This is a genomic window from Pseudoalteromonas sp. SCSIO 43088 (genome assembly GCF_023650795.1).
Taxonomy (GTDB): Bacteria; Pseudomonadota; Gammaproteobacteria; order Enterobacterales; family Alteromonadaceae; genus Pseudoalteromonas; species Pseudoalteromonas shioyasakiensis.
The window spans coordinates 57672-115342 of record NZ_CP072675.1 but is presented as its reverse complement, the minus strand read 5'-3'; the positions used below and the strand labels follow the sequence as shown (position 1 = coordinate 115342).

Here is a 57671-nt window from a genome sequence, read left to right as displayed (position 1 = left end):
AAAGCAATTCCCTGAAATTGTAGATTTTTACCTACCACCTGAAGGCTGTTCTTATCGTATGGCTGTGGTCACGATGAAAAAACAATATCCAGGTCATGCCAAACGCGTGATGATGGGGGTGTGGTCTTTCTTACGTCAATTCATGTATACCAAGTTCGTAATTGTTTGCGATGATGATGTAAACGCACGCGATTGGAACGACGTGATCTGGGCAATTACCACGCGTATGGACCCTGCTCGCGATACGACGATGATCGAAAACACGCCAATTGATTATTTAGATTTTGCATCACCAGTTTCTGGCCTTGGCTCAAAAATGGGCATGGATGCAACCAATAAATGGCCAGGCGAAACAGATCGTGAATGGGGTGAACCCATTGTTATGGATCCAAAAATCAAAGAACGTGTTGATGAATTATGGGGCAGCTTAGATATTCTCTAGGCTGTGTCTATGTTAAACTGCTCAAAATTTAACGGTTATGAGTGCGATTCATAACCGAATTTGCTTCTGTGCTTATAAAGGTAAACTATGCAAACACTACTCGCTGACGTTGTTGCGATCAGCCCGCTTACAGACCATGTACATAAGGTCATTTTGAAACCACAGCAACCTGTGTCATTCGAGGCAGGCCAATATATGCAACTTGTATTAGGCGAAAAAGATAAGCGTGCCTTTTCTATTGCAAGCCGCCCGTCGCAAACTGAACAGATTGAACTACATATTGGTGCCGCGGGTGCTGATTCGTATGCAATGCAAGCGCTTGACCATTTACGTCAAGCTCATACAGAGCAACAGCAAGTTAATGTTGAAGTAGGCTTAGGTGTATCACAGCTGCGAGTTGAGGGTGAGCGCCCTATTATTCTACTTGCTGGCGGTACAGGTTTTTCTTATGCTAAATCAATGGCTGATCACCTTGCTGAAATCGGCTGTGAGCGTCCTGTATTATTTTACTGGGGTGTACGTGAGCAAGCTGCACTTTATGCTCATGATGAAATGCAAGCATGGGCAAACAGCAACCCACATTTCCAATACATTCCAGTAGTTGAAAATGCGCCGCAAAGCTGGAATGGCAAAACCGGTTACGTCCACAAGGCTGTTATGGAAGATATCGTGTCTTTAGAACCATACGATATATACATGGCAGGCCGCTTCGACATGATTGGCGTGGTTCGCGATGATTTTATTAATCATGGTGCGGTACGTGAGAACATGTACGCCGATGCATTTGCATTCATTAAATAACTAGCTCATACCGGTTATTTTTAAGGCATCCAATTGGATGCCTTTTTTATTTGTTTTACCTATCGCCTTAATCCGTCTAAACGATTTCACAAACTGCATTTCCTTGACCATACTCTGATTAGAATAACGATGGGGAGAGACCCAAATGCTAAATACAAAAGTACAAGACTTTATGCAACGTAAGTTGCCACACATTACGCCTGAAACTGAAATGACCACCGCGATTAGCGAGCTGCAAAAGTTTAAATTACTAGGCGCACCTGTATTCGATGACAACAAAAGCCTAGTTGGCTTTATTTCTGAACAAGAGCTGCTGCAACCGCTCATGCAAAACAGTTATTTCTGTGATGGTGTAGTGAAGGTAAAACAGCTAATGCGCACCGATGTTGTTACCGTAAGTAGCGATCAAAACATCATAGAGCTGGCAGATGGCATGCAAACAGGTAAGCCAAAAAACTACCCGGTTATCGAGGATGGTAAGGTTGTTGGCATGATCAGCCGGGGAGACGTGCTCAAAGCATTGTATGAAAACTATGTCTCATGCCAAGAGCACCAAGTGTAAGTTAGCTGCTTAACGATTAGCAGCTAACTGTTTTAAAGCAGCTTTATCAGCATCGCTTAAATAAGCAATTTCAAGCGCATTAGCTTGCGCTTTTTCCATATCGGCTTGGCTTAAGCCTGCCGCAGGTGCTGCTACTTGATACTCATACGCTATTTCAATACCTTCAACTGCTGGATCATCAGTATTAATTGATGCCAAAATACCATGGTCTAAGAAGGTTTTTAACGGGTGTTTTGCAAGCTCAGCAACAGTGCTGGTTTGAATGTTACTGGTTAAGCAAGACTCAATACCAATGCGCTTATCACGTAAGTAATCCATTAGTGCAGCATCTTCAATCGCTTTTACACCATGACCAATACGCGTTGCGCCAAGCTCGTTAATTGCTTGCCAAATGCTTTCGCTACCTCGCGCTTCACCGGCATGAATCGTGGCAGCTAAGTAAGCATCGTGAACTTGTTTAAAGTGTTCAACAAATAGCTCACCCGGGAAACCAATTTCATCGCCAGCTAAATCAACCGCGACTAAATCATTTTTAAAAGCAAGAAGCGCATCAAGCTCTTGCTGACAGATTTTGGTGCCATATGTACGCGACATGATGCCGATTAAGTTAGCTTTAATTGGTGCGTTATGACACGCACTTTTTACACCATCAACCACCGCTTCGACAACACCTTGCGGGTGTAGGCCTTGGCTTTGCGCCATATAATATGGGCTAAAACGAAGCTCAACGTAATCGAGGTTTTGGGCAATCGCATCTTCAACGTTTTCGATAGCAATACGACGACAAGCATCGTAATCACCCAATACTTTTACACCCCAATCTAGCTTGTGTAAAAACGCCACTAAATTTGGTTCAGGGTCGATAACCTGTACGTGCGGAATAAGCGCTTCAATGTTGTCAGCAGGTAATTCAAGATTAAACTGACGACCAAGCTCTAAGATCGTTTGTGGGCGAACATTACCATCTAGATGACGGTGAATATCAAGCAAAGGGAGTTTGTTATTGATCATAATTAGCACTCAGGTTCAGTAAATTTGCGCGGATCATACGTACCCACGGCGATATTTCAAGTTTAGATGATTTTATTTACTTTTTAGAGGTCAAATGTCTGCTTTAATGGCTGCTAGCATTATGCAAAAAATGCCACAAAGTTTTAAAAAGTTTATCTGCATCAATTGGTTTAGTTAAATAACCATTCATACCACTGGCTAAGCCTTTCTTTAGGTCATCATCATGAGCATTTGCCGATAAGCCAATAATAGGTAAATCGGTGATCAGCAGTTCATTACGAATAAACTTAGTCGCTTGTAAGCCATCCATATTCGGCATTTGAATATCCATAAGCACAAGGTCATAGCTTTTTTCACTGATCATCTTTATAGCCTCGTGGCCATCTTTAGCGATATCTGGTTGGCAGCCTTTAGTTTTTAAAATCGAACTCGCCACATGTTGATTCAATGGATTATCTTCAACCAACAGAATTGCATCATCGGCAAATGAAACAGCAGTCACATCAATATCAGCTAACTCATCATCACTATGAATCACCTCTTCAAGAGGAGACTCAAATGGCAGCGAAATTGTAAACGTTGAACCTTGCCCCTCAGTGCTACTGAGGCTTATCTCGCCTCCCATCATAACAATGAGTTTTTGACAAATACTCAAGCCTAAACCTGTGCCACCAAAGCGACGAGAGGTTGAGCTATCGGCTTGTGAGAATGGTTTAAACAGACGCTGCTGGGCCTCTTTGCTGATGCCGATGCCTGTATCAATAACACTAAAATAAGTAAATTCACCCTGCTGCCAAATACGTAATGTAATCGTGCCTTCTTGAGTGAACTTCACCGCATTGTTTAACAAATTCAACAATACTTGTTTTAAACGAATTGGGTCGGTATGGATCAGTAGGTGTTCAGAAGCATCAAGCTCAACTCTAAATTCTAAAGAGCGAGAGTTAAGCTCAAACTGCAATAAGTTAGTCAGCTCACTAACCAACGCATTCACATCTATTGGTTCTTGATGTAGCTCCAATCGCCCCGCTTCTATTTTAGAAAAATCTAAAACATCATTGATTACACGTAATAGTACATTCAGTGCACCATCGGCTTGATCAATATAACCTCGGGCTTGTTGCCAGTCAGGCTCTTGCATTGCTAAATAATGCAAACCCTTAATACCATTAATAGGCGTGCGTATTTCATGGCTCATATTCGCCAAGAACTCACTTTTAATTTGGCTAGCTTTATCGGCTTTTAACTTTTCTTCGCGAAGGCTTTGAGTTTGCTTTGCCACTTGCTGACGAATTTGAATATTAGTACCAGTTACAGAAATCAAAAAGGTGATCAATAACCAAACAAACAGCATACCGACTATTTGCGCCAACCAATAAGGCAACCATGACGACTGTGCAACTGACTCCCATAATTTTACCTGCCAAACGCGCTCACCAATAATAAAGTTGAAGCTCGCAATAGCTGTTGTACCTACACGATGTGGGCTGTAAATTTCGACAGGATTACTGCCGTCAGTAACGTCATAGAAGCTGGCATCGATATCAGTGTTCTGATTAAAATTAAGTGTTTGTGCTAACACTTCTAAATTGACCACGGCGACAACATAACCTCTAAATCCGACCTGGTGATTAATGTCTGAATAAACTGGGTTGAAGAATAAAACGCCCTTTTCGTTACCATCACCTTGCATCAGGGTAATAGGCTCACTGACGGTGACATTCTTAATTAACCGAGAGTCAGTTAACGCTTGTTTACGTAACTCGTTTGAGGCTAAATCAAAGCCTTGTGCTGGTTCGTTCCCTGCTAAAGGATGAATATATTGCACCGGAAAATAAACCGTTCGCTTACTCACCGGCTGCCACTGCCCTGCAGCATTTTTTTCTTTCACATAATAGTCAGCGCCCAGTTCATCACGCAGTAAATTTTGATAATTATTTAGTTGTGAGTGAATAACCTTAGGTGCCCACTCAAGGGCAAGAATTTCTTCGCTGTATTGTAGTTGCCTTGATGTGAAGCGCTTAAATTCGTCAAAATCAACCATGTCACTACTAGCAAAAAAAGTTGCGAGTAAGGCTAAGTGCGACTTAATTTCATCGACTTTATGTTCAAGGTTCGTGTGAATCGCACTGACTTTAGCTTGCTGGCGCTGTAAGTCTTTGTCTTTTTTTACACTGGCTGCACCATAAAAGCTGACACAAATAACCACGTAAATTAATAGCGCCGGCACAATGATTTGCAGCCGTTGGCGAGTATGATGGTAACTAAATGCCGCTAAAATTAATGGCGTGAATATCAGAACCCCAATGCTATCGCCAATCCACCATGCGATAAAATTATTAAGCGCCGCATAACTCGGAATAACATTGTTAATGACCAGTAAGCCGGTGCCAATTGATGCAGCAATCAAGCTACACAAAGGGCCGCCAATCATTAAACCAAGCATACTTTGCTTTAATGACGATAATTCAATCGGGCGTTTAACGACATGAATAATAATGTAATAGGCAAGCCAAGCTTGGAATGTAGATGCAGTTGTTACGCCAATTGCCTGCAGCATCATTTGCCAGTGAAAAATATCAGTGGCTTTATCAAGGTGAATAAGGTTTACAAAGAATGCCCCTAGCAGAACCCCTGGCAAGGCACGATTTCTAAGTAGCAAGATACTGGCAAGCGCAATACCTGAAGGCGGCCATGCTGCAACCGCATAGCCATCAATCGCCAGCAATGAATTACTTAAGTACCCTGTAAGAAAGTAAGCAAGTGCAATGCTTATTGTCAGTGTAAATAAGTTCTTCAAGCCATCGCTCCTTTGCTGGCTGGAGTAAAATTATTGATAGAGTACCAATGCTTTTTCTGGTTGGGCACTCTTACTGTAGCTGAGCACCGCTTGCTGCAAATAAGCATGGCGATTATCTGCATTAAGCGCTTTATCAAACACTCGCGCGGCTAGGTCATATTCACCGTGAGCATTTGCTAAACATGCAAGGGCTAGTAATAAGTCTGTATTTTCGGTGTCTTTTTTTAATACATCCTGCAAACTTGATTGCAGCTTGAGTGCATCGCCAGCGCTACTAGTACGTAAAATACGTGCTAAATCTTTATGCTGTAGCGGTTTTTTGAGCATTTTAATTAAGCTTAGCTCAATTTTGTTTAACTCACCTGCCTTCGCCATCGCCGTTAAATAGCTTACCTCTGCGTGTGGCTTCAAGTTTTTGGCTAATTGCTCATAACGCTCAGTTAAATCCCCATTTGACTGAGCTGCAAAGTAACGGTCGAACAATTGTTGCCACTCTTGCTCAGAAAGAGCTTTTTTACGTAATAAACGTGGCATAAAGTCATTAAGTGCCGCCCACTTTTGCTCTTGCACTAAAACATGGGCATACATTTTAAGCTCTAAACGAGAGGCTTTTTTGCGTTCAGCTAACGCTTTAAGGTCAGCAAAGATAGTGCTGGTTTCGCCGCTAGCAATCCATAAATTAGCCACTTTTAGCTGCTTATCTTGGCTTATTTTATCAAGATAGCTAATTGCTTTTTCATTTTCATTATTCGCCAGTGCAGCTTTAGCTAGAAGCGCAAAACGTATATCGCTCCACTTTTCTGCAACACTGTTGTTATCAAGTGCAAGCTCAAGCTCCGTATAATCGTTATTAATTAAGCTCCATACACCTTGCTCAATAGCCGCTTGTTTACGCTCTTCACTGCGCGCAAAGAAACCATGGCGTGTATGGCTATATAAAGATATTACGTAACGGCAAAGCTTATAAAGTAAAAACAGTGCAGCGCATGCCAATATTAAAAGTGCAGTAACGCCCCAAATAGTCCCTTCAATGGTTGTTTTATTAAAGGCAATTAGTACATAACCCTTTTGATCTATAAAAAAAGGGGCAATCCCTAAGCAGACTGCTATTGCAATAATGATTAATAAAAAGCGGATCATTGTGCCCACTCCTTCACCTGCTCAGTACTTTGTAGTGACACTTTTGGACTAAAATCGAGCTGCTCTTTAGAAAGCTCAGCAAGGCTTTTTAAGGCCGCTTTTGTTTGCGCATCATCTTGTTTAAAGTAATCTTTTACCAAACTATGAGCAGCATCAACAGCACTAAAATACACACTACTTTGTTTACTTAATACCGCATCTTGCGCTTGAGCTAAGTATAAACTTAAGCGCTGTTTTACTAGGTGACGCTCTTGCTCACTTAAAAATGGTGCGATAACCATATCTTCACGTGTGCGCACTTCTACAAAGAAGTCTTTAAACTGCTGCCACGACTTCGCAAGGTTTTGACGCCATTCACTGACATTTTCACTTAATTGATTTGGGTCTTCTTTGACGACCTCTTCAGGAAGTGAAATAGCATTAAATACCAGTTCATCAACTTTTTGATTAATGCCATGCAGTTTTAAATAAATTGCTTCAACAGCCACAGGTTCTATGGCATTCAAGGTTTGTAAATCTTGGTGAATTGCTTGGCGAATAGCGCCTGTACCCGGGTGTTCTGCAAGTAAGCTATCTAAGCGAGATAGCACAGCAGCAGCCCCTTGGTAATCGTGCTCTGCCCACAATTTAAACTCGGCCATACGCTGCAGGCTTGTGACTTCTTGCGGATTAAGCGTGAAAGTTTGCTGCTCGGCGCGCTTTAAAGCTGCTTGTAATTGCTGCTGTGTTTGCTCAGCACTTTCATTTAGTGCATCAGTGACCTTCTGTTCACTGTTATAAAGCGAGTGCTGCATTGTTTGTTGGGCACTTTTTAATGCATCAATTTGCTGCTGTAAGCGTAGGTTTTCATCTGTCAGCTCAGTCAATGCCACAGCCGATTGCTGATCGCTATTTAATTTTAGATAAAACTCATAGCCAACTACACCAGCCACTATAAGTGAAATAAGTAACGCTAAGCTACCTGTTTTGCTGATGCCTCTTTTAGCTTGTACAGGCGCTTTCGCCCCAGTATTTGCCGTTTGCGCTTTTTTCTCTGGCTGTGCGGTCACTGGCTTTGCGGGTTGTTTTGATTCTGCTTCACTCATTTTGCTACCTTGCTGATTAATGCAGGTGAACATAGCGCTGTCGCTCGCCCCTGCAGCAATATGTATCTGTGTTCTTGCGACATTTTGTTGCTTTAAATAATCAGCGATACGCTCACTGGCAACGAAAAATTGTCGCTCTTTCAACCATGCAAGCTGAGGCTCATTTAGGCCATTAAAAATGGCATCCACCGCTGCATTACTGGTAATGACTATACCTTCTACATCAATTGTTTGCCAGTGGTCCATCCACTTGCCCGGTTCGCTCTCAATTGCGCTCCGCTTGTAAACAACCAACTGATTTAATAAAGCACCACGTTGTTTTAAGGTTTTTGCTATGGTCGTGCGCCCACCTTCACCTTTCACTAAAACGATGTTACTTAGCTCAACATCTTGTAGTGTTTTTAATTCAAGCAGACCTTCTGAATCATGCTGTTTGGGTACTGCAGCACGTCGCCCAAAGGCTTCATAAACCGCATCAGCCGTTTGCTGGCCGACCGCATAAAGTTGCGCTGCTTTGTTGATGGTTGGTGTGAGTTTTAACAAGGCATGCACGGCATCTTGCGAGATAAAAATGATTTTATCGGCATTTTCTAGCGGCGCGAGCTCACTACTATTTACTGTGAGGTAATCTAAGGTAAGAACAGGACACAGGGTTGTTTGATAACCCGCCTGCTGAAGCTCAAGAGCAAGCTCAGTGCCTTTACCTTCTGGACGAGTTATCAAAATATGCATATTAAGCGTCTCTATATACTTCAGCTAAAATTTTATCAGCACCTTGCTCAAGTAGTTTTTCAGCAAGTGTAATACCTAACTGCTCTGCGTCAGCCACAGGGCCTGTCACTTCATCACGCAGCATTTGGCTGCCATCAATAGCGCCCACTAAACCACGTAAATGCACTTGCTCACCATCAACCAATGCAAATGCACCAATTGGCACTTGGCAACCACCTTCTAAACGGCGATTCATAGCACGCTCGGCATTAACACGAATACGTGTTTCATTATGTTCGAGTGGCGCTAACAGTGCTTTTGTCACTTCATCATCAATACGGCACTCAATACCCACAGCACCTTGACCATTTGCAGGTAATGATACTTCTGGCTCGATAAAAGCTGTAATACGCTCAGGCATTTCTAAACGAATTAGACCCGCTGCAGCTAGAATGATTGCATCATATTGACCATCATCTAGTTTTGCTAAACGCGTATTAACATTACCGCGTAAATCACGAATGTCTAAATCTGGGCGAGCTTCGCGAATTTGGCATTGGCGGCGTAAGCTTGATGTACCAACAATAGCACCTTGTGGTAACTCATCTAAGCTTTTGTAGTTGTTTGATACAAACGCATCGCGTGGGTCTTCACGTTCACAAATAGTGTGTAATGCTAGGCCTTCAGGAAACTCAACAGGCACATCTTTCATTGAATGCACCGCAATATCTGCACGGCCATCTAGCATGGCTTGCTCAAGCTCTTTTACGAATAAGCCTTTACCACCAATCTTTGCCAGTGGCGTATCAAGGATAATATCGCCTTGTGTCGACATAGGAACCAACTCTACCGTTACGTCGTCATGGAAGTGCTCTAGTTGAGCTTTTACAAATTCAGCCTGCCATAAAGCAAGTGCACTTTTACGGGTAGCGATACGAACTAGTTTTGTTGTCTGTGTCATGAAAAATCCAATTAATTATCAGGCTGATACTAAATATTACTCAGCTAAAATTCTAAATTCTTTTTGGGCCAGTAAGTTGCCATCTGCGTCAATAACTTCAACACGCCAATCACCCAGTTGCTCTGGCATAATGTTTTTCGTTGAATAAGTACGAAAACGTGGACTACTTACCGCCAATTCAATCGAAGCAAGCTGTTGATCTTGGTAATACCATTGGTGACGAACAGTTTGCCCTTGCATATTTCTAAGCTCGCTAAAAAAGCTCAGGCTATTGCTTATTTGCGCTAATTTTACATCGTTTTTTAAAACGTTTACTGGTTCTCGATCAACAACATCGGTTGTTAATACCGCGCGGCTTACTTTGTCTGTGTCTATTTTAGCGCCAATTGCGACACTGGCAATATGCGCTGACTGCGAAAACTGCTGCTGAGCATCAGGGGCTGCAGCAATCTCTACTTGCTGTTCGGTTTGTGGTGGCTCTTCGTCAAGAGTGACCTCTGATGTTTCCGGTTGTTGCTCGTCAACAACCTGTTCACTGTCGATCTCAACCTCTACTGTCGTAACCTCAGGTTCAACAATGTTTGAGCTCACAACCTCTGCTTTAGCCGTTTCTGTGCTATCAGCCTGCGGTGTTTGCTCATTAATTGACAAAGCATCGACTTCTTTTGGCTCTTCTTGCTCAGCGTCATTTAAAGGAGCTTGTAATTCAGCATTTGTAAACTCTGCTTGCGGTTCATCTTGCGGTGATTGTTCAGCATTTACAGCACCAGTTAAGCTATACACTAAAATAGCCAATGCTACTAAGATAACACTGCTAACCATAAAAATGCGTCGCCAATGCCATTGATAAGTCACTGCTGTAGGAGTTGAACCTGCCGATTCAACGGCATTCATATTTGCTGTAATTACAAGTTTCTTTGTCATGTTGGCCTCTAAAACCAAAAATTAACTCAAGCGAGCAATTAACCACTCACGAATAGCCATTAACTCTTCACCACAAACTTGGTGCGCCATCGGATAGTCTTGCCAGCTTACTTCCATGTTGTTAGCGCTAAGCACGTCAAATGCTTGTCTGCCTGCGCTATGCGGTACCACATCGTCAAATCGACCATGTGCCATAAAAATATTTAACCCCTGCTGCTTGGCTTCATCGGCTAATTTTGCAGGCACACACATGTAGGTTGAAAGTGCCATTACACCCGCTAATTTATAATCTAGACGTGGCGCTAAGTGCAGCGATACCACACCCCCTTGCGAAAAACCGGCAAGAATAATTTTGTTAGGAGCGATACCATTTGCTATTTCTTGATCAATAATTGCTGCCACTTTTGCAGCAGATTCACGCACTCCTTGCTCATCAGCACGCTTATCTAAATCCATCGATTTAATATCGTACCAAGAACGCATTGCCATACCACCATTTATGGTGACCGGCTGCACTGGCGCATGTGGAAATACAAAACGTACGCCAAGCTCTTTTGGTAGAGCAAGTTGCGGTGCAACTGGGGCAAAACCATCACCCGAATCACCTAAACCATGTAGCCAGATAACCGTTGCTTTGTGGTCGCCTTGCGCTGGGTACTCAACAAACTCTAAACTCATAGTTCAGAACGCCATTCAATTGTTTGACCTGCTTGGCGAGTTGCCGCATCACACATAAATTGCCAAAACTCTGCACCCGAGCGGTTATCAATCCACTTATCGTCGCGTAGTTCAAAATGGTGACCATTAAATTTAGTCGCTACCCAAACTTGGTGTAATGGTGCTTGCTTGTTGATCACAATTTTACTGCGATCAGGAAAGATGATTTCTAAAATACCTGACGCTGATTCATAGTCTAAATCGGCATCACATTCATCGATTTGCTCTTCAATAGTTAGCATTAATGCATCGGCTAGTGTGTGGTATTCATGATCAGTCATTTTAGTGTCCTTTAACTGGCTTTAAGCCTAGATCTGGGGGCAGATTGTGTACATCAAGTGTAACAGGAATAAATTCATCCGCGAATAGCTGCATTTTTTAAATATTCTGTTACTCTGCGATTATAAAGCCAGCAACCGTATTAATCTAATGAAAGAGACTCATAGCCAAAAATTAAAAACCACTTTACCTCTAAGCGTCCTTCTACTAACCCTAGCAGGTTGCGGACAAAGTGGTGCTCTTTATCTGCCAGATGATACTAAGCCGCCTGCAAAGTCTCAGCCACAAGCTGATCCATCCGAACAACCAGAGCAAAAACAGGACCAATAGATGGACTTTTTTAACTACAATAATAATCAGCTGTTCGCTGAAGACATCGCTGTCAAAGAGCTTGCCGAACAATATGGTACGCCTTGTTATATCTATTCTCGCAAAACCTTTGAACGTCATTATCTAGCATTTGCTGAAGCTGCTAAGTCACATAAAAGCTTGGTGTGCTATGCCGTAAAAGCCAACTCAAATATTGCCGTGCTGAATATTTTAGCGCGACTTGGTTCAGGTTTTGACATCGTTTCAAAAGGTGAGCTTGCGCGCGTTATCCAAGCAGGCGGAGACGCTAGTAAGGTTGTATTTTCTGGCGTTGCAAAAACCGCTGACGAAATTGCCTATGCACTTGAATTGGGGATCAAGTGTTTTAACGTTGAGTCAGTGGCTGAGCTTGAGCGTATTTCAAAAGTGGCAACGGATCTTAACTTAGTGGCACCGATTTCGATTCGCGTAAACCCAGATATAGATGCAAAAACGCACCCTTATATCTCAACCGGCTTAAAAGAGAATAAGTTTGGTATTGATATTCAAACTGCGGTGACTGTGTATCAACATGCAGCATCATTACCCGGTTTAAAAATTACCGGTGTAGATTGCCACATCGGTTCGCAGCTAACGGAAATAAAACCTTTCTTAGCAGCCCTTGAAAAAGTACTGACTCTTATCGAAGAGTTAAAAGCGGTTGGCATCAAGCTAACTCACCTAGATATCGGTGGTGGTCTTGGCGTGCCTTATAATGGCGAAACACCTCCTCACCCGAGCGAGTATGTTGATAAAATTACCGCTCGATTAGCAGACTACCAAGATTTAGAACTTATTTTTGAACCTGGTCGTGCGATTGCAGCCAACGCAGGTATTTTAGTTACTAAAGTTGAGTTTATTAAACAAAACCAAGATAAGTTCTTTGCTATTGTTGATGCAGGCATGAACGATATGTTGCGTCCATCGCTATATCAAGCTTGGCAATCTATTGTGCCAGTTGAACCTCGCACAGATGATACGCCTACTCACAACTACGATATTGTCGGCCCAGTTTGCGAAACCGGCGACTTTTTAGGTAAAGACCGTGAGCTTGCACTTCAAGCTGGTGACCTATTAGCACAACGCAGCGCTGGCGCGTATGGTTTTACCATGAGCTCAAACTACAACTCACGCCCGCGTGTTGCAGAGATTATGGTGGATGGCCAGCAAAGCCATTTAATTCGCCAACGCGAAACCTTAGAAAGCCTTTGGCAAGGTGAGAAAATTTTACCATAAACGTTTTTATAACCGCCCTGCTCTGTGGCATGATTAGCTCAGAGCAAACCCGAATTAGAGCGTTATGTTAGTTAATTTTTCAAAAATGCACGGCCTAGGTAATGACTTTGTCGTTATTGATAACATTACTCAAAATGTTTTTTTATCACGTGATCAAATAAAGAAGCTGGCAGATCGCCATTTCGGCATTGGCTTCGATCAACTGCTTATGGTTGAAGCCCCTTACTCTCCTGATCTCGATTTTCATTATCGTATTTTCAATGCCGATGGTAACGAAGTTGAACAGTGCGGCAACGGTGCGCGTTGTTTCGCTCGCTTTGTACGTATGAAAGGCCTGACCAATAAGCATAAAATCTCGGTTTCAACAAAATCTGGTAACCTCACGCTTTATATAGAGAAAGATGGTCAAGTAACGGTAAATATGGGCCACCCCAATTTTGAACCGAACAAAATCCCATTAAAAGCCAGCAAGCGTGAGCTGACCTATATTCTTCGTACGGAAGAACATACGGTATTTAGTGGCGCAGTATCGATGGGTAACCCGCATTGCGTGTTAGAAGTTGATGACATTCATAGCGCAGAAGTCGCCACCTTAGGCCCACTCCTTGAAAATCATGAACGCTTTCCACAACGCGCAAATGTTGGTTTTATGCAGGTAATTTCGCAAGATCACATTAAACTAAGAGTGTGGGAACGTGGCGTTAGTGAAACCTTAGCCTGTGGTACAGGTGCTTGTGCTGCGGTCGTGGTTGGTCAAATTCAAAGTAAACTTGCTACTACCGTACAAGTTGACTTACCAGGCGGCAGTTTACAAGTACGCTGGCAAGGTGAAGGGCACCCTGTACGAATGACAGGCCCTGCTGAGCATGTTTTTGATGGACAAGTGGCACTATGAGCAAACTAACAGAACAACAAATTGCTGAATATTTAAAAGCACACCCTGATTTTTTTATTAAAAACCCTGATGTACTCGCTGAAGTTGAACTACAACAGCAAACGGCGGGAGCAACGTCTTTGGTGCATATTCAACAGCGCCAATTACGTGAACACAATACGTTATTAAAAAATAAGATTGAGCAGCTCGTTGAACAAGCAAAAGAAAACGAGTTAATTTACCGCTTATTTAGCGACTGTCATCGTCAGTTATGGACTAACTACGACTTTACGACACTGGCTAGCAACTTGCGCAATATTATCTGCACGAACCCATCCATTAACGAATGCCACTTAGTTAAGTACGATACAAAGTTTGATGAATTAATTGCCCACCGCCTGCAAAACGACGGTATTTATTTGGGTCGAGTAAGTCAGCAAGAAAGAGACTTACTGTTTTCAGACACAACTCAATCGACTGCTTTATATTTAATCGGTAACACGAAACACCCTGTGGCTATTTTGGCGTTTGGTAGTGATGACGTAAATCACTTCGAACCGGCAAAAGACAGCTTTTTTGTCCTTGAGTTTGTGCGCTCATTGCAACTGCGCTTATTGGAACTTGCATGAGCGATGTGACGACGCCAGACATTGATGAATTAAGTGATGCTTGGCGAACACCCATCCAACTATTTGCAGACTACTTACGCTACGAAAAACAATACTCAGCGCACACAGTAAACCAATACACTAGCCAGCTAGGCTTCGCAGCTTTGTACTTTAGTAAACTATGTGAAGACTGGTTTGCTGTTCAAGGTGAGCATATTCGCCGTTACAGCATGCAAATGCGCAGCAAACAATTAAGTGGTCGCACAATCAGTTTAAAACTAAGTTGTATTCGCAGTTTATATAAATTCTTAAAAGCCAAAAATATAGCCAGTCAGGCACATTATCACAATCCGGCAGAGGCCATTAAAGGGCCAAAATTTTCCAAGCCTTTACCCAAAAATTTAGACGTAGATCAAATGGCTAAGCTACTAGAACTGCCAGATGATGAGCCTTTAGCTATTCGTGACAAAGCCATGATGGAATTAATGTACTCTTCGGGTTTGCGCATTAGCGAGTTAGTTGGCGCTAACATACAAGATATAAACCCCACTGAAGGCGAAATTTTAGTCCGTGGTAAAGGTAACAAAGAACGTTTATTACCTGTAGGCAGCAAAGCGCTCAGTGCATTAAAAGCATGGCTGAAAATTCGCCCTCAGTTTGCACACCCTGATGAAATAGCCGTGTTTGTTAGCAGCCAAAAAAAGCGAATTTCCGTACGCCAAGTTCGCCTTCGCATGCAAGAATGGGGTATTAAGCAAGGGATCAGCTCGCAAGTGCACCCACATAAATTACGCCACTCGTTTGCTTCACATATCTTAGAATCATCAGGGGATTTGCGCGCCGTACAAGAACTGTTAGGACACAGTAGTTTGTCTGCAACTCAAGTTTATACGCATTTAGATTTTCAGCATTTAGCTAAAGTTTACGATAACACCCATCCACGCGCTAAAAAGCGCTCAACATCAGAGTAACCCCTTGCCATTATGATCCGATTTAACCGTGCCCTATCGCCAGTTTCTGTTTTAAGTTTTGATTTAGACGACACACTTTACAACAACCATCCGATCATAAAGTCAGCCTTGCAAGCACAAGCTGATTACCTAGAGGCATTAGAGCAATGGCCAGCCGATAGTATCAGCTACTGGTTAAAATGCCGCGAGTGTGCTTTAAAGCAGGATGCCACTCTAATCGATGATGTGACGCGCTGGCGACAAGCAGCATTACACTATGCCATGACCGATCTGGGTTTTTCAGCAGAGCAAGCTCAGTTGCATGCCAAAAACGCTTATCAGGCATTCGCTGATGCCCGCAGTCAAATAACCGTGACTGATGAAGTGCTTGAATTACTTGCTAACCTCAGTAAACACTTCCGCCTCATCGCCATCACCAATGGTAATGTCGAAGTAGAAAAGTTTAACCTTAATGGTGTGTTTGAGTTAGTTTTACAAGCAGGCCCACACGGAAAAGCAAAGCCGCACAGCGCCTTATTTGATAGCGCAGCCAAAAAATTAGAAGTGCCTCACAAGGAAATTTTGCACATTGGCGATAGCCTAGATACTGATGTACAAGGTGCCAATAATGCCGGATGCCAAAGCGTTTGGCTAAATAACCAAGCAACGCAATATCGTTATCAAGGATTAGCAGATATTGAAATAAGCAATATCATGGCGCTCAATCATTTGATTAAAAAGTAACGACTTTGAGAAATTTGTTTTATGCTGAGTAAGTAGGCAACGAAGATTTAAAACTGGTGGGCGAAACGGATGAATGCTTTTCTTAAATTAATATTGCTACTTTCTATTAGTTTAAATGGTTACTTTATTTGGCAGCTTTTTAACCCTGCAAAGCCTATAGAAATAGAAACTGTCGAACCAGCGCCTAAAGTACAAAAAGGCACGGTCTTACCTGCCCACTTCCAGCAAGCAGTTGCACTATTTAGCAATCAGTTATTTGATAAAGCCGTCGCTGAGTACACTCAATTACTAGTGAATGAACCTCGCTATGCAAGGCAGCTAAAGCAAGCTTGGCAACAGCAACTAGAATCATGGCTTTCCCATCAAAAATTCACTTTAAGTGAGCAATTTTTAACGGCCTTTTTAAATAGCCACCCTTACGATGTCACCATGCTTGAACTTGAAGCTAAGCGTTTAATCGCACAAGGTGATACCCAACAAGGTATTATCAATTTACTGGCTCTTAGCAACCAGTTAGACAGCAATGATAAGCAACAACTTAACAAACAAATAGACGAGCTAAGCACATCCTATATTGATGAGCTTACTGCAGCACAACAATGGCAAGCCCTACTTAATATTAGTCAACAATGGCTTGATTACGCGCCTGGCAACGCCCATTACTTATATAACCATGCATTAGCTAACTACCATTTAGAAGATTATGTCGCGAGCCAAATAACCCTAGATCAACTACCCGAAGATCATGACTATAAACAACAGGCTGAGCAATTACATAAGTTGATTCAACAAGCCCTCGCAGGTGTTGAAGTTATAGAGTTAACCGCTCGAGGTTCACATTATTTAGTAAACAGTATTATCAACGATGATATTGAAACCGAGCTGATGATCGACACGGGCGCTAGCTTTACTGTAATTAACCAAACATTATTAAACTCGCTTAACACCCCAGCCAATTACCTTGGCACCTTGCAAGTAAACACAGCTAATGGAATTGTTGAAGCACAGCGTTATCAGCTCGCATCATTTCAAGTCGGTCAACAACGTATTCGTAATTTTGAAGTGCTGATAATAGAAAATCATGCTGGCTATGGCTTATTAGGTATGAACTTTTTAGAGAATTATAAGTTTAATATCAATCAGCAAGTGAATGAGTTAGAGTTGATAAAGAACAATTTTTAAGGACAAGCAATGACTCTTAACGAATTTCTGGCGACATTAGCAAGCACACCACAGCAAATTGAGTTTACCGATACCATGGCGGTTATAGACAACAATTATGATTTTACCCCAAGCGGTTTTAACAATCATGGCCTGCTAAGCGAGGCAAATGAAAATAACGGCTCGTGTAAAATTTTTGCCTTTGCAAAGCTTAATCAACTAAGCAAACAAAATACCCTAGATTGTTTTGGCGCGTTTTATCGTGATGACGTATTACACAATCCTGAAGGGCAAGACCATATGAACATTCGCACCTTTATGCTTGCCCCTGAAGCGACCCCTTTCTTAGGGATTACTTTTACCGAGCAAGACGTGCTAAAGGCGAAGTGATTAAAACCAATAGTTAAAGGGTTTTTTCCATAAAATAACGGCAGCCGTCGAGTGGGTAGTTTTTCATCTCGTATTTAACTTGGTAGCCGTTTTTTTCGTAAAAGGGTTTGGCTTGGAAATCGAGCGTATCAAGTTGAGCGGTGCTTGCACCAAATACTTTAGCTTTGCTCTCTAATTCAGCTAACAACCGTGTCGCAAGCCCTTTACCACGAGTCTTATCATCACACCAAAGCCAACTAATAAGCAGCCAATTACCAAATACTTGGCCATGAATACCAGCAACAACACTGTTTTGTTTATTAACAAATTTAAAGCCTAAAGGAGTACGCTCGGCATTAAAATGCGCTGCGTTGAAAGCCACAATATGTTCTCTTAGCTGGTTGTTTAGATCAGCTGAGTCATCACTTTTTAATTGATACATAGTATACCTATAAAATGTTATGACTCAGTATACGCTTATATCGTTAATCAGTATAAGTGGTTCTTGCCATAGGGTACTTCGAGCATGTTACTCGCCAGCTTTTCGGGCTGACCGCACATTTCATCATAAGCACTGGTGTGGCGTAGAACCATATCGCCATAACTTAGGTGATCAAGACGCTTTTGAATATGCAACGGGCTAATATCACGAATAAACTCACCTTGCTCATCAGTAACATAATACTCAACGTTATTAATTACCACAGACACTTGATACAGCGCCATTTCTAATGAATGAAGGATGACCTTTTGCAGTGGTTGGTGATCTGCAAGCTCTGATAACTTGATAGGCATGTGCGTTCCTCTTTGGTGGTTGAACTATTTATACGTGATTTTGATATACTGTGATCAAATTAATTGTACAAAAATCACTCATGCCAGAAAAAGTACGACTTGCTAAATTTATTGCCCATGCAGGTGTTTGCTCTCGAAAGCAAGCATCGCGCTTGATAGATCAAGGTGAGGTAACAGTAAATGGCCGTGCCGCAAATCATATAGATCATGTTGATGAGCACGATGATGTGATTGTACTTGGCGAAAAAATATCAGAAAAAGCGCCACTCACCTACTTTGCTTATCACAAACCCGTTGGTATAGATTGCAAATTAAATGCTGACGACCCAACCAGTCTTATTCATAGTCTACCTAAAACCACTCGGGTTTACCCAATTGGCCGGCTCGACAAAGACTCCCGAGGTTTGTTGATTTTGACCAATGACGGTGAGTTTTGTAATCAACTGATCCACCCTGATTACCACCAACCCAAACGCTATTTAGTCACCGTAGATAAACCCCTTGATAGCGACTTCTGTAAAAAAATGGCGAGCGGTGTGCCTGTCGATAAACAAATAACCCTCCCTTGCACGGTAACTCAAGTCAACGAAACGCAGTTTTGCATCGTCTTAAAACAAGGCTTAAATCTGCAAATACGTAAAATGGCTCGTTTTTGTGGCTACAAAGTCATCGACCTGCACCGCACAGATATCGCAAATCTTTCACTCTCCACGCTGAATTTGCCCGAAGGACAGATAGTCAGTATCAAAAAAAGTGACATTCTCTAACAAAAAAGTTTGCATTAATTGATTACGCGTGTAATCTTAACTTAAAGATTACATCTGTAGGCATAAAAATGATTGAACTTTCTAAAGCTGAATTTGAAGTATTAGATGCGGTATGGCTTGGCTACCCAGCCACGGCTAGTGAAGTAATTGCGCGTTTAAGTGACAATAAAGAATGGCACGAAAAAACCATTAAAACGCTACTAAGCCGTTTAGTTAAAAAAGGCGCACTAAGCTTCGAGAAGCAAGGTCGCCAATATAACTACACCCCTTGCATTGCTCGTGAAGAATACACATTAAAAGAAAGCCAAAGCTTTATTGAACGCTTTTTTAATGGCCGAATTGCGCCGCTGGTGAGTGGCTTTGCTAAATCAGAGCAACTCTCACAACATGATATTGATGAGCTGAAAAAGGTCATCGATGATTGGGAAAAACAGCAAAAATAAGGCTTGTTATGTTAGATGCATTTTTTAATTGGTTGTTAGATCAACAACTTTTGATCTCATCTGCAATAATGTTTTTATTGCTGCTAGAGCGAAAGTTGCTAAGCCAGCTGTCGGCACGCTTGGTTTATACACTGTGGGCGCTTTTACCGATTAGTTTATTGTTAGCGAACCTACCAGAACACTTAAAACCAATTCAAAACGACTTTATCAGTAAGCTGACTATCACGCCAAACACAGCAATAATGCCGCAGTTTACGCTCACTTGGTTTGCTATTTATGGCTTTATTAGTGCCGCACTGCTGATCACTGCCGTATATTTTCATTACCGTTTTCTAGCAAAACTGCAATTAGCGCCAATTACGCTTGATCAGCACAGCAACCAAAGCATGCGCTTATACCGAAGCAATCAGGTGAGTTCACCTATGGTTGTAGGGGTTATAAACACCAAGCTAGTGCTGCCTACAAACTATCAAAGCCATTACAACAGCCATGCTTTAGCGCTTATTTTAGAACATGAATCAGTGCACATTAAACGCAAAGACAACCTAATTAATGCCATCGCCTTAAGTGCCACTATTTTGCTGTGGTTTAACCCTGTCGCTTGGCTTGGTTATGCAAGTCTGCGCCGCATTCAAGAGCTTTCATGTGATGAGCAAGTACTCAAAAATAAATCAACTGAACAACGAATTCTATACAGTAAGGCATTAGTGCACTGTGCAAGCTTTAGCAGAACAGGCTTAATGGCTTATTCACAATACGGAGATAAAAACACCATGTTACAACGTCTAAATCAAATAAAGCAGATCGACAACAGCTCATTTATTGCAAAAACAGCGTTAGTTATTTTTACAGCGGGCATGCTTAGCAGCTTTGCCATTGCAAAACAGCCGATGTCCGTTGAAAAGACAAAGGACTATCAAGCGGTTATGCGTGTAGAGCCGATATACCCAATTCAAGCTGCAGAGCAAGGTATTAGCGGTTCAGTCGTTTTGAAATACGATATTTTACCAAATGGCGCCACCAGCAATGTTAGTGTAGTAAGTGCAGAGCCTGAAGGTGTTTTCAATCGAGAAGCGAAAAGAGCCTTAAAACAATGGCAATATGCGCCGTCTGAATCTGGCTTTAAAAACGCCTTAGTACAACTCGATTTCGCCTTAGACGAAAACTATCAAGCAAAGGATTTAATAGAAAAAATTAAAGTTAGCTCTAAGTAAAAGTAACCACTTAAGACCCTAAAGCAAGCGCCTTATTTAAGCCGCTTGCTTTGTGGTTTTTAACTCATTGGCTTGTAACTAAAGGCAAACAGCAATCATCGCCACAGCACAAACATAGCCTACTAGCCAAACTAATGAGCGCAGAATATCTTGGTTTATGTAGTAGAAAATACAATACAACACGCGGGCAATAACATGCACAATCGCTAGGGTCTCAGTTACCTGATAGACGTTATTGCTACCTATTACGACTGCCAGCGCGACAGCAAAAATAATCAGCGATTCAAAGCTATTTTGATGTGCTGCCAACGCACGAGCACCAAAGCCGGTTAGTTTAGCTTGTTGCTCGCGTGGGTGCTTATTGTCGTAGCCTGCCAACTTATTTTGTGCAAAAGCCACAGGTGCTTTAGCTAAATAGGGTATAAGTACTGCGATGAGTGCGCAGATAATCAGTGTGGTCATGATATTTCCTTATCTTTTAATTGTAATAGCTTACCCTAGCGCAAACAAAAAAAAGCCGCTACTTAAAACAGCAGCGGCCAGCAATAGCATCATTGTCACTATAGTCTAAAGCCGGCATAAAAGCCCTGCGGCATATTGTCACAGCTGAGTTTTTCTCAAGTTGGTCGATAAGCTAATGCTCTCATACTTTGGTTTTGTTACTCTAAGCGCCTCTCCTTATTAATTTATTTTCAATATGACTTGGATTTTCTTAACTATTTTTGCGGCATTTATGCAGTCGTGGCGCAATGCACTGCAAAGTAAACTGAGTGCAACAGTGAGCGTTGCAGGGGTAACGCTTGCTCGCTTTATTATTGCCAGCCCGATTGCTGCACTGTATTTATTTGTACTTTATCAATATCAAGACGCCGCACTTCCTGACTTTAATCTGGCTTTTATTGGCTACATTGTTGGCGCCAGTATCGTCCAAATCCTTGCCACCGGTTTGATGGTTAAACTTTTTAAAATGAATAACTTTGCAGTCGGTGCAGGCCTTGCTAAAAGTGAAGCACTGATGGCGGCCATTTTAGGCGTTATGTTCTTTGGCTCAGCGCTGTCGCTACTAGGCTGGATTGGGGTCTTTATTGGTGCAATTGCGGTATTGCTATTAAGTGGCATCGCGAATGTTAAACACTTTAATTTAGGCACCGCACTGCTTGGACTTGCTTGCGGCACTTCTTTTGCTCTCTCTTCATCATGGATCCGTGAAGCAAGTTTAAATTCAGGACTGACTTTCCCACACTCTGCCGCTTGGGTGTTGTTACTGATAATCAGCTTACAAACCCTGATGCTGTGCGTGTATATTGCATTCAAAGAACGCGATACATTTAAGAAAATGTGGCATCACAAAGGCACTACTACCGCTGTTAGTGTTTGTAGCTGTTTAGGTTCAATCGGTTGGTTTAGTGCCATGAGTTTGCAGCATGTTGCTTATGTAAAAACGCTTGGGCAGATAGAAGTATTCTTTACCATTATGGTATCGATTCTTTGGTTAAAACAACCTTTAAAGCGCCAAGACACGGCTGGGCTTGTGTTAATTGCACTGGCAGCCATTCTGGTAATGCTACCAAATTAGTCTTATCCCAAGTCATTAAAAAAGCGGCATTGCCGCTTTTTTAATGACTAATTTTTAGCGTTATTACACCGCTAATTATCAGCAATACTCCGGCAATGCGGCCAAATGTTGCGGCATCACCATAAAATAAAATACCAACTAAGAAAGTGCCCGCGGCTCCTATGCCTGTCCATACCGCATAAGATGTTCCCATCGGAATATCCTTTTGCGCCAACCACAGCATAAAACCACTAGCGACCATAAATGCGACGGCAATTGCAATGCCTAACCAGCGACTGTCTGCCTGTTGAGACATTTTAAGGCCAACAGGCCAGCCAATTTCTAACAGACCTGCGACAATTAAATACAACCACGCCATTAGTTATCTCGCTTTTTCAAGATCACGTCATACAAATCTTCGCGGCGGTCTTTTAAGTTTCTAACAGTACCTTCACTGTGAAGGATTTTCAGTTTATCCATATCTAAATCACTGAATAACAGCATTTCGGTATTCGGTGTTGCTTCATTCAAGGTCGCATCATGTGGGAATGAGAAATCAGAAGGAGTAAGCACTGCTGATTGCGAATACTGTACGTCTAAACTCTCAACCTCAGGTAAGTTACCAACCGAGCCTGCAATCACAACATAACATTCATTTTCAATTGCACGTGCTTGCGCACAATGACGAACACGTAAGTAACTATTTTTTGTATCCGTCCAAAATGGCACGAACAAAATATCTAACCCTTGCTTAGCGAGAATACGTGACAGCTCAGGGAACTCAACATCGTAACAAATTTGAATACCGACACGACCCGCATCGGTTTCAAATACAGCAATTTTGTCACCGCCTTGGATCACCCAGTCATTTTGCTCGTGAGGGGTAATATGAATTTTGCGCTGCTCATCGATTTTACCGCTACGATGGCATAGGTAGCTGACATTATAAATCTTGTCATCTTCAGCAAGCGGCATGGAGCCTGTGATAATATTGGCATTGTATTCAACCGCCATGCGCGACATTGCATCACGGAAGGTTTCTGTGTATTCGGCCAGATAGCGAATGGCTTCAGTTTGATTGCTTTGCTCGGTGAGGCCCATTAACGGGGCATTGAAAAACTCCGGAAACAGAATAAAGTCACTCTTGTAGTCAGACACCGTATCAACAAAGTATTCCACTTGCTTGAGCAGCTCTTCAACAGACTCAACACAGCGCATTTGCCACTGTACGGCACCGACACGGACAATTGATTTGGTCGACTCAAGTACTGTATCAGTCGGCTCAAACATAATGTTATTCCACTCAAGTAAAGTGGCGTAACCAACTGATTCTTGATCTTCAGGAAGGTATTTTTTAAGTAAACGTTTAACTTGGAAATCATTAGATAGCTGAAAGCTTAAAATCGGATCGTACAGCTCTTTGTGGTCTACTTTTTCGATGTACTCCATCGGAGTCATCTCTGCACTGTGATTGTAATAACGCGGAATACGCCCACCCGCTAGAATGGCGCGTAAGTTATACTGACGGCACAGCTCTTTTCGTGCATCGTATAAGCGACGACCCAATCGCATACCTCGGTGAGTTGATGAAATCACCACATCTAAACCATAAAGTGCATCACCTTCAGGATCACTAAATACACGGTCATGGCCATCAACAATATCTTCGTAGGTATGTGGGTTAGAAAAGCGCGCGTAATCTACCTGAACACTAAGTGCGATGCCGACTAAGACACCATCGTCAACAATACCTATTTGCCCTTCCGGAAACTGGTCTATTAGCCTAAAAATAGTATGGCTTGGCCAAGCTCCACCAAGCCCTGGGTACGCTTGATCCATAAGGGTCTTTATTTGTGGGTACTGTTCTTTGGTTAGATTACAAATCTCTAAATGCGTTTTTTCCGCCGGCATAGCTACTCCTTTTTAGGCACGAGAGAATAATCACAGCAAACATTGCTCAGCATGTTTCTAGATTAGCTTTAACTAGAGTGGCATCAAATGCCCACTCTGCCAAGCCCCAAGCTTAACAAACATGATGTGAACAAACGCTTAGCTTCATTCATAAACATCAGTGACATGCGTTTACAAAGCAAAAGCGAGCAATTATAAACCTGCATTGCTCAACTTTTCATCTATAATTACGCTACTCTCCATGTGTATTTGAGGTTGGATTGATCAAACACTTACTAAAACAATCAAAGCAATCTGGCTTAGAAGAGATTGAACACGTTAAATTTCTGATTATTTCTAAAATCGCCTATTTCGCGTTGATTGTTCATGTCTTGCTGATCCCCGTATTTGCTCACATAGGGGCAAATACGCTTGCTTTAGTTAATATCTTGAGTGTGCTTGCTTGGGCAAGCGGCATCTTTTTAATTAAGCAAGGACTAACTTCGCTAGCACTTAGAGTATTTTGCCTTGAAGTAATTATTCATGCGGTCATTGTCTGTGCCACCCTTGGCTTAGGCGCAGGGTTCCAGTTTTACCTATGGACTGTATCTTGTATTTTAATGATCGATTATCAATTAACCTTTAAGCGTGCAGCTTTATATAGCTTAGTGATGATTGCGATATTCGCCCTGCTATATGTATTTTTTTCAGATGTTCAGTACGGCTTTGCTTACCCAGAGTTACTACCACATGTAAATGTAATCAATATTATTATTGCCGGTTTACCTATGGTCTATGGCATGGGTCTAATCAGAGAAATCACTTTGTCACAACGGGTTGAGTTAACAGAAATGGCAGCCCGCGATCCACTCACTAAGCTCTACAACCGCCGTTTTGCAAAAAAATTAATCACTGCTGCACATCAAAAGAGCATAGAGCTTGAGAGCAGTCTTTGTATTGTTATGGCTGACATCGATAAGTTTAAAAGTATTAACGACAATTATGGCCATGAAAAAGGTGATACGGTGCTCGTTAATGTTGCAAGGCTAATTCGTCAATTTATTGATGATGAAGATATAGCGGTACGCTGGGGTGGTGAAGAATTTTTAATTTTATTAACTAATACAGATGCAAAGCAGGCCTTTACAAAAATTGAAACCTTACGTTTAAGAATCGCCGAACTAGAGGCGCATCATGAATTCCCCGATCTCAATGTCACTATGAGTTTTGGGCTTATTGAATGGCAACCGCTCGCTTCAATAGAAAAAATGCTACAACACGCTGATGAAGCGCTGTATAAAAGCAAGCACGCAGGACGCAACCAAACTACCATTGCTAAAGGTCAACGCCCTGCTTTCAAAGATACTGATGCGGTTAATTAACCGCATCGATAGTGATACTGTGGGCAATCTCTTGTGGCAATAATGGCGTTAAACCATTACTAACATAATCGTTAAACCCGGCACGATAAAATTCTGACAATGGATGCCCCGATTGCCCACCCGGAATAGCCATTATCGCTTTATCTAAGTGCCCAGGTTGAACAATAAAGCGCTGTGAAGCACCAAAGCTACGTCCTTGCACCGAAGGCATAAAAGTATCACCAAACCCAGGCTCCGTAGGCATATTCAATAAGCTTTTCAGTGCAGGTATTTGCTTGGCAAATGGGTGCTCAATCACTAATTCGTTAACCTTGCCCCACTCCCAGCTATGCGGGTTGTTACCGTATTGATCGGTTAGTTTAGTGATAACGCGGTCAAAGGCTCCTATCATTTGTTGTTGCCAGTTTGCATACTCAGGGTTTAACCATGCCTGAGGCTGCGCTTCGATAAGTTGCCAAACAGCAGGTTCTAAGTCTCGTTTTACTGGTTTTAAGCTACTATCGAGAGCTTTTAGCTTATTCTCTAACGGGCTAAATAAGCCGTTAATCACTTCACTGCGGTAGCGCTTTACTAAGGTGTAGCCAATTGAGTCGCTACAAGCACACGCCTGCCAATTATTTAGCTCTTTTAAATACAGCGCGTATTTATCGCCTGCGTTGCTAAGCTGTTTGACCAGCAGTTTATGCCAAGCCGTTAAGAAACGCGCTTCGTTATCATGTTGTAAGTCATAAAAATCTTGTTCGTTGAACTGTTGTTTTTCAAATAAGCGGTCGCGAATTTGTGCCGAGCGAGCCCCCATTGCATAACCACCATTACCAAAGCGCTGGTCATCCTCTGCGGAAACAACTCGTGAGTTGCCCGTCCATAAACGGCCACTTTCTGGGTTTTTAACAAATGGACGCTGGGTTTCGTTTTCGTGCCACTGTGCAGGATACGCTTGCTCAGCCACAGCTAATTGATGGGGCTCTTTACGGGCAGGCACGGCTCCCATATTCTTCCAAGCTGCATTACCTTTATCATCAACAACCATCAGATTTTGTACAGGAATACCCACCTCAGCAGCAAGCGCTAGTGCATCATCAACCGTGTTTGCTTGCTCAAGCTTAAGTAACTCCATATCAACCGCATACTCATGGTGGGCAACCCAACTTAGCGCATAAGATTTGCCATTAATTTCTTTAACTGGGCCATACTCGCTCATGGTTAAAGCGTAATTTTCGCTGTTACCGTCATTGAGTAAAATAGGTTCATCTATCTGCCAGGTTTTCTCTTTGCTCTCAAGGGCTATCCAATCGGCTGTATCTAAATAACCATTGGTGAATCCCCAAGCTATTTTATTATTGGTACCAACAACAATGGCAGGAGCCCCTGGTAATGACACACCGGTAATTTGCTGCATTTCACCATTGAGTGGGTAATTGAGCTGGGCACGGTACCAAATGATTGGCACAGCAAACGATAAATGCATATCGTCAGACAGCATTGCAGCACCTGTTTCAGTTAACTGCCCAGTAACCGCCCAGTTATTACTGCCAAGTTCCTTTCGGTCTGCAATGTCAGTCATAGCCCATTGAGGGTCTTTGAGATTAGGAATACTGCCGTCATAAGGTGCTAATTGGCTGTTGTCGAGTGCCGCTTGATAAAGGCTAGGCTGAGTAATAAAGTCAACCATCGCCTTACCATATAAATCTTCGATTTCGATCAGTGTTTTGTCGCGCTCAAAGGTGGCTGTTTGTAAATCTAAATACATACTAAAAATGATTAGTAAGCTGTCTTCGCTTTGCCAAGGTTTTGCTTCAGCGCCTGTGAGTAAATATTCAAAGCTATCGAAACCCACTTGCGCATGGCCTTCATTAACCCCATTCGCGTAGGCTTTTAATAGCGCTTTATCTTTAGCAGGTAACTGCTCGACAGCAATCTGACTGCGTTTACGTAACTGATGAAAGCGCATTTTTTTATCAAGCCCAACGGCAGCTTTACCAAATAACTCACTAAGCTCACCTGCAGCATTACGGCGCAGTAAATCCATTTGAAAGAATCGGTCCTGACCATGAGCAAAACCAAGCGCATAGGCTGCATCTAATCGGTTTTCGGCATGAATAACAGCCTGTCCTAAGGTATCTCGCTCAATCTTAACTGATTGCGAAATAGCGTCGCTTTTACCGCGACCATCAAGTGCCGGTAAACTTAAGTTTAATACGCCATAAACAAGCCCCGTTGCGAGTAACACCACAACGAACAAACCTATTAGTAACCATTTGATTATCTTAAACATGCCAATTATCCTTGCGCTAAAGTAACACTATATTAACCTGAGTTTTGTGAAAGAATAGTGTTGCGATACAAATAATTGAAATTAGGTTTATAGATTTGCTGTTCATTGTTAATTACCACAGAAATTGTCTATAGTAGGTAAATAGTATAAAACCTGATATTTCTCATGCCGCTAGCGACCGAAACAGATAATAAAAAACTACAAAAACTGAAGCTAGCCTTCTGGTTTTCACTTGCCTGTATCATCGTGATTGGTCTTGTAATCGACCAAATTAATTACAGCCGCGAGAAAGATGCTTTTCGTGCACAGGAGCTGGCAAAAGTAAGTGCCTATCGTGCAGAGCTCGAAGCCACCTTAATATCTAACATTCAACTTGTACGCGGCTTGGCGGTTGCCGTTGCGGCTGAACCCAATTTAGACCAAGCCCGCTTCACGCAAATTGCCAGCCCCCTATTTTCAACGTCTTCAGAGCTTAGGAACATCGGCGCAGCACCGGATATGGTTATTCAGATGACTTATCCTCTTGTGGGTAATGAGAAATCTATTGGGCTCAACTTTTTAGAAAACCCAGCGCAGCGTGACGACGCAATTAGAGCACGGGATGAAAACCGTATTGTTATGGCCGGCCCATTAGAGTTGGTGCAAGGTGGTCAAGCATTGATAGCAAGAATGCCCGTATTCACTCCACCAGAGCTCACTTTTTGGGGGCTCCTATCTGTTGTCCTCGATATAGATAAAATCTACACAAACTCGGGGTTAATCGCACTGAGTCAGCATTATGATGTTGCCCTGCAAGGCAGAAATGGCCTTGGTGCTAAAGGTGATTTTTTCTACGGTTCACAAGACGTGCTCAATACCAACCCTCTGAGCTTTAGAATTAACTTTCCAGGTGGTGAGTGGCAGATGTACGCCACACCAAAATCTGGATGGCAGCCACCAAGTTCTGCTATTTGGCCGCTTAGACTGGCCATTATTCTATTTTGTGTTTTATTTGCTGGCGCCTCTGTATTCTTTTTACGCATGGTCGAAAGACAGTACAAAAGCGAACGTATGTTAGAAACCATGAGTAGTCTTGCTAAAGTCGGCGCTTGGTCTTTTAATCTAGAGACAAGAACCGTCTATTGGTCTGATATGACCAAGCAAATTTTTAAGTTTCCTCTTAATGTACAGCCAGAGTGGCCTGCTAACTTTACACTTTTTAAGGCTGGTGAAAGCCGGGATAAAATTCGTCGCCTTAACGAGCGTGCAATCAAGTATGGTGAGAGTTTTGAGACTCAAGTGCAAATCATAACTGCTGAAGGTGATGAAGTTTGGGTGCTGCTACATGGTGAAGCCGAGCATAAAAATGGCCGTTGTATAAAACTTTTTGGTTCACTACAAAATATTGATACCCGTAAGCGAGATGAGCTAGAAAACAACAAAATAGCCTTACATAATGAGATTTTAGCCTCTCTTACCGTTAATGATGCTGTACTGACGGGTAACCTTAACTTATCTAAACATGTTATTGTGCAAGCAATTTGTCACGCTTTTGATATTGATCGCGCTAGTATTTGGCTATTTAGTGACGATCGCCAATCGCTCAATACCTTTGCTATTCACGACCAAAGTCAGCCTGAATTTAGTGAGCCGATTTCACTCCAGCAGTTTGAATTTCAAAATTATTTTGATGCTATTAACAATCACGCTGTAATTAATGCCAGTGATGCACAGCAACATCCACTGACTAGTGACCTACGTAGCAACTATCTTGATTGGTTTAATATACGCTCAATGCTGACTGTGATAATCCCCACAGGTAGCAAAACAATGGGGGTTGTGTGCGCCGAAAAATGTCATAACCGCAGACATTGGAGTAAAAATGAAGAAAGCTTTTTAATCGCAGTTGCGGCACTCATTGGTAGTTTACACGCAAGTCAGCGCCGTATAGAGACCGAACAACAACTCGTTCAAGCAAAAGAAGCTGCTGAACAAGCAGTAAAAGCCAAAAGTGAATTTTTAGCAAGCATGAGTCATGAGATCCGCACCCCTATGAATGGCGTGATCGGGATGCTCAATATCATCAAACAAACCAAACTAGACACCCAGCAAAACCACCATATAGATTTGGCGCAATCATCGGCTGAATCACTATTGCATATCATTAACGATATTTTAGATTTCTCTAAAATTGAGGCCGGTAAGCTCGATATTGAAAATGTTAGCTTTAATGTATCAAAACTACTTGGCGATACTATCGAATCGTTTGCCATTAAAGCAGAACAAAACAATACCAAGTTGCTGCTAGATACCACACACCTTAATCACGGCTTTATCATTAGCGACCCAAACCGGATTAGGCAAATTATCAATAACCTAGTTAGCAATGCGGTTAAATTCACAAAAGATGGTGAGATTATCGTCATCGCCAAACTCGAAACAAACAACGAAGAATTGTTCTTGAACTGCTCTGTTATTGATTCGGGTGTAGGTATCAAGCCCGAAAAGCAAGCCACTTTATTTGACTCATTCACGCAAGCGGATGCATCAACTACACGCCAATACGGCGGTACAGGGCTTGGCCTTGCAATAGTAAAACAGCTGTGTCAGTTAATGGATGGTGATGTCAGTGTGGTTAGTTCATACGGGGAAGGCAGCACCTTTAATTTTACTGTAAAAGTTAAACGTGATCATACAAAGCAAGCGCCAGAGCCAAGCCACATTATAGATAAAAAGCATATTTTAATTGCTGATAATTGTAAGCTCAGTAGCAATATTGCCAAAAAACAATTGCAGCTATGGGGAGCAGAGGTCGAGACCTATACTGATATGCCAAGCTTACTCAATCGTGCTGCAATGCCAACCGATAATGGCTGCGATGCAATTTTAGTGGATTATCTTTTTTATAGCAGCGCAACAAAAGAGCACCAACAAGCATTCTTAAAATACTTTAATGCCACCAGCTGTAAACGAATTTTAATGGCCCCAATGAGCCTTACTGAAAAACAAACGAGACAAACATTAAAAGTTGAGAGTATTATCTTTAAACCATTAACGCAGTCTGATTTATTTAATTCACTGGCAAACGACAAGTACATTGAACAGCAGCAGGTTAATAAAGAAACCTTAATAACTAAGGTCGTGACCAGTAGCGGTAGCGCTGAGTCACAAGTCTTGCTGGTTGAAGATAATAAAGTAAATCAGATGGTGGCAGGTTCGTTGCTAAAACAAGCAGGCATTAGTTTTGATATCGCTGAAAATGGCCTTGAAGCGATTGCAAAACTTTCAAGCCGAGAGCAAAGCCCCTACCAATTAGTGTTAATGGATTGCCAAATGCCAGAAATGGATGGTTACCAAGCAACGCGAGCCATTCGGGCAGGTGAAGCAGGCGCAGCTCATCAGGGGGTTAATATCGTCGCACTCACTGCAAATGCGATGCAAGGTGACAAAGAGCGTTGTTTAAACGCAGGTATGAACGACTATGTCACCAAACCCCTTAAATTTGACTCGCTCAATAAAAAGTTAACAGTGTGGCTAAGCACTGAAGAATAAAAAGAGAGTAAAACCATGCAATTATCATCAATTCAACAACGTGTTATTGGCTGTTTACTCGAAAAGCAAAGTACAACACCCGAACATTACCCGTTATCTTTAAATTCACTGACTAATGCATGTAATCAAAAGTCGAACCGTGAACCTGTATTGTCTTTAACTGAAGCGCAAGTACAAGATACCCTCGATGAGCTTATTGCATCACGCTTAGTGACGGTTGATGAAGGGCTGTCAGGGCGTGTAAATAAATATGCTCACCGCTTTTGTAATACCGAATTTGGCAGTTTGCAGTTTACTGAGCAGCAACGCGCCATTATTTGTTTGTTACTGTTACGTGGCCCGCAAACACCAGGCGAGTTGAGAACACGCAGCAACCGCCTCGCTGAGTTCAGTAACGTCAATGAAGTCGAAGCCGCATTAAACGCACTCATTGCACAAGAACATGTGGCACGCTTAGCACGAGAGCCCGGCAAACGAGAGAGCCGCTACATGCACTTATTTGTTGACCCAGACAGCATTACTGAGGATATGGCTGCTAATGAGCCAATGCAGGATAATAGTAGTGAAGTGCAGCAATTACGAAGCGAAATCGAAGAACTTAAGCAACAAATTAACGCAATAAAAGCGCATTTAGGTCTTTAATAAAAACCGCGCCCGTAACATAATGTACAAGACGCTGACAACCACAACGAAAAATAGGAGCTCTACCATGCGTGCCGACATTCTGGCGGAAATGAAAGTCCAACCAACTATTGATGTAAAAGCGGAAATCACCCGTCGTGTTAACTTTCTTAAAAGCCGACTTATTGCTGCGCACTCTCGCTCACTTGTATTAGGGATCAGTGGCGGTGTTGACTCATCAACCTGTGGCCGTTTATGCCAATTAGCGGTTGATGAATTAAATCAAGAACATAACACCAACGAATATCAATTTATTGCTGTGCGCTTACCTTACGGCGTACAAGCAGATGAAGACGAAGCACAACTAGCCGTAGATTTTATTCAACCTAGTAAACGTATGACGGTTAACATTAAAGCGGCTGTCGATGGCATGCATGAACAAGCAATGGCGGCAGTTGTTGGTGGTGGTGCTGAATTACCAGAGCAAGCTAAAATCGACTTTATCAAAGGCAATGTAAAAGCGCGCCAACGCATGGTTGCGCAGTATGAAATTGCCGGTTTCAGCCAAGGCTTAGTTGTTGGTACCGATCACAGTGCTGAAAACATCACTGGCTTTTACACAAAATTTGGTGACGGAGCATGTGACCTAGCCCCTTTATTTGGCTTATCAAAGCGTCAAGTTCGTGCGCTTGCTGAGCACTTGGGAGCACCAGCTGTCCTTGTACATAAAGCCCCAACGGCCGACTTAGAGTGTGATCGCCCAGGTCTAACTGATGAAGAAGCGCTTGGCCTCACTTACGATCAAATTGATGATTTCTTAGAAGGTAAAGAAGTCAGCAATGAAGTCGAAGAAAAGCTAACAGCAATTTACTTACGTACTCAACATAAGCGCCAAGCGATCCCAACGGTATACGACGAGCTTTAAAAACGGTTAAAACACTAAAAGGGCAATAATAATTGCCCTTTTTCCTTCCTCGTACAGACCCTTAGCAATATTCAAAACCTTCAATCACTCATTATCGGCCGCGCTAAATGATCTAGAGCGCTATGCTTGACGTAAAAGTTAGCAACATGATTGCAGTAAAGATGAAATAGTTCTGTAATTTGGTTTATAGTTGTTACAGTTAAATACATTACATTTCAAATCAAAAATCTAAGGTTTTATATTAGTTTATGTCATCGCCCATTTTAATTACTGGCGCAGGCCAACGTATTGGACTCGCTCTGGCCGAGCACTTTTTAGCGCAAGGGCAAGAAATCATCGTCACTTACCGTACCCGCCATGAAGCAATTGATGTGCTTGCAGGTAAAGGCGCTATTTGCATCCATGCTGATTTTAATAGTGACCAAGCTATCGGGCATTTTATCGAAGAATTAAAAACCCATACCAACCAGCTCAAGGCAATTATCCATAATGCGTCTAGCTGGGATTGCGAAGCAAATAACCACGATTACGCAGACCTATTCGATAACATGATGCGTATCCACGCCAAAGCGCCCTATTTAATTAATTTAGCAGCTTCTGATTTGCTACTGCATTATCAGCAAAACAGTGGCCAAGCCGCAGATATTATTCACTTAACCGATTATGTGGTTGAAAAAGGCAGCCCTAAGCACCTTGCTTATGCAGCAAGCAAAGCAGCGCTTGATAATTTAACCAAGTCGTTTGCCGCTAAATTTGCACCAGACATTAAAGTGAATGCTATCGCCCCTTCGTTAATTATTTTTAATGAACACGATAGCGACGAATACAAAGCCAAAACATTAAAGAAATCGCTAATGGGCATTGAGCCCGGCTGCGCCGAGATTATTAACAGCGTAGAACTATTACTAAGCAGTCACTACATCACAGGTCGTTCTATGCCTGTTGATGGCGGCAGACATTTAAAATAACGAATTACAGAGAAAGCTATGCACGATGATTTAAAAAATAGTTACCAACAAATAATTACCGCAGTAGGTGAAGATCCTGCTCGTGAAGGATTACTCGACACACCAAAACGCGCAGCAAAAGCGATGGAGTATCTGACTAAAGGCTATCGTCAAACATTAGATGAAATCACCAACAATGCGGTATTCACTTCAGATGCCGATGACATGGTATTGATCCAAGACATTGAGCTTTACTCTATGTGTGAGCACCACTTGCTGCCATTTGTTGGCCGCTGCCATATTGCTTATATTCCTGATGGCAAAGTGCTTGGTTTATCTAAGTTTGCGCGAATTGTTGACATGTTCGCACGTCGTTTTCAAATTCAAGAGCAATTAACCCATCAAATTGCTAAAGCGGTTGAAGAAGTGACAGGCGCGAAAGGTGTTGGCGTAATCGTCGAGGCAAAACATATGTGTATGATGATGCGCGGCGTTGAAAAGCAAAACTCAAGTATGCGTACATCAGTTATGTTAGGTAACTTCAGAGCCGATCCAAAAACCCGTAACGAGTTCTTACAACTAGTTAGAGGGTAATGATGGCCAACGCAATTATTAATGTCACTAACCTCAGGCTACGAACCTTTATAGGTTTTAACCCTGAGGAACGTGAGAAAAAACAAGATGTAGTGATTAATTTAGAAATTCATTACCCTGCTGATCAAGCTTGTGAAACTGACGCAGTCGATAAAGCACTAAACTACAAGACCATTACTAAAGAAGTGATCAGCCTTGTCGAAGAAGGCCACTTTTTACTGTTAGAAAAATTGGTTGCTGAAATTTTAGCAATTTGCCACCAGCATCAAAGCGTTCACTATGCCAAAGTGCGCGTCGATAAACCTCATGCGCTGCGCTTTGCTGATTCAGTATCACTGACCCTAGATTGGCAAAAAAGTTAAAATAAGGGCGTGTTCACCTTTGTGGATTAAAATTTGTTCACTCTAGGGGCGATTTAATCGCGGCGCGAGATTTGTAACCTAGTGGGCTAAGTAAAAATCGAGCAACAAAGAGTTAATCGCCCCTAGGAAGAACCCGAAGGGCAGCGCGTGTTTGGCATTGATGCTGCGTTATCACCTATTTATGTGGAACAACCACACTACATAGGCTCTGCCTTGCCTAAATACCAAACACACTGCTGCAAAATTAATCATAAAAGGTAAACACGCCCTAGTCCCACCGCAAAGGCAAGCACAGCTAAATAACGTGCGCCTTTGCCTAGGGTCACGAGTAACAAAAAGATTGAAAACTTAACCCTAAAAATTCCGCCAACAACCGTTAAAGGGTCGCCGACAATAGGCAGCCAAGCAAATAGCAAACTGTAAATACCGTATTTATTAAATTGCTGTTCGGCTTTGTCTATCGACTTTTGTGAAACGGGAAACCATTTACGCTCTTTAAATCGCATGACTTGCGTGCCCAGCCAATAATTCACACAACTCCCAAGCACATTGCCTACAGTTGCACTTAACCATAACAACCAAAGTAGATAGTCACCACTGGCTATCATAGCTGTCATTACTAATTCTGAAGAGCTAGGTAATAAGGTTGCGGAAATAAACGCGCTGAAAAATAACGATAAGTAGGCCATAAACATCACATAAAAAAGCTCAGCAAATGGCTGAGCTTTTAGTATATGGCAATTAGTTTACTTTATAAATTCTATCGCCATAGGGTATTTAACTTCTTTACCATCGTTGGCTTTAATCGCCGATACGACCACCATAATCAATGAGAATAGCGCTACTAATGGTAGCAGGATGACTCCAACGACAACAAACATCAGCATAAAGCACACAATGTAAGCAATCATCATGGTTAATTGAAAGTTTAATGATTTGCGACCATGCTCAGCAACAAGTGGCATTTCTTCTTTTTTTACAAGCCAAACAATCAAAGGCCCAATCACCGAACCAAACGGGAAAAGCAAGCCTGCTAAGGCACTTAAGTGACAAAACATTGCCCATGTGCGCTGCTCTTTATCTGCCACAATTATTTCAACTTTTTGATTATCATCCATTTTAAATTCCTTGTTATGGGTCTGTTTGTTTCTCTACTATAAACCGTAATGACTTTTTACCCTAGTTAAATTGGTTAAATTTAAAACTCTCAACCAGCAAAAAAGGCTGTAATCAGCGTTGTGATAAAAATGTGATAACTTCGTGAGGGTTTCTGGATATTGCTATTCGATACTGGTTTTGAATCATCAAAAACAGGAATCTCACATGAAAGCTTTACCTTTAACTTTATTCGCTGCATGCGCAGTAACTAGCCTTGCAAGCCAAGCTGCTGAGCTTGATATAAAACTAACTAACCTCACGCAAGGTTTACACTTTACCCCTATTCTCATTACTGCCCATAACAGTGACAGCAAACTTTTCAGCGTTGCTATGCCTGCTTCTACAGCCCTACAGACTATGGCTGAAGGTGGCAATCTCGAGCCATTGATGACTGAAGCCACAGCCGCAAACAGCGACATGGTTGCCAACCCAGCTGAAGGTTTATTAGCCCCAGCAAGCTCAACGATGGCGAGCTTATCCACCAAGGATGGCAATAACTACTTATCTCTAACAGCCATGCTACTGCCTACCAATGATGGCTTTGTAGGTTTAGATAGTTGGATGATCCCAACAGAGGCTGGTACCTACACAGTTTATCTCAATGCCTATGATGCTGGCACCGAAGCCAATGATGAGCTTGTTGTTGAGGGTTCAGGTATGCCGGGCACGCCAGGCATTCCTGCCGCACCGGGTGGTAATGCGGGTATGAATAGTAGCGGCGTCACCAGTAGCGAAACCAATATGATGGTGCATATTCATCCGGGTAATTTAGGTGACGACGATTTAGAAGCAGGTATGAGTGACCTCGATAACACCGTACACAGATGGTTAAACCCAGTTGCGATGCTAACAGTTACGGTTAAATAGGAGGTTATTATGCGCTTTTCAAAAAGCTTAATTATCCTCGCATTGAGTGCCGGCCTTGCGGCCTGTGGGGATTCAGATAAATCATCAGACAACATGGATGAAGCGCTGGAAGAAATGACAATGGAAATGGGTGAGATGGCAACAAATCATCAATTTATGGTGGAGGTAGTCAATCTCACCGCTGCTCAACCTTTCTCCCCTGTTGCTGTGATTGCTCACACCGATGGCATGCTTTGGAAAATTGGCGAGCCAGCATCTGAAGCACTTGAAATTATGGCTGAAGGCGGCGATAACAGCGAGCTACTCGCAGCAGAAATGACAATGCAAGCAGCTTCAGCAGAAAGCCCATTACCACCAGGTGAGCAAGTCACGTTGACCCTGACAACGGGAGAGCTTGATTCATTAAAAATTAGCTTAGCGACCATGTTGGTGAATACAAATGACGCGTTTACCGGTCTTAATGCTATAGACGTGTCTTCGTTAGCGGTTAATGAGTCACTGTCTCGTACTAGTTTTGCCTATGATGCAGGCACAGAGGCTAACTCTGAAGCACAAGGCACGATCCCTGGTCCTGCCGACTCAGGCGAAGGCTACAACGAAATGCGTGACGATATTAACCGTGTTGCAATGCACCCAGGTGTGGTTAGTCAAGATGATGGCCTGACAAACTCTGTGCTCACAAGCCAGCATAAGTTTGATAACCCGGTTGCTCGGATCACGATAACGCGGACGCAATAATAATCGCACTCCTTACACCGAGGTCATAAGGATGTGCCTCTGTGATTTGGAGTGAGCCATGCGCCAAGAAAAATTATTAATCGTCGAAGATGATAGAGCAATCCGCCAACTTATCAGCACACAATTGCACTGCCTAAACTTACATATTGATGAAGCCTCGAGCGCTGAAGCTGCAATAAAGAAGCTTGCCAGCTCAAGTTACGGCTTAGTACTGCTTGATATTAACCTGCCACAAATGGATGGCTTGAGCTTATGCCGCAAAATTAAAGAGCACTACCCAAGTATTGCCGTTATTTTACTGACCGCACTCAGTAGCGATATGGACAGAGTGATTGGTTTGGAAATGGGCGCTGATGACTATATTTGCAAGCCTTTCTTCGCCAGAGAATTACAAGCACGAATAAAAACACAATTACGGCATAGGTCACAACTTATGGCAGCTCAATCACATCATGAAGATAGCGCTCAAGCGGCAATTCAACTTGGAGAACTACACATTGAATTTGCCAGCCACCAAGCATTTTTAGCTGACCAAGCAATTAACTTAACCGCCACCGAATTCGATTTACTGGTCTATTTTGCTAAACACCCAAACCATGTTTTTAGCCGCCAACAATTACTAGACCAAGTATGGGGCTATCAACACAGCGGCTACGAGCATACGGTTAATTCCCATATAAACCGTTTACGCAGTAAGTTTGAGCAACATCACCCAGCCAACTTTATCGAAACAGTTTGGGGTGTAGGCTATAAATTAAACCCCGGTCAATTGAGTGCAAACTAATGAAATCAATGACGCTTTATCAAAAACTCGCTTGGTCATTAGTGCTTATTTTTAGCCTGTTGTGCGCACTCGTCTTAAATTGGAGTAAGCAGCTAGAGCAAAGCTCGGTACACCATGCTCAGCAAAACTTGCACCTTCAATTAGCCGAACATTTAGTGCATGATAACCCACTGATCCAGCAAGGTGTGTATGACTATAAGGCACTAGAAAACTTATTTCACACGCTGATGATACTTGGTCCGGCTTTTGAGTTTTATTTTGTAGACCCAGAAGGTCATTTACTGACTTATTCAGCCAAACCGGGGCAAGTCGTAAGGCAACAAATAAACTTAAGCCCAATACAGCAGCTACTCGACAACCCCACTGCCACACCGATTTATGGTGACGATCCACGTAGCAAGGATGGCGTAAAAATTTTTTCGACCGCACCAGTTTATAATCAGCAACAACTGCAAGGCTATTTGTACGTGATAATTGGCGGGCAAGCTTACGATACAACCCTTAAAAACATAAAAGCCAATGATAACCTTTGGCTAGCCGCAATGTGGTTTGTAGCCGCCTTAGTTGCGCTCTTTATTGCGATGTTGCTGTTATTTCGGTTTTTCACCTTACCGCTCAAAAAACTCAATAAAGAGCTTAATAAAATAGAAGCGGCTAACTACAGCCTAACCAAAATGTCATTGGACTCTAGCTATACAGCTGATGATGAAATTGGCAATTTAAGCAAAGGCGTCAATGCCATGCTGGCGCGTATTGATGAGCAGTTTCAGTCATTACAGCACGCTGATAAGCAACGCCGAGAGTTACTCACTCATTTATCACACGATTTACGTACGCCGCTCTCTTCACTGCACGGCTTTCTAGAGGTGATCAATAAACCGGATAGCCACTTAAACGAGCCCGAGCAACGTCATTATCTCAACCTTGCAATGGATAACTGCCAGCAACTAAAACAGCTGATTGAACAAATTTTTGAGCTGGCTAATTTAGAGTGCGGCCAAGTGAAAATACAATCCGAGACCTTTAATTTGGGCGAGTTGATTTATGATTGTGTGGCAAAGCTTGCTCTAACAGCGCAATCAGCTGGGATTTCGCTCAAGGTTATTCCCGAAATTTGCGATTTTACCGTGACAGCAGATATTGCAAAATTAGAGCGGGTGCTTACAAACTTAATCGAAAATGCCATTCGGCACACCCCAAATGGCGGTGAAATAGCCGTTAAAGTTAGCCAGCAAAGTGATCAGTTATACGTGGCAGTGTCTGATACCGGGGTTGGTATTCATGAGGATGAACTCAATGCGATTTTCGAACCTCACTATCAGGCGCGTAATAGTATAAAACGAGGCTCAACAGGCTTGGGACTTGCTATTTGCAAGCAACTGCTCAACCTAATGGATAGTGAAATAAACGTAAAAAGTACCTTAGGAAAAGGCAGTGAATTTCGTTTTAATTTAGCGATGCAGGCATCCGCTTAATCACGGATGCCTGTGTTGTTATTATTTTTCGATACCCGCTAAATCGAGCATAAAGGCGTAATATAAAGCGGTATCTTGCAAGCTTTTAAAGCGCCCAGAAGCGCCGCCGTGCCCTGCTTCCATGTCGGTTTTGAACAGCAACAGGTTATCATCGGTTTTATATTCACGTAGCTTAGCAACCCATTTTGCAGGCTCAAAATACTGAACTTGAGAGTCGTGTAAGCCGGTGGTGACTAACATATTTGGGTAAGCCTGCTTCTTAACTTGGTCATACGGCGAATATGACAGCATGTAATCGTAATAGACTTTATCGTTCGGGTTGCCCCACTCGTCATACTCATTCGTTGTCAGTGGTAAGCTGGCATCTAACATGGTCGTGACTACATCAACAAAAGGCACTGCTGCAATCACCCCTTTATAAAGTTCAGGCGCTTGATTCACAACAGCCCCCATTAGTAAGCCACCTGCACTGCCACCCATGGCAAAAATATTATCCTTATCACCATACTTTTGAGCTGCTAATGATTTAGTCACATCAACAAAGTCATTAAAGCTGTTTTGTTTTTTCAGCAACTTGCCGTCTTCGTACCAAGGACGACCCAGCATTTGTGAGCCACGTATATGCGCAATCGCAAACACAAAACCACGATCAAGTAAGCTTAATCGAGAGCTAGAAAAGCTCGGATCCATGGTCGCACCATACGAACCATAACCATATTGCATAAGCGGATTAGAGCCGTCTTTTTTGAACATGTCTTTACGATAAACAAGGCTCACAGGAACATCGACACCATCTCGGGTGGTCACGTAAACTCGCTCAGAGGCATAATTGTCAGGATTAAAATCACCTAACACTTTACGCTGTTTAAGCAGGTTTTTTTCACCACTTTCTAGGTTGATATCGTAGCTGCTGCCTGGCGTCGTCATACTTGAATAGTAAACACGTAAGTTAGGGTTATCTAACTCACCATTACCATAACTAAAGACCATATAGGTTGGGTCATTAAACGCAACGACTTGCTCTTGTTGGTTACGAAGGTCACGAATAGTGATACGGGTTTGCCCCATTTCTCGCTCTTCGTATACTAAATGATTGTTAAATAACTCAATGCCTTCAAGCTTTACGTTATCACGACCAGCAATTAGCGTTTGCCAATTTGCTTTATCATGCGCTTTATCGCGATGCACTTTCATCAGTTGAAAGTTAACTGCATTTAAATTGGTAACGATGTAATACCAATCGCCTAACTTTTTGATGTCATATTCAAGCCCTGCTTCGCGTTCAATAAAACGTTTTGGCATTGCTTTGACATCATTTGCATCAATAACCGAGACGCCCGATGCACTGGTGCTGCCATGGCTAATATAGATTTCTTGTTGGTCTTTACTCTTGTAAATACCGGTGTAATAACTGGTATTTTTCTCTTCGTAAACGAGTTCGTCGTCGGCTTGCGGGGTGCCTAGCGTATGGCGATATACTTGGTAGCCTAACAGCGTTTGTAGGTCTTTTTTGATGTAGTAAAAGGTTTTGTTGTCATTAGCCCACACGACATCACCTTCTGTACCTTCAAGGCTTTCTGTGAGCATTTTACCTGTGGTTAAATCTTTTACTTTAATTGTGTAAATACGACGACTCACAGTGTCTTCACCATAAGCCAGCAAATTGCCATTTGGGCTGACAGCTAAACCTGTTACGGCAAAATAATCATGATTTTTAGCAAGCTCATTCACATTTAAGATAACCTGCTTACCTTCTCCTTGGCTATCTTTGCTGCGCACATAAACCGGATATTCGTCATCACCGCGCGTTTGTGAGAAATAGTAATATTCCCCTTTTTTTGTCGGTACCGTATCATCATCCTTCTCAATACGCCCTTTAAGTTCTTCGAACAGGGTGTTTTGTAGCGTTTGAGTATGCGCTAACTTACTTTCAACATACGCATTTTCAGCATTCAAATGAGCAATAACAGCGGCATCTTTGCGCTTATCATCACGCATCCAATAGTAGTTATCGACACGAGTGTCTCCATGAATGGTCATTTCATGAGGTATTTTTTTGGCGACGGGTGCTGCAATCTGAACTTGCTCTGTGATAACAGCTTTTTCTTTATTATCTGGGACTTTATTACACGCTGATAGAACAGCTAAAGAGAGTGCCGCTAGGCAAAGTGAATGGCCAACTTTCATGGGATTCCTGTTTTCGTTTTATTATTCTGTCTCCAATATAAGTAAAAAAACTGCAATATATAAGTAGCCTTTGTGAAGCAATGTAAAAAGGGAGCCGAAGCTCCCTTTTATCACTTACTTATCAAGTAATTACTTTTGCTTACGACGACGCATAAATGCGAACGGTGTAGCAAGTAATGTTAACCATGCTAGTGAACCTGAAGAAGATTTTTTCTTCTCTGGTTCTTCAACTACAACTGGTTGCTCAGACGCTTCATCAGCTAGGTTGTTAACTGTAACAGTTACCATAGCAGACTCTGAAACATTACCTGATCTGTCAGTTGCAACAACTTCTAGTTCAATTGATGTTAAACCAGCGTCATAATCAAGTACGTCTTGATTCATAACTACAACATCACCTGAAGATGTTACTGAAATAGCTGTTGAACTTGAGCTAATTACAATGAACTCTGTAACAGGGCTTGCTAAATCAGCACCATAAGTTGCTTCTAGCGTACCAATTACCGTACCATTTTCAGTGTTTTCATCAACAGAGAACTCAGTATCAACAATAACTGGTGGAGTATTCGAGTCTGATTCAGGTGTTGCAGCATACGCTTTAGAACCCGAGTCTGAAAGAATCATGAAGTCTTCACCTGCATTGTATAAAGTAGCTGAAGCACCTGGTTCAATTGAGCTAACAGCTTCACCAGCTTCATCTACAAACATTGCATATACATCACTTGATGCATCTGTGAATGTGTAAGTACCCATTGCAACATCACCTTCTTCAGTTGCAATTGGTGTCCATGTTTCTTCTTCTGTACGGAAACGAACATCTACAGTTGCTCGACCAATGTCATCGGCTGTTAGGCCAAATGCTTCAATACAGCTTTGCATTGTGAGGTGGTTGTTACCGATAATTTGGTAATAATTATCTAAGAAACCAGAAGCACTACCATAGCCGTGAGTAAAGGTAATTGCAGTGCCCGGCTCAACATCGTAGAACCACTCTAACTTACCATTTTGTACTGTAACATCGTAAACACCATCTTGGTCCATATCGAAGTCAGCCATGAAACCACCCACGTAAGAGTGAGTAATTCCCTCGTTTAGCACTAATGTAGTAAGTGTTACATAACCGCTTTCACAAATTTCAGCTGATACAGCAAATGTTTCGATTGATGCGCCTACTAAGTCAAAACGTTGGTCTTCATCAATATCATCAGTCATTACTGTAGGAGCAAATACAGGATCAAGTGCTACCGCACCTGTGTTTGTTACTTCATGTGCAACGCCGTTATCAGTCACAACTGGCATGAAGCTCATTGCCGCATTTGCTTTTGGTAATACGTGATAAACAAGGTGGAATGCTTCATCGCTGCCATCAGAGAAGATTAGCGCACCATCAAGCTCTAGGTTAGTTAAGTCAGCCGTAGCATCTTGAGAACCAATATTTTCCTCAGTTAAAGTCCACTCAGGTAGAGTTGCAGGATCAATTGTTGCTGTCACGTCAAATGACATTGTTTGACCTGCTGGCACTGTAATTGACTCTGGGTAGTCAAGTGAGAATGAACCACGCTCAACATCGTCTGCATAACGTTGTTCAAGAGAAAGTGTGTACACTTGGTCTTCGTTAGAGAAGTTCTTAACTTGAACTGTTTTAGTAAGCTCAACTGTTTCTGATGCGTTTACTAAACCAAACGAAAGCGCAGCTTGTTTGGTATCTGCAGCCCAAGCAGCAACCGGTAAGTTAGCCGCTTTGTTTACATCAACAAGACCCGCACCGATATAACTAATTGGTGCAAGCTCAGCGTCTGGGTTAATCGCTAACGGCTCCATAGTTACATTTAGGTTTGCCGTGTTCATTAATGTCGCTTTAATTTCAAACGCGTTACGCTCTGGCAGCGCTTCTTTTAATAAGCTCACCGCACCAGCAGTAATAGGACCCGAGAATGAAGTACCTGTTGCGCCAGTAAGACCATCACCAAGACCAGGATGAGCAGTCATGATGTTTACACCTGGTGCTGTAATCTCTGGTTTTAACAGCCCGCCCATTGAAGGACCACGCGATGTGAAATCAGCAATCGCGCCAGACATAACAAGACGCTCAACTGTTAGGTTAAACGTACCGCCCGCTTTTAGAGCTGTACCAGCTGCAAACGTTACGCCTACAGAAGGGATAGTAACAGTTGGATCTGAACCGCCCATAGGTGCTGGCGTGCCATCGTCATTATTGTTTGCAATAATAACAAACTCTGCGCCTTTAGCTTGTGCTGCTAATACTTTAACTGTAAATGCACATGCACCACGGTCTATGATAACGCCTTTACCTGTAAAATCTACGTCGTCAGCAAACGCTTCACAAGCCGTTTGATTTGCATCTGGGTACACAAGTTCCAAGTTTTCATTAGTGTAGCTAAATGCCATCTGTGGACCAAAGCTGGCTGGCTGCACAACAGCTTCTTCACCATTAACTGTACCACTACCAACTGATTCTTCACCGGTAGGGTGAGTCATCGCACCCACTGAAAGAGCGTTTTCAGTTGTACTTGGGCCACCTACGATGAATGGATAAGCACCATCATTACCAGCAGAGATAACAACGTTTGTACCAAGTTTAACTGCTTGGTTGATGAATAGGCCAACTGCATCGTTTGCAATATCACCGTAATCGCCACCAAGTGACATATTTACAACATCAACACGGTCGCTCATATCACCGTCACCATTCGGATCCATTGCACTTTCAAGAGCTAAAAGTTGTGCAAGGCCTGGACAGCCACTATTACATACAGAGTAAACAAATAAATCTACGTTTGGTGCAATACCGTTAACAGAGTGAGAAACGTGTGTACCGTGGTTTGTATCTACATCAATAGGATCGGCATCATCGTTAATGTAATCATAACCACCTAATACTTTACCTTGTGGCCAATCAACTGACGCAGGATCAGCAATAGCTGCCGCATAGGCTTCATCAGTCCCCGCACCACCAAAAGCGGTATGAGTGTAGTCAATACCTGTATCAAGCACAGCAACGCGAACACCTTCACCTGTTGCTAAACCATTAGATACTAAAGGAGTTGCTTCAATATAGTCAGCGCTGTCAGCAACATGCAATTCATAATCGTATACTGGGTAAATGCCCTCAACTTGAGAGTTCGATAGTAACTTAGCAACATCTTGCTTATTACCATTGACTACGATTGAGCTTACTAGTGTTGATGTTTTAGCGACAACTTGTACAGGCAAGTCCATACTATTGATTGCTTGCTCTACGCTTGCTTGCGCTACTTTTGCTTGCGCTTGAATTGACGCTACATCCGCGCCCATTGTTTTAGCATTAACTGATGCTGGAGCATTTAACTTAATTAACCAGCTTGTAGCTTCGCGATGAGCTTTTTGTTCTTTTTTAGTTACCGCGCTCGATTGGATTAATTTTTTGCCGGCAAGATTATATTTAGAAAAGTCATTGGCTTGTGCACTAGCGCACATTGCACTGGTTACAGCCAAAGCAACTGCAGTTCTTTTTATTAGATTTTTAGACATGGGTTCCCCTGGGATATGTTATGTTATCGTCTAAATAGTGATTGAAACAAAGTTTCAGAACTAATATAAAACGGAAACCCTAGCAAGAACAACATTTCTGTTACATAAGAATTACATTCAGCTAAAACAAAGAACACTGAGTTTAAGTAACATATTGTTTTAAAATGATTTAAAGATGCAAGCTAGAGTTGTAAATATTTGTAAATGAACAGTGTGTTGAGTTTTAGTAAATAGAGTATTGAAAATGAATTCAGAAGTAATCAACATTCTTACCATGGCAAAGGTGATTCAAACGGCTGTTGCACCCGTCTTTTTAATTACCGGTATTGCTGCAACGTTAGGCGTGCTTTCAAACCGCTTAGCGCGTATTACCGATCGAGCGAGACAGTTAGAACGTAAACTTAAAGTCAGTACGGATGAAGACTTCAATAAGTCATTAACAACGGAGCTAAGGGCACTGTTGAAACGCTCTCGCTGCATCCATATTGCATTTAGTCTAAGTGTACTCAGTGCCTTATTAGTATGTGCTGTGGTTATGTGTCTATTTTTATCGCATATTCAATCTATCAACTTGAGCGTGACAATTGCTAGCTGCTTTGTGGCTGCTATGGCGCTTTTGATATGTGGATTTTTATCTTTACTATGCGAGGTTTTCTTAGCAACAAGAAGCATGCGCCGCGGCATGATCTTCGCTGATATTGATATAAATGATTAAATTAAACTTAAGTTAAGATTAACCGCGATACACTTGAATATTATATTGAGCTAAGATAAAACTCAGTTAGTTTACTTTTATGACATCTTAAGGGGCAAAAGGAATGAAATTAAAACAATTAGTAGTGGGTGCAATGCTTTCAACAATGGCACTAGGCGCTTCAGCAAATTCTGTATTTGAAGAGCCAAGCGATGCAATCGAGTATCGTCAAGCAGCATTTTCAATGATCCGCGTACAAATTGGTGACATGGGCGATATGCTAAAAGGAAAAGTACCTTTTGATGCAGAACGTTTTCAAAAGCGTGCCGACAATGCAGCGGCATTATCTAAAATGCCTTGGGAAGCTTTCGTAGCGGGTTCTGACAAGGGTGATACATCTGCACTTGCAGCTGTATGGAGCGACAACGAAACCTTTATGAAAAAAGCAGTTGCTTTCCAACAATATGCTGATGAGCTAGCAGTAGCAGCACAAAGTGGCGATAAGAAAGTAATCGGCAAAGCATTTGGCGCTTGGGCTAAAGGCTGTAAAGATTGCCATAAGTCTTTCAAAGACTAGTCTAGTTATGATTTAAACTAAAAAGGCGCTTATTAGCGCCTTTTTTTCATGTTTTGAAGTTGCTACCCAAGCAAATAGCTGAGCGGCTCTGCACCCCAAGTCGTAAATAGCACCACTAAGCACACTGCAAAAATAACAAAAGCTATCAACGGTGATTTAGTGACAGGCTCAGTAACCGCAACTTGCTCACTATTACCCGTAAGCATAGGTTTCACTAAGTTTTTTCCTTTAATGCGGTAAATCACAATCGCTATTACATGCAACACAATGGCATACAACAAAATATCAAAGTTTAAATGATGTAACCAACCGGCAAACTCTACGGTATCTGAGGATACATGCTCGACGAGTGGACCATCCGTTAATATATCGTCACTAGTCATTAAGCCAGAGGTTAGCTGCACAATGAGTAACGCAAAAAAGGCTATCACCATATAACTACCCGCCGCGCCGTGACCCGCCTTATGTTCATTGCTTGTAAATGACTTAATTGCAGCAACAGGTGAGTGAATAAGCGCAGACAGCTTTGCCGTTTTACTACCAATAAGGCCCCAAACAAGACGTGTAATAATAAGCGCTAGAGTGAAGTAGCCTGCAGCAAAGTGCAGCTCCAACATACCTTCTTCAGCACTAAAATAGAGGGTTGCGATGGCCGCAACTAATAACCAATGGAAGCTTCTTATAAAGCCATCCCATACTTTAACTTTAGACATTGTAACTTTCCCTTTAAAGACGCTTATAACTTGCAGATATGAAATTTCAGCAATGGGTTCGGCTATACATTATTGCAAACTTCAGTTATTTTGACACACCTCTATTTCAGCTGTTTTGATCTGAGCCATAACAACAAACATGAGCGATAAGATGCATAAATCAACAATAAGAGCCTTGCTAAAAGGGTTTTTCGACATGCTCCCCTTATGTCTTGCGGTGTTACCTTGGGGGATTTTATGTGGCTCGTTAGCCGTTCAAAATGGCTTCAGTGCTTTAGAAACACAAGCTATGTCGTTGTTGGTATTTGCAGGATCAGCACAACTCGTTGCGATTGAATTAATGGCCGGCAATACCCCGCTTTTAACTATCTTATTTACCACTCTCATTATTAGCTCACGGCACTTTTTATATGGTTTAGCTATTCGCCACAAAGTCATAGATCAACCCTTTCGTTGGCGACTACCAGTGAGTTTTGTACTGACGGATGAGTTATTTGCTTTTTCGCACCATCGCAAAGCGTACCGCACAAAAGTGCGCCTTATTTATGCACTCAGTGCCGGTTTTAGTTTTTATATTGCTTGGAATATCTGGACCTTGCTAGGTATTGTCGCAGGAAGTCTCCTTCCCGATTTAACAAATCTTGGCCTTGATTTTGCCATCGCTGCCACGTTTATTGCTTTAGTTATTCCGGGTGTAAAGAACCTTGCAACACTGGCTACAGTGATCACCGCAGGCGTTGTTGCAACACTATTAAAAAGTCAGGGCTTTCAACTTTGGCTTGTCACCGCGGCTCTTATCGCTATGACGGTTGGTTATCTAATTAGTCGCTGGCAAGCAAAAGAGGAGCATACACAATGATGACCACCATTTTATTAATGGCGTGTATCACCTTCTTCACACGTTACTTATTTTTACACCGCGCATTACCGTTTAAAGTCGGCCCGAAAATGCAGCAATTCTTAAGTTTTAGCGCCCCTGCAGTACTCACCGCAATTTGGGTGCCCATTGTGTTTATTAATGACGAAGGGATAAATCTAGATTGGCAAAACCCTTACCTAAGTGCTGCTGTTGTGTCTGTTATCGTGGCCTATAAAACACATAACATATACTACACAACACTGGCAGGGATGGGATTGTTTATAATTTTAAGTTAGCTGCGATGCTTAACGCCAAGTAAGAAAAACCGCTGATTAAAATTTACCCTTTTAGAAAAATGCCAAGCAAGTTAGAATCAATGCAACAATAATAAAAAGTTATCATTATGAGCGAATTTCACCAACTTTCTGCCACCAGCCTACAAGGCCAAACCGTTGACTTTTCTGATTTTGAAAACAAGGTTGTGCTTGTTGTAAATACCGCAAGTAAATGCGGTTTCACTCCACAATATGAAGGCTTACAAACACTGCATGAAAAGTATCATGAGCAAGGCTTAGTAATAATTGGTTTTCCATGTAACCAATTTGGAAAACAAGAACCAGGTGATGCAAAAGAAATTAAAGAAGGCTGCCTAATTAACTACGGCGTTAGCTTTTTAATGATGAGCAAAGTCGATGTGAATGGCGAACATGCTCACCCTGTTTTTAGATACCTAAAATCAGAATTACCGGGGTTTATCACCCGCAAAATAAAATGGAATTTCACCAAATTTTTAATTGGTAAAGATGGCAAGGCCATTAAGCGATATGCGCCACTGACAAAGCCTGAACAGCTCGAGTCAGACATCGCAGCTGCGCTGGACAAATAACAAAGCCTAAAAGCAATAAAGAGGCAAATTGCCTCTTTATCTAAATTTATGCTTAGTCGTTCAAGTACTCGTCAAAGTCGTCATCGCCTAAGTTTCTGCGCAAGCGTTTTTGTTCAAGATAGTCTTCCAACTTCTTCTTTACGCGTTGCTTTTTCTTGTCGTGTTGATTACGCCCGACCATTTCGTACTCGTCTTCAACAAAATCGTCATCTAGCGCGTCATAACTAAATGTCTTACCCACAACCCACTCCATAAAGTGTTTGAGACCAATTCTTGAGATTAAAATTTGCTCGATGAATTGGCAAAGATTAAAAAGCTCAGTAGTAATTTAGTATCTAAAAAACCACCAAAATAAAGCCATACACCCATGCTAAATAGGTCATATGTCAATATTGTGAATAAATAGCGCTAAATTTGATTTCTGAAAAGTGAGAGTTTTTTATCGTTTCGATAAAAGTCATTTATGCATGTGTATTTTTTAGTTAATTTGACTAAAAAATGGTTAAAAAGTTATTCCCCGCAATTTTTGAAAAAGCCTCAAAACACAGCAAGATTTTGAATTAATTGAATTTATAAATTTTGGCATTCAATTTGATTATGTATTTGTGTCATTTCAAACAGGAAAGAAAAAAATGAAAAAGTTATTGTTAGTAAGTTCTTTATTTATCGCTACCGGCGCAATGGCTCATAACGATAATGATACAAATATTTCATTCAGCGGTGAGCAGTGTGATGTTGAATTTATAAATGATGTACGCATTACACCAAGCGAGTTAGAAGTATACACAGCCGATAATCGCACTATGAAAATCATCGATCAACACACTTTATATATCGATGGTCAAAGCGTGTCGCTTGATGCTTCACAACAGCAAGCAATTGCAGATTACTCAGACAGCTTACGCAGCCAACTTCCTGAAGTAGCAAATATCGCACTTGATGGTGTAAAAATAGCTGGTGTAGCCATCGAAGAAGTATCAAATGCTTTCAATATTGATGGCCTAAGCGACATTTCAGAATTAATGGACGATATCAGCGTAGAAGTACAAAACGCTTTCTATCAGCAAGGTGCGTTCACCATGGGTCAGCAAAATTTCGAAAAATTTGGCCAAAACTTTGAAGACCAATTCGATGAGCAAATCGAATCGGCTGTCGAGTCAGCCATGATGCAATCGATGGGCAGTATTTTAGTGGCGCTAGGCTCTGAACTTTTAGGTTCAGGTGGCGACATGGATGAGTTTGAGCAACGTATGGAAAACATGGGCGCACAAATCGAAGCTCGTGTAGAAACACAGGCAGCTCAACTTGAAGAGCGTGCAGATGCGTTATGCGGCAGCTTTGCTGATATCGCTCATAAAGAGCAAGAGCTAGTGGTTCTAGTACCAGAGCTAAAAGAGTATCAACTATTTACTTTTAAACAGAACGCAGAGTAATGAATTAACATCCCTGAACCAAAACACTTGGTCCTTTCGCGCAGAGCTTGCTCTGCGCTTTTTTATTTTTTGGCCAGCACAGTCAGTTGCGATAACGTTTTAATCGCCTGCTCTAAGTTTTCAGACCAAGGCAAGCCATAACTTAAGCGAAAACAGCTACGGTACTTTTTACCCGCTGAGAATATCAAACCTGGAGTAATGCTGATCCCCGCCTCTAATGCCAAGTGGAATAACTTTACCGCATCATATTGGCTACCAAGGTCAACCCAGATAACACAGCCCCCTTGCGGGTTACTTATACGCGCACAACTTGGCATATATTGCTGCAGGCACCAAATCATACGTTCTTTATTGGTACTTAAGCGCTGTCTAAGCAAACGAATGTTACGGTCGTACTCACCGCTAGCTATAAACTCATACAAGGTCCACTGGTTTATAAGTGGCGCTGAGCAACTAAGCGCACGTTTGTGTCGCCTTGCTTGCTCTGCAAACTTACCGGCAATGATCCAACCAATGCGGTAACTAGGTGCGGCTGTTTTTGAAAACGACGCGCAGGTGATCACTAAGCCCTTTTTTGAATAAGCTTGTGCAGGAGTGGCACGCTTAGCTGTAAAATGTAAGTCGCCATAAACATCATCCTCAATAAGCACCACGTCACGCTGCTCTAAAAGTGCCACTAATTGCTCACGCTTGGCATCAGGCATAAAACTGCCAACAGGATTATTTAATGAGGTTGAAAACACACAGGCTTTTATATCATGCTCATCGAGTGCTTGAGCCAAATCATCTAGCCATATTCCTTCATCGGGGCATAGCGGTATTTCCAGTGCCTTTAAGCCTAAGCTTTCAATTAATTCGATAATGCCAAAATAACAAGGCGACTCGATAGCAATAACATCACCGGGTTTAGCGACACACTTAAGGGCAATCGCCAACGCTTCTTGAGCACCATTGGTGATCACTAATTCATCGCTATCAACCCCAATGCCAAAATCAAGATAGCGATGAATGAGTTGTTTTTTAAGTGGTGCAAAGCCATCCATCGGGCCGTAATTAATTGCCGATGCGCCCGCTAATGTCATTACTCGGCGCATTGTTCGTGCCAGTGCTTTATCTGTCGGTGCAGCGGCTACAGGGTTGGCGATACCAAATGGCACCACATTAGCTTTATGGATAGCGCTGTAGACTTGCTCAATCAAGCCTTGCTTATTGACTGTGGTCGGCTCTCGACTGAGCCTAACTCGCTTTGGTCGTGACTGATTTAACTGTGAAGACTTTAAAAAGTACCCTGACTTTTCTCTTGCTTCAATCAATCCTTGCCCTTCAAGTAATTGATACGCTTGTTTTACAGTAGGAATACTGATGTTGAGCTTGTCTGCCATTTTTCTGAGCGAAGGTAACTTTTCACCCGGTAATAACGAGCCTTGCAAGCAAAGATCTCTAACTAGCTGAATAACTTGTTGATATAAGAACTCACTGTTACTACGACTGATAACTTGTGACATAGCCCACCAAACTGTATAGGTTGCATTTCTAGTTTTCTGTATATGTTAAGTATACAGAAGAGGATTAAAATGAACATACTTTCAATTTTTGGGTACTAACTATGAAAAGCGCCGCTCTCTACCTTGCTACAGTACTGATCTGGGGATCGACTTGGCTAGCTATTGAGTTTCAACTAGGTGATGTCGCTGTTGAGGTCTCTTTATTTTACCGCTTTGCCATTGCAGCTATTTTAATGTGGGCCTTTGTGCTCATGAAAAAGCTACCTATGCATTATTCACTGCGTGATCACGGATTTTTTGCTTTATTAGCCTTATTTAACTTTGGTTTAAATTATTTAGTGCTGTATTGGGCGCAGAACTATCTCACCTCAGCAATGGCCTCAATAGCGTTTTCGATGTTGCTATTGATGAACATTATTAACACCCGCTTGTTCTTCGCAAAGCCAATTGCTAAACGAATTTACTTTGGGGCTCTACTTGGCGTAATGGGTATTGCCAGCTTATTTTGGCCACAAATTCAGCAATTCGACTTGAGTAACGGTGCGTTGGTCGGGTTACTACTTGCGCTATCTGGAACCTTTGTGGCTTCATTGGGGAATATGGTCAGTGTTCGAAATTCACAACGTAACATTGGCGTACTTCAAGGCAATGCCTGGGGTATGTTATACAGCGCTTTAGGTCTAGCTGCTTATGTTTTAGTAAGCGACGTTGAGCTCACGTTGAACGCCCCAAGTAGCTATTGGGTATCGCTTTTCTACTTAGCAGTGTTTGGCACCGTAATCGCATTTGCTTGTTACTTCGCGCTACTTAAAAACATCGGCCCTGAGCGCGCAAGCTATGTGATCGTGTTATTCCCACTGGTTGCAGTGGTGTTAAGTACTTTATTTGAAGGATTTGAATGGCAAGCGAATACCTTTATGGGATTTAGCTTGGTGTTATTCGGTAATGCTATCGTGCTGACTCCTACTCGACAAATTAAAGCATTTTTTGCTGCACGTAACCTACAGCAAAAAAGCTCCGTCCCCAGTTAGAAGTGACTATGTCGCCTCTAACACCAAGCGCCGGCAAATTTGCCGGCGCTTTTTTATGGCATATGAAAACGAAGTGCTTGTTTGTGTATCTTAATCTTAGCCGGAGTAAAACCAACAAGCTCACCATCGGCTTCTATAGCCAACCCTTTCGTGGTGACCTCTGCAGTTGTTAACTGGGTATATTCTAGCGCTTGCAAACCATGATGCTTTACGAGCAGTAAATACAAAAAGCTGATCAGGTTTTTCAACAAACCGCCAGCTGGCATGCAGTAGCAATCAAGCTGACCATCATTTAACTTTGCCCGAGGGGCAATCTTTAAGCCACCACCAAAGTAATGATGATTAGCAAAAATCGTCGCTAAATTACTGTAGCTGAGTGCTTTACCATTAAACTCACCCTGAACTGACTGTGCCTTAAATGAAAATAGCTGCTTGATGCCCTGCCAAGTGTAGCCAAACGAGCTAAAACTTCCGGCTTTATTTAGTTGAGTCACGACTTCAGCGTCAAAACCTATTCCCGCCACATTAATAAAATAGCGCTGATTGATTTGTCCAACATCGATTAACTCAGTACGGCTAATAAAAACAGCGTCATACCAAGCCTGTTGTTTACACGCAAAGCCACGAGCAAAATCATTTCCTGTGCCTGCCGGAATTAACGCGATAGAGCAGCGACTCGACATTAATGCATTAACAGCTAAATGCAGCGTCCCATCACCACCAATCACCACAACTTGAGTCTGGTTCTTAGCTAAAAGCGCTATATCAGCGCAATCATTCTCAAACTTGCCTGTGGTTAAATACAGTTCAGGCTCAATCTGTCTTTTTTTACATTCTTTTAGTAGCCAATCAACACTGTTTTTATGATTTTTTTTGTCACTTGGCTTTATTATTATCAACATCAACGGTTACTTCTTTTCTTGCATGGAAAAACACCACACTCGTTCAAATTATATTAATCTGAATATTTAGTCACTTTCTCACTCTAAAAACGCATAAATAAAAAGAATAAAAACTAAAAACCTTTATTTACCTACACTTCAGCGTTAAACAAACTGCATAAGAATGCAAGATACCACTAAGTTAAAAACTTAACCCCATGTTAATAAAAGGTTTTTGGATTAGAAAAAGTTATCCGACAGACTCAATTTTTATCGTTTTATTTTTGTTCAGTTTGATTGCAAAATACTCACGTTTTCAACCAAACACAACCCGGAGCAAAGTAATGAACCCAATTAATACATTAAACCAAAACGCTGCAACTCATGTTGCCGTAAAACCAACAAACCGCAAAGCAAAAATGTTGGCAAAACTAAATCGCTACGGCAAAAAGTTAGCTCTTGGCGGCGTAGTACAACAAAAGTAATCCCCAACCATGGTTACTTTATCGGTGCAGTAAACACCCAACCACTAACGAAGATCCTTCTTTAGCTCCTCCGTTTACTGCTCCAACCCCTTTCTTTTAAGTTAAAAACAGCAATTAATTAAACCTTTTTACAAAAAACTCCCTCTTTACGCTCAAAAAACAAGCAAACAAACTTTTTCCTATTTACACAGCCGATTCAGCTAAGTATTATTCTCGCATCACGATGTGGAGAGATGGCAGAGTGGTCGAATGCACCGGTCTTGAAAACCGGCAGGGGTTTGTAGCCCCTCTAGGGTTCAAATCCCTATCTCTCCACCACTTATTTTTATTTGTTGGTTAATTTCAGCAAATTACAATCAGAATTATGCGCTGGAGAGGTGGCCGAGTGGCCGAAGGCGCTCCCCTGCTAAGGGAGTATAGGGTTTGTAGCTCTATCGAGGGTTCGAATCCCTCCTTCTCCACCATTTTATTATTAAAAACCGCTTTTAAGCGGTTTTTTTATGCCCGAAAACTTGCACACTTCATTATATTTCATGCATGCTAAGTATCTATTTGCTACACAAAGTGATGCTATGTTTCGTTTTGCATTTTTTACTCTTGCCCTATTTGCCAGCGCCTACAGTCAAGCTACTATTTATAAGTGCATGATTGACGGGGTTGCCACTTTTACGGAGCAGCCTTGTGGGAAAGATGCAGTAATCGTGAAAATTTCACCGCCACCAGCAAGTAGCAAAACACCAGCTACAGAGCAGCCGCAAAAGCCACAAAAGCCTGCCGACTTAAGTGTTGAAGATTATTTAAAAATTCAAAAAGCCGATCGTGAAATAGAGCGCCTTCAGCTAGAAATTAAAGAACTACAAAAACAACAAAGTAAGCGCATCGATAAACTCAATAATATGACGCAAGATGCCGCAAATAGGTTAGGCGCAGCGTCTATTGATGATGCTATCAGCAAACAAAGTGAGCGTATTAACGCTTACTATAAAAGCCAAATCAGCATCCTCGAAAAACAAGTAGCACAGCTAGAAGAAAACAAAAAGCAGCTCAAAGAGCGAGGCACGCAATCCAATTAGCTTAACTTACTAAAACTGGTCAGACATGATATAACAACATTTGCTGATTTAGTTTAGGGATCAATCGTTTTGCACATTCACACGCTCGAAGGTTATATTCAAAATATCTATTTAGTTGAATATCCAGATAAATTGATGCTACTTGATGGGTGTTGCCGTGCTGATGTTGATACAGTATTTGACTATATTACCGAACAACTAAAGCGCCCCATCACTGACTTAAAACTGATTGTAGTCACCCATATGCACCCAGATCATGCCGGTGGAGCGCATGCACTAAGAAAGTTAAGCGGCGGCAAAATAGCGACGTCGAATGCTCCAGGTCAATGGTATAGAGGCATTGATGGTTTCTTAATGCACTTAACCGATATCGCTTTAGCTTGGTGGGTCGCCGGTAGGTTAAATAAAAAACGCCACAATCTTTGGTACAGCCGCCATTTAGATGCTGACTATTACCTTGCCACTGATGCAACCCTACCCGGCTTTGACGATTGGCAAGCACTACATAGCCCAGGTCACACTGACCGAGATATTAGCCTGTATCATATTCCTAGCGAGCGAATTTACATTGCTGATTTACTAGTGAAAGTAAAAGGGCAGCTTGTACCACCCTTTCCTGTTTTTTACCCGAAGCTGTATTTAAGCTCTTTGTTGATGCTAAAAGCGCTACAACCAAAACGGATTATGTTTGCCCACAGCAACGAAGTCAGTATTGATGACATCGACTTTGAGCAAATTTTAGCGCTGGTCCCCGAAAAACCAATGACGCACTGGCGTTCCGTCAAAGCAAAAGCTCGACAAGCTCTTAATTTAAGGCGCTTTTCACAGTCGTGATAAAAGTATCTATATCCTGCTGATCATTATAAATATGAGCAGAGACTCTTAAGCCTAAGTGACGTTCATCAACCGCAATATTCGCTGCAATAAGCGCAGCTTTAACAGCCGCTTGTTGCTCGCCAAAATGCATAATAGCCGTACCAGAGCATTTGTCAGCCTGTATGGGTGAGCGCATATAATCAGCTAATTGATCATGAAACTGAGCGAGCATTGCTAAGTTATGAGCGCGTACTTTCTCAATACCAAGATCAGCAAAGTAATTAATACTATGCGAAGCTAAAATATAAGGTGCAACTGAAGGAGTACCGCCCCAAAAGCGTAACGCGGTTTGATGATAAGCAAAGTGCTTAATATCAAACTCAAACGGATTTTGATGAGAAAACCAGCCAACATCTTGTGGCTGACAAAGTGATAGCTGCTTGCTGTTAACCCATAAATAAGCAGCACCCGGTCCACCACATAGCCATTTAACACTCGAGCCCAACATAAAATCGGCATCAAGCTTAGTTAAGTCGACCTCTAAAATACCCGCAGACTGCGCAACATCTAGTAAGCTCAATGTGTTGTGTTGTTTCGCGATATTTATAATTTCATGAATAGGCGCTTGCTGACCCGTGTTTGAATAAACATGGCTAATAAAGACTAAATCAATATCATTTTTCGCTAAATATGACTGCCAAACCTGCGCATCAGTTAAATCTTCATGCTTACCAATAAACACGATTTCAGCACTTTCAGGTAGGGCTTTTTGCATCGCAAAACCCATGCTTGGAAAGTCACTTTCTGCCATTAACACTTTGCAATTTTCTTGTTGCAGTCGCGGGTGCGACATCAACAGCTTGGTTAAACCACTCGATAAGTTAACTTGTGGACAAAATAACTCACTTTGCGAGTTAAATAATTTAGCGAGACTACTCGTAAATGCTTCAACAC

Annotated in this window: 59 protein-coding genes and 2 tRNA genes (2 of these 61 cut by a window edge); 38 read left to right on the top strand and 23 right to left on the bottom strand. The window is 42.1% G+C overall.

The window, feature by feature from the left end; translation table 11 throughout:
- The 3 genes from ubiD to J8Z28_RS00595 form a co-directional block, all read left to right on the top strand.
- A protein-coding gene (gene ubiD, locus J8Z28_RS00605; protein ID WP_062566232.1) for a 4-hydroxy-3-polyprenylbenzoate decarboxylase crosses the window boundary here: on the top strand, positions 1–442 show its 3' end. It extends 1025 nt beyond the left edge of the window; only the last 442 of its 1467 coding nucleotides appear in the window; its start codon lies off the left edge, out of view; the stop codon is at positions 440–442.
- A gap of 87 nt (positions 443–529) precedes the next feature.
- Positions 530–1243, top strand: a complete 714-nt coding sequence (gene fre / locus J8Z28_RS00600) for an NAD(P)H-flavin reductase (protein WP_062566233.1) — start codon at positions 530–532, stop codon at positions 1241–1243.
- A gap of 145 nt (positions 1244–1388) precedes the next feature.
- Positions 1389–1805: a CBS domain-containing protein gene (locus J8Z28_RS00595; protein ID WP_054563674.1), complete on the top strand. Its 417-nt coding sequence runs from the start codon at positions 1389–1391 to the stop codon at positions 1803–1805.
- Positions 1806–1814: 9 nt separating this feature from the next.
- Here the strand turns inward: J8Z28_RS00595 and add are convergent, their stop codons facing one another.
- The 8 genes from add to cyaY form a co-directional block, all read right to left on the bottom strand.
- Positions 1815–2816, bottom strand: coding sequence for an adenosine deaminase (gene add, locus J8Z28_RS00590; RefSeq protein WP_062566234.1), 1002 nt, complete (start codon positions 2814–2816; stop codon positions 1815–1817).
- A 103-nt stretch (positions 2817–2919) separates the two neighbouring features.
- Positions 2920–5616 (bottom strand): CHASE domain-containing protein, encoded by a 2697-nt coding sequence (locus J8Z28_RS00585; RefSeq protein ID WP_062566235.1) that lies wholly within the window; start codon positions 5614–5616, stop codon positions 2920–2922.
- A 30-nt stretch (positions 5617–5646) separates the two neighbouring features.
- Positions 5647–6756 carry a heme biosynthesis protein HemY gene (locus J8Z28_RS00580; RefSeq protein ID WP_250659704.1) on the bottom strand — a complete coding sequence of 370 codons (1110 nt, stop codon included), beginning with the start codon at positions 6754–6756 and terminating at the stop codon, positions 5647–5649.
- Positions 6753–8573: a uroporphyrinogen-III synthase gene (locus J8Z28_RS00575; RefSeq protein WP_062566237.1), complete on the bottom strand. Its 1821-nt coding sequence runs from the start codon at positions 8571–8573 to the stop codon at positions 6753–6755. The genes J8Z28_RS00580 and J8Z28_RS00575 overlap by 4 nt, the downstream gene beginning before the upstream one ends.
- A gap of 1 nt (position 8574) precedes the next feature.
- The gene (gene hemC / locus J8Z28_RS00570) at positions 8575–9513 is read right to left on the bottom strand and encodes a hydroxymethylbilane synthase (protein WP_054554664.1); all 939 of its coding nucleotides are present in this window, start codon (positions 9511–9513) and stop codon (positions 8575–8577) included.
- A 36-nt stretch (positions 9514–9549) separates the two neighbouring features.
- Positions 9550–10437 (bottom strand): DUF2914 domain-containing protein, encoded by an 888-nt coding sequence (locus tag J8Z28_RS00565; protein ID WP_062566238.1) that lies wholly within the window; start codon positions 10435–10437, stop codon positions 9550–9552.
- Positions 10438–10458: 21 nt separating this feature from the next.
- Positions 10459–11115 (bottom strand): alpha/beta hydrolase, encoded by a 657-nt coding sequence (locus tag J8Z28_RS00560; RefSeq protein WP_062566239.1) that lies wholly within the window; start codon positions 11113–11115, stop codon positions 10459–10461.
- A complete protein-coding gene (gene cyaY, locus J8Z28_RS00555; protein WP_054554661.1) occupies positions 11112–11435 on the bottom strand; it encodes an iron donor protein CyaY in 324 nt (107 codons plus the stop codon). The genes J8Z28_RS00560 and cyaY overlap by 4 nt, the downstream gene beginning before the upstream one ends.
- Positions 11436–11583: 148 nt before the next feature.
- Between cyaY and lptM the strand changes: the two genes are divergently transcribed.
- From lptM to J8Z28_RS00515, 8 genes are all read left to right on the top strand, one after another.
- Positions 11584–11763 (top strand): LPS translocon maturation chaperone LptM, encoded by a 180-nt coding sequence (gene lptM / locus J8Z28_RS00550; RefSeq protein WP_062566240.1) that lies wholly within the window; start codon positions 11584–11586, stop codon positions 11761–11763.
- Complete coding sequence (gene lysA, locus J8Z28_RS00545; RefSeq protein WP_062566241.1) at positions 11764–13017, top strand: diaminopimelate decarboxylase; 1254 nt, start codon at positions 11764–11766, stop codon at positions 13015–13017. It begins immediately after the preceding gene.
- A 64-nt stretch (positions 13018–13081) separates the two neighbouring features.
- On the top strand, positions 13082–13912 hold the full coding sequence (gene dapF / locus J8Z28_RS00540) for a diaminopimelate epimerase (protein WP_054563683.1): 831 nt from the start codon (positions 13082–13084) through the stop codon (positions 13910–13912).
- Entirely contained in the window at positions 13909–14520 is a 612-nt protein-coding gene (locus tag J8Z28_RS00535) for a DUF484 family protein (RefSeq protein ID WP_062566242.1), read from the top strand. Before dapF ends, J8Z28_RS00535 begins: the two co-directional genes overlap by 4 nt.
- Positions 14517–15470, top strand: coding sequence for a tyrosine recombinase XerC (locus tag J8Z28_RS00530; protein WP_062566243.1), 954 nt, complete (start codon positions 14517–14519; stop codon positions 15468–15470). Before J8Z28_RS00535 ends, J8Z28_RS00530 begins: the two co-directional genes overlap by 4 nt.
- A 12-nt stretch (positions 15471–15482) precedes the next feature.
- Complete coding sequence (locus tag J8Z28_RS00525; RefSeq protein ID WP_062566244.1) at positions 15483–16193, top strand: HAD-IA family hydrolase; 711 nt, start codon at positions 15483–15485, stop codon at positions 16191–16193.
- 69 nt (positions 16194–16262) lie between these two features.
- Positions 16263–17375, top strand: a complete 1113-nt coding sequence (locus J8Z28_RS00520) for a retropepsin-like aspartic protease (protein ID WP_062566245.1) — start codon at positions 16263–16265, stop codon at positions 17373–17375.
- A 9-nt stretch (positions 17376–17384) separates the two neighbouring features.
- Complete coding sequence (locus tag J8Z28_RS00515; protein ID WP_062566246.1) at positions 17385–17744, top strand: HopJ type III effector protein; 360 nt, start codon at positions 17385–17387, stop codon at positions 17742–17744.
- A gap of 13 nt (positions 17745–17757) precedes the next feature.
- Here J8Z28_RS00515 and J8Z28_RS00510 read toward each other — a convergent pair whose 3' ends face one another.
- Positions 17758–18165, bottom strand: a complete 408-nt coding sequence (locus tag J8Z28_RS00510) for a GNAT family N-acetyltransferase (protein WP_062566247.1) — start codon at positions 18163–18165, stop codon at positions 17758–17760.
- A gap of 47 nt (positions 18166–18212) precedes the next feature.
- A complete protein-coding gene (locus J8Z28_RS00505) occupies positions 18213–18518 on the bottom strand; it encodes a DUF6482 family protein (RefSeq protein WP_062566248.1) in 306 nt (101 codons plus the stop codon).
- Positions 18519–18598: 80 nt separating this feature from the next.
- Between J8Z28_RS00505 and J8Z28_RS00500 the strand changes: the two genes are divergently transcribed.
- From J8Z28_RS00500 to J8Z28_RS00490, 3 genes are all read left to right on the top strand, one after another.
- Positions 18599–19285: a pseudouridine synthase gene (locus tag J8Z28_RS00500; protein WP_250660361.1), complete on the top strand. Its 687-nt coding sequence runs from the start codon at positions 18599–18601 to the stop codon at positions 19283–19285.
- A 68-nt stretch (positions 19286–19353) separates the two neighbouring features.
- Positions 19354–19728: a BlaI/MecI/CopY family transcriptional regulator gene (locus tag J8Z28_RS00495; RefSeq protein WP_062566249.1), complete on the top strand. Its 375-nt coding sequence runs from the start codon at positions 19354–19356 to the stop codon at positions 19726–19728.
- Between the two features lie 8 nt (positions 19729–19736).
- The gene (locus tag J8Z28_RS00490) at positions 19737–20942 is read left to right on the top strand and encodes a M56 family metallopeptidase (RefSeq protein WP_062566250.1); all 1206 of its coding nucleotides are present in this window, start codon (positions 19737–19739) and stop codon (positions 20940–20942) included.
- 78 nt (positions 20943–21020) lie between these two features.
- Here the strand turns inward: J8Z28_RS00490 and J8Z28_RS00485 are convergent, their stop codons facing one another.
- Complete coding sequence (locus tag J8Z28_RS00485) at positions 21021–21404, bottom strand: MAPEG family protein (RefSeq protein ID WP_055199242.1); 384 nt, start codon at positions 21402–21404, stop codon at positions 21021–21023.
- 235 nt (positions 21405–21639) lie between these two features.
- Here J8Z28_RS00485 and J8Z28_RS00480 point away from each other — a divergent pair, with 235 nt between their 5' ends.
- Positions 21640–22518, top strand: a complete 879-nt coding sequence (locus J8Z28_RS00480) for an EamA family transporter (protein WP_082710959.1) — start codon at positions 21640–21642, stop codon at positions 22516–22518.
- A gap of 40 nt (positions 22519–22558) precedes the next feature.
- Here the strand turns inward: J8Z28_RS00480 and J8Z28_RS00475 are convergent, their stop codons facing one another.
- Both J8Z28_RS00475 and J8Z28_RS00470 read right to left on the bottom strand, forming a co-directional pair.
- Positions 22559–22876 (bottom strand): DMT family transporter, encoded by a 318-nt coding sequence (locus J8Z28_RS00475; RefSeq protein WP_054554646.1) that lies wholly within the window; start codon positions 22874–22876, stop codon positions 22559–22561.
- On the bottom strand, positions 22876–24408 hold the full coding sequence (locus tag J8Z28_RS00470; RefSeq protein WP_058585386.1) for a carbon-nitrogen hydrolase family protein: 1533 nt from the start codon (positions 24406–24408) through the stop codon (positions 22876–22878). The genes J8Z28_RS00475 and J8Z28_RS00470 overlap by 1 nt, the downstream gene beginning before the upstream one ends.
- Positions 24409–24668: 260 nt before the next feature.
- On the opposite strand from J8Z28_RS00470, the gene J8Z28_RS00465 reads away from it, so the two are divergent.
- Positions 24669–25769 (top strand): GGDEF domain-containing protein, encoded by a 1101-nt coding sequence (locus tag J8Z28_RS00465; RefSeq protein ID WP_240701471.1) that lies wholly within the window; start codon positions 24669–24671, stop codon positions 25767–25769.
- Here the strand turns inward: J8Z28_RS00465 and J8Z28_RS00460 are convergent.
- On the bottom strand, positions 25762–28044 hold the full coding sequence (locus J8Z28_RS00460) for a penicillin acylase family protein (protein WP_062566251.1): 2283 nt from the start codon (positions 28042–28044) through the stop codon (positions 25762–25764). The genes J8Z28_RS00465 and J8Z28_RS00460 overlap by 8 nt on opposite strands.
- A gap of 165 nt (positions 28045–28209) precedes the next feature.
- Between J8Z28_RS00460 and J8Z28_RS00455 the strand changes: the two genes are divergently transcribed.
- From J8Z28_RS00455 to folX, 6 genes are all read left to right on the top strand, one after another.
- Entirely contained in the window at positions 28210–31575 is a 3366-nt protein-coding gene (locus tag J8Z28_RS00455; RefSeq protein ID WP_062566252.1) for an ATP-binding protein, read from the top strand.
- Between the two features lie 15 nt (positions 31576–31590).
- Positions 31591–32217, top strand: a complete 627-nt coding sequence (locus tag J8Z28_RS00450; protein ID WP_062566253.1) for a YceH family protein — start codon at positions 31591–31593, stop codon at positions 32215–32217.
- Positions 32218–32284: 67 nt separating this feature from the next.
- Entirely contained in the window at positions 32285–33121 is an 837-nt protein-coding gene (nadE, locus tag J8Z28_RS00445) for an NAD(+) synthase (protein WP_054563697.1), read from the top strand.
- 248 nt (positions 33122–33369) lie between these two features.
- Entirely contained in the window at positions 33370–34089 is a 720-nt protein-coding gene (gene folM / locus J8Z28_RS00440; protein ID WP_062566254.1) for a dihydromonapterin reductase, read from the top strand.
- A gap of 18 nt (positions 34090–34107) precedes the next feature.
- Complete coding sequence (folE, locus tag J8Z28_RS00435; RefSeq protein WP_055199245.1) at positions 34108–34662, top strand: GTP cyclohydrolase I FolE; 555 nt, start codon at positions 34108–34110, stop codon at positions 34660–34662.
- A 2-nt stretch (positions 34663–34664) separates the two neighbouring features.
- Positions 34665–35024, top strand: a complete 360-nt coding sequence (gene folX / locus J8Z28_RS00430) for a dihydroneopterin triphosphate 2'-epimerase (RefSeq protein ID WP_054554637.1) — start codon at positions 34665–34667, stop codon at positions 35022–35024.
- A gap of 248 nt (positions 35025–35272) precedes the next feature.
- Here the strand turns inward: folX and J8Z28_RS00425 are convergent, their stop codons facing one another.
- Positions 35273–35713, bottom strand: a complete 441-nt coding sequence (locus tag J8Z28_RS00425) for a YqaA family protein (protein WP_062566284.1) — start codon at positions 35711–35713, stop codon at positions 35273–35275.
- Positions 35714–35770: 57 nt separating this feature from the next.
- Positions 35771–36142: a DUF4870 domain-containing protein gene (locus J8Z28_RS00420; RefSeq protein WP_054563699.1), complete on the bottom strand. Its 372-nt coding sequence runs from the start codon at positions 36140–36142 to the stop codon at positions 35771–35773.
- A 205-nt stretch (positions 36143–36347) separates the two neighbouring features.
- Between J8Z28_RS00420 and J8Z28_RS00415 the strand changes: the two genes are divergently transcribed.
- From J8Z28_RS00415 to J8Z28_RS00400, 4 genes are read left to right on the top strand one after another with little or no spacing between them, the layout of a single operon-like run.
- Positions 36348–37049: a spondin domain-containing protein gene (locus J8Z28_RS00415; protein ID WP_062566255.1), complete on the top strand. Its 702-nt coding sequence runs from the start codon at positions 36348–36350 to the stop codon at positions 37047–37049.
- A 9-nt stretch (positions 37050–37058) separates the two neighbouring features.
- Positions 37059–37787 (top strand): spondin domain-containing protein, encoded by a 729-nt coding sequence (locus J8Z28_RS00410; RefSeq protein WP_062566256.1) that lies wholly within the window; start codon positions 37059–37061, stop codon positions 37785–37787.
- Between the two features lie 58 nt (positions 37788–37845).
- Entirely contained in the window at positions 37846–38571 is a 726-nt protein-coding gene (locus J8Z28_RS00405) for a response regulator transcription factor (protein WP_062566257.1), read from the top strand.
- Positions 38571–40046: a sensor histidine kinase gene (locus J8Z28_RS00400; RefSeq protein WP_062566258.1), complete on the top strand. Its 1476-nt coding sequence runs from the start codon at positions 38571–38573 to the stop codon at positions 40044–40046. Before J8Z28_RS00405 ends, J8Z28_RS00400 begins: the two co-directional genes overlap by 1 nt.
- A gap of 21 nt (positions 40047–40067) precedes the next feature.
- Here the strand turns inward: J8Z28_RS00400 and J8Z28_RS00395 are convergent, their stop codons facing one another.
- Together J8Z28_RS00395 and J8Z28_RS00390 are read right to left on the bottom strand one after the other, a co-directional pair.
- Complete coding sequence (locus J8Z28_RS00395) at positions 40068–42233, bottom strand: S9 family peptidase (protein WP_062566259.1); 2166 nt, start codon at positions 42231–42233, stop codon at positions 40068–40070.
- Between the two features lie 129 nt (positions 42234–42362).
- Entirely contained in the window at positions 42363–45764 is a 3402-nt protein-coding gene (locus tag J8Z28_RS00390) for a S8 family serine peptidase (RefSeq protein WP_062566260.1), read from the bottom strand.
- Between the two features lie 244 nt (positions 45765–46008).
- Here J8Z28_RS00390 and J8Z28_RS00385 point away from each other — a divergent pair, with 244 nt between their 5' ends.
- Together J8Z28_RS00385 and J8Z28_RS00380 are read left to right on the top strand one after the other, a co-directional pair.
- A complete protein-coding gene (locus J8Z28_RS00385; RefSeq protein ID WP_054554628.1) occupies positions 46009–46479 on the top strand; it encodes a DUF2721 domain-containing protein in 471 nt (156 codons plus the stop codon).
- 103 nt (positions 46480–46582) lie between these two features.
- A complete protein-coding gene (locus tag J8Z28_RS00380; protein ID WP_058585373.1) occupies positions 46583–47035 on the top strand; it encodes a c-type cytochrome in 453 nt (150 codons plus the stop codon).
- Positions 47036–47097: 62 nt separating this feature from the next.
- Here J8Z28_RS00380 and J8Z28_RS00375 read toward each other — a convergent pair whose 3' ends face one another.
- Positions 47098–47748 (bottom strand): cytochrome b/b6 domain-containing protein, encoded by a 651-nt coding sequence (locus J8Z28_RS00375; RefSeq protein ID WP_062566261.1) that lies wholly within the window; start codon positions 47746–47748, stop codon positions 47098–47100.
- A 151-nt stretch (positions 47749–47899) separates the two neighbouring features.
- Between J8Z28_RS00375 and J8Z28_RS00370 the strand changes: the two genes are divergently transcribed.
- The 3 genes from J8Z28_RS00370 (at position 47900) to J8Z28_RS00360 (ending at position 49493) form a co-directional block, all read left to right on the top strand.
- Positions 47900–48607: an AzlC family ABC transporter permease gene (locus J8Z28_RS00370; RefSeq protein WP_062566285.1), complete on the top strand. Its 708-nt coding sequence runs from the start codon at positions 47900–47902 to the stop codon at positions 48605–48607.
- Complete coding sequence (locus J8Z28_RS00365) at positions 48604–48903, top strand: AzlD domain-containing protein (RefSeq protein WP_058585371.1); 300 nt, start codon at positions 48604–48606, stop codon at positions 48901–48903. The genes J8Z28_RS00370 and J8Z28_RS00365 overlap by 4 nt, the downstream gene beginning before the upstream one ends.
- 107 nt (positions 48904–49010) lie before the next feature.
- On the top strand, positions 49011–49493 hold the full coding sequence (locus J8Z28_RS00360; RefSeq protein ID WP_062566262.1) for a glutathione peroxidase: 483 nt from the start codon (positions 49011–49013) through the stop codon (positions 49491–49493).
- A gap of 52 nt (positions 49494–49545) precedes the next feature.
- Here J8Z28_RS00360 and J8Z28_RS00355 read toward each other — a convergent pair whose 3' ends face one another.
- Entirely contained in the window at positions 49546–49734 is a 189-nt protein-coding gene (locus J8Z28_RS00355) for a PA3496 family putative envelope integrity protein (RefSeq protein ID WP_082389337.1), read from the bottom strand.
- A 391-nt stretch (positions 49735–50125) separates the two neighbouring features.
- Between J8Z28_RS00355 and J8Z28_RS00350 the strand changes: the two genes are divergently transcribed.
- On the top strand, positions 50126–50926 hold the full coding sequence (locus tag J8Z28_RS00350; RefSeq protein WP_054563710.1) for a YggN family protein: 801 nt from the start codon (positions 50126–50128) through the stop codon (positions 50924–50926).
- A gap of 62 nt (positions 50927–50988) precedes the next feature.
- Here the strand turns inward: J8Z28_RS00350 and J8Z28_RS00345 are convergent, their stop codons facing one another.
- Positions 50989–52431, bottom strand: coding sequence for an aminotransferase-like domain-containing protein (locus tag J8Z28_RS00345; protein WP_054563711.1), 1443 nt, complete (start codon positions 52429–52431; stop codon positions 50989–50991).
- 101 nt (positions 52432–52532) lie between these two features.
- Between J8Z28_RS00345 and J8Z28_RS00340 the strand changes: the two genes are divergently transcribed.
- Positions 52533–53462: a DMT family transporter gene (locus J8Z28_RS00340; RefSeq protein WP_054563712.1), complete on the top strand. Its 930-nt coding sequence runs from the start codon at positions 52533–52535 to the stop codon at positions 53460–53462.
- Between the two features lie 53 nt (positions 53463–53515).
- Here the strand turns inward: J8Z28_RS00340 and J8Z28_RS00335 are convergent, their stop codons facing one another.
- Positions 53516–54364: a diacylglycerol/lipid kinase family protein gene (locus tag J8Z28_RS00335; RefSeq protein ID WP_062566263.1), complete on the bottom strand. Its 849-nt coding sequence runs from the start codon at positions 54362–54364 to the stop codon at positions 53516–53518.
- A 323-nt stretch (positions 54365–54687) separates the two neighbouring features.
- On the opposite strand from J8Z28_RS00335, the gene J8Z28_RS00330 reads away from it, so the two are divergent.
- From J8Z28_RS00330 to J8Z28_RS00310, 5 genes are all read left to right on the top strand, one after another.
- Complete coding sequence (locus tag J8Z28_RS00330) at positions 54688–54828, top strand: hypothetical protein (RefSeq protein ID WP_165385084.1); 141 nt, start codon at positions 54688–54690, stop codon at positions 54826–54828.
- Positions 54829–55055: 227 nt separating this feature from the next.
- A tRNA-Ser gene (locus tag J8Z28_RS00325) sits at positions 55056–55146 on the top strand.
- Between the two features lie 53 nt (positions 55147–55199).
- Positions 55200–55292: transfer RNA gene (locus tag J8Z28_RS00320), tRNA-Ser, on the top strand.
- 108 nt (positions 55293–55400) lie between these two features.
- A complete protein-coding gene (locus J8Z28_RS00315) occupies positions 55401–55901 on the top strand; it encodes a DUF4124 domain-containing protein (protein WP_165385083.1) in 501 nt (166 codons plus the stop codon).
- A gap of 69 nt (positions 55902–55970) precedes the next feature.
- Positions 55971–56735, top strand: coding sequence for an MBL fold metallo-hydrolase (locus tag J8Z28_RS00310; RefSeq protein WP_062566266.1), 765 nt, complete (start codon positions 55971–55973; stop codon positions 56733–56735).
- Here the strand turns inward: J8Z28_RS00310 and J8Z28_RS00305 are convergent.
- A protein-coding gene (locus J8Z28_RS00305) for an aminotransferase class V-fold PLP-dependent enzyme (RefSeq protein ID WP_062566267.1) crosses the window boundary here: on the bottom strand, positions 56707–57671 show its 3' portion. It continues 154 nt past the right edge of the window; the window shows 965 of its 1119 coding nt (coding positions 155–1119); its start codon lies beyond the right edge, outside the window — the gene reads right to left on this strand; the stop codon is at positions 56707–56709. The two genes, J8Z28_RS00310 and J8Z28_RS00305, sit on opposite strands and share 29 nt — an antisense overlap.

Coding starts and splice junctions, on each gene's coding strand:
- folX (WP_054554637.1), top strand. CDS start 34,665: ATGGCCAACGCAATTATTAATGTCACTAACCTCAGGCTACGAACCTTT.
- J8Z28_RS00560 (WP_062566239.1), bottom strand. CDS start 11,115: ATGAGTTTAGAGTTTGTTGAGTACCCAGCGCAAGGCGACCACAAAGCA.
- J8Z28_RS00335 (WP_062566263.1), bottom strand. CDS start 54,364: ATGTTGATAATAATAAAGCCAAGTGACAAAAAAAATCATAAAAACAGT.
- J8Z28_RS00380 (WP_058585373.1), top strand. CDS start 46,583: ATGAAATTAAAACAATTAGTAGTGGGTGCAATGCTTTCAACAATGGCA.
- J8Z28_RS00510 (WP_062566247.1), bottom strand. CDS start 18,165: ATGTATCAATTAAAAAGTGATGACTCAGCTGATCTAAACAACCAGCTA.
- J8Z28_RS00330 (WP_165385084.1), top strand. CDS start 54,688: ATGAACCCAATTAATACATTAAACCAAAACGCTGCAACTCATGTTGCC.
- J8Z28_RS00450 (WP_062566253.1), top strand. CDS start 31,591: ATGCAATTATCATCAATTCAACAACGTGTTATTGGCTGTTTACTCGAA.
- J8Z28_RS00580 (WP_250659704.1), bottom strand. CDS start 6,756: ATGATCCGCTTTTTATTAATCATTATTGCAATAGCAGTCTGCTTAGGG.
- J8Z28_RS00345 (WP_054563711.1), bottom strand. CDS start 52,431: ATGTCACAAGTTATCAGTCGTAGTAACAGTGAGTTCTTATATCAACAA.
- J8Z28_RS00525 (WP_062566244.1), top strand. CDS start 15,483: ATGATCCGATTTAACCGTGCCCTATCGCCAGTTTCTGTTTTAAGTTTT.
- nadE (WP_054563697.1), top strand. CDS start 32,285: ATGCGTGCCGACATTCTGGCGGAAATGAAAGTCCAACCAACTATTGAT.
- J8Z28_RS00475 (WP_054554646.1), bottom strand. CDS start 22,876: ATGGCGTGGTTGTATTTAATTGTCGCAGGTCTGTTAGAAATTGGCTGG.
- J8Z28_RS00480 (WP_082710959.1), top strand. CDS start 21,640: ATGACTTGGATTTTCTTAACTATTTTTGCGGCATTTATGCAGTCGTGG.
- J8Z28_RS00415 (WP_062566255.1), top strand. CDS start 36,348: ATGAAAGCTTTACCTTTAACTTTATTCGCTGCATGCGCAGTAACTAGC.
- J8Z28_RS00315 (WP_165385083.1), top strand. CDS start 55,401: ATGTTTCGTTTTGCATTTTTTACTCTTGCCCTATTTGCCAGCGCCTAC.
- J8Z28_RS00490 (WP_062566250.1), top strand. CDS start 19,737: ATGTTAGATGCATTTTTTAATTGGTTGTTAGATCAACAACTTTTGATC.
- J8Z28_RS00375 (WP_062566261.1), bottom strand. CDS start 47,748: ATGTCTAAAGTTAAAGTATGGGATGGCTTTATAAGAAGCTTCCATTGG.
- J8Z28_RS00575 (WP_062566237.1), bottom strand. CDS start 8,573: ATGCATATTTTGATAACTCGTCCAGAAGGTAAAGGCACTGAGCTTGCT.
- J8Z28_RS00370 (WP_062566285.1), top strand. CDS start 47,900: ATGCATAAATCAACAATAAGAGCCTTGCTAAAAGGGTTTTTCGACATG.
- J8Z28_RS00350 (WP_054563710.1), top strand. CDS start 50,126: ATGAAAAAGTTATTGTTAGTAAGTTCTTTATTTATCGCTACCGGCGCA.
- folM (WP_062566254.1), top strand. CDS start 33,370: ATGTCATCGCCCATTTTAATTACTGGCGCAGGCCAACGTATTGGACTC.
- J8Z28_RS00470 (WP_058585386.1), bottom strand. CDS start 24,408: ATGCCGGCGGAAAAAACGCATTTAGAGATTTGTAATCTAACCAAAGAA.
- J8Z28_RS00595 (WP_054563674.1), top strand. CDS start 1,389: ATGCTAAATACAAAAGTACAAGACTTTATGCAACGTAAGTTGCCACAC.
- J8Z28_RS00460 (WP_062566251.1), bottom strand. CDS start 28,044: ATGTTTAAGATAATCAAATGGTTACTAATAGGTTTGTTCGTTGTGGTG.
- lptM (WP_062566240.1), top strand. CDS start 11,584: ATGAAAGAGACTCATAGCCAAAAATTAAAAACCACTTTACCTCTAAGC.
- J8Z28_RS00340 (WP_054563712.1), top strand. CDS start 52,533: ATGAAAAGCGCCGCTCTCTACCTTGCTACAGTACTGATCTGGGGATCG.
- J8Z28_RS00425 (WP_062566284.1), bottom strand. CDS start 35,713: ATGGCCTACTTATCGTTATTTTTCAGCGCGTTTATTTCCGCAACCTTA.
- fre (WP_062566233.1), top strand. CDS start 530: ATGCAAACACTACTCGCTGACGTTGTTGCGATCAGCCCGCTTACAGAC.
- J8Z28_RS00360 (WP_062566262.1), top strand. CDS start 49,011: ATGAGCGAATTTCACCAACTTTCTGCCACCAGCCTACAAGGCCAAACC.
- dapF (WP_054563683.1), top strand. CDS start 13,082: ATGTTAGTTAATTTTTCAAAAATGCACGGCCTAGGTAATGACTTTGTC.
- cyaY (WP_054554661.1), bottom strand. CDS start 11,435: ATGACTGATCATGAATACCACACACTAGCCGATGCATTAATGCTAACT.
- J8Z28_RS00385 (WP_054554628.1), top strand. CDS start 46,009: ATGAATTCAGAAGTAATCAACATTCTTACCATGGCAAAGGTGATTCAA.
- J8Z28_RS00410 (WP_062566256.1), top strand. CDS start 37,059: ATGCGCTTTTCAAAAAGCTTAATTATCCTCGCATTGAGTGCCGGCCTT.
- J8Z28_RS00485 (WP_055199242.1), bottom strand. CDS start 21,404: ATGACCACACTGATTATCTGCGCACTCATCGCAGTACTTATACCCTAT.
- J8Z28_RS00565 (WP_062566238.1), bottom strand. CDS start 10,437: ATGACAAAGAAACTTGTAATTACAGCAAATATGAATGCCGTTGAATCG.
- J8Z28_RS00405 (WP_062566257.1), top strand. CDS start 37,846: ATGCGCCAAGAAAAATTATTAATCGTCGAAGATGATAGAGCAATCCGC.
- J8Z28_RS00530 (WP_062566243.1), top strand. CDS start 14,517: ATGAGCGATGTGACGACGCCAGACATTGATGAATTAAGTGATGCTTGG.
- J8Z28_RS00505 (WP_062566248.1), bottom strand. CDS start 18,518: ATGCCTATCAAGTTATCAGAGCTTGCAGATCACCAACCACTGCAAAAG.
- J8Z28_RS00390 (WP_062566260.1), bottom strand. CDS start 45,764: ATGTCTAAAAATCTAATAAAAAGAACTGCAGTTGCTTTGGCTGTAACC.
- J8Z28_RS00455 (WP_062566252.1), top strand. CDS start 28,210: ATGCCGCTAGCGACCGAAACAGATAATAAAAAACTACAAAAACTGAAG.
- J8Z28_RS00395 (WP_062566259.1), bottom strand. CDS start 42,233: ATGAAAGTTGGCCATTCACTTTGCCTAGCGGCACTCTCTTTAGCTGTT.
- J8Z28_RS00535 (WP_062566242.1), top strand. CDS start 13,909: ATGAGCAAACTAACAGAACAACAAATTGCTGAATATTTAAAAGCACAC.
- lysA (WP_062566241.1), top strand. CDS start 11,764: ATGGACTTTTTTAACTACAATAATAATCAGCTGTTCGCTGAAGACATC.
- J8Z28_RS00500 (WP_250660361.1), top strand. CDS start 18,599: ATGCCAGAAAAAGTACGACTTGCTAAATTTATTGCCCATGCAGGTGTT.
- J8Z28_RS00515 (WP_062566246.1), top strand. CDS start 17,385: ATGACTCTTAACGAATTTCTGGCGACATTAGCAAGCACACCACAGCAA.
- J8Z28_RS00365 (WP_058585371.1), top strand. CDS start 48,604: ATGATGACCACCATTTTATTAATGGCGTGTATCACCTTCTTCACACGT.
- J8Z28_RS00495 (WP_062566249.1), top strand. CDS start 19,354: ATGATTGAACTTTCTAAAGCTGAATTTGAAGTATTAGATGCGGTATGG.
- J8Z28_RS00400 (WP_062566258.1), top strand. CDS start 38,571: ATGAAATCAATGACGCTTTATCAAAAACTCGCTTGGTCATTAGTGCTT.
- J8Z28_RS00520 (WP_062566245.1), top strand. CDS start 16,263: ATGAATGCTTTTCTTAAATTAATATTGCTACTTTCTATTAGTTTAAAT.
- add (WP_062566234.1), bottom strand. CDS start 2,816: ATGATCAATAACAAACTCCCTTTGCTTGATATTCACCGTCATCTAGAT.
- J8Z28_RS00420 (WP_054563699.1), bottom strand. CDS start 36,142: ATGGATGATAATCAAAAAGTTGAAATAATTGTGGCAGATAAAGAGCAG.
- folE (WP_055199245.1), top strand. CDS start 34,108: ATGCACGATGATTTAAAAAATAGTTACCAACAAATAATTACCGCAGTA.
- hemC (WP_054554664.1), bottom strand. CDS start 9,513: ATGACACAGACAACAAAACTAGTTCGTATCGCTACCCGTAAAAGTGCA.